We start from the raw sequence: 57,671 nt of genomic DNA on the forward strand, positions 1-57,671 counted from the left end.
TCTGCGTTGGCATGTTGACCAGCAGTTCCGTTCTTAACATCTAACAATGCAGCAGCTGCACCACGATAAGTTTCATCACCATTTGATGATGTGTTGTGGTCGGCGTTATCGTTAGCATTTTGCAATGCTTGGCCATATGCTGCTTGGGCATCGTTGTAACCCTTGGTGTAAGCGTCCTTTTGGGCTTGGTTGTTACCAAATGATTCAAGTTGTTGTTGTAGGTTAACGCCATTACTGAATCCACTAGCCCCGTTGGTTGCTACCGGTTGAGCTTCGTTTAAAGCACGTTGGTAAGCAGCAACGTAAGCAGGATCAGAACTCTTGTTAGCATGAGCACCCGCTTCACCGTTCTTCACATCGCTAAATGCGTTTTGAGCAGCTTGGAATACCAAGTTACTGTTAGTTCCATTTGCATATGGACTAGTTTGACCTGGAGTTTGTTGAGCTTGAGCGTATGCTGATTGAGCATCATTGTAACCCTTGGTGAAGGCGTTCTTGTCAGCTTGGTTGTTACCTAGTTTAGCAATTTGAGTTGCTAGGTCTTGGCTGTTACCAAAACTAGTTGCCCCATTGTTAGCCACTTGTTTAGCAGCATTCAAAGCAACTTGGTAAGCGTCTTGGTAGACAGGACTAGCATCAGAAGTACCGTTTTGACCTTCTTCACCATTCTTCACATCGTTAAATGCGGCAGCCGCACCCTTGAAACTTTCATCCACATTAGTGTTACCAGTGTGGGTGGTGTCATCTGGGTTTTGACGTGCTTCATTGTAACCTTGTGATGCACTAGCTTGACCTGCTTGGTAAGCATTCTTATCAGCTTGAGTCCAGTTAGTCATGTCTTGGTTATTGTTAGTGAATTGGTTTTGTGCACCAAGTGATGCCTTGGCCAATGCCTTGTCGTATTCGGCACTGTATTGGTCTTGGTAAGCTTGGGTCTTGTTAGAACTATTGTCAAAACTCTTCTTGGTGTTGCCCTTAATTGCGTCTAGGTAACCATCCTTAGCACCGTCATGACCAGTTTGCACGTTTGTGTTAGCAGATGTGTAGTTAGCATTGGCGTCTTTTTGACCGTTAAAGTCATTAGCACCGCTCTTACCGTCTGCTACAGCTTGAGCACCTGATTGATATGCGGCACTTGGGTTGCTTGGCGCTTCAACGTTGTTAATCGCGTCATCATGACCTTGTTTAGCATCGTCGTAACCCTTTTGAGCAGCTAGACCAGTCGCACTGTTGTCATCAGTCTTAGCACTTCCACTGTTGTAAGTAGTTGCACCAGCTAATGCAGCAGCTTGACCATCACTCAATGCCTTGGTGTATGCATCAGCGTAAGCCTTGGCTTGAGTTGAATCAGTTGGTGTTGAATTGTTAGTACCATAACTTCCATCATGGAAACCATTTACAGTGGCATGGTATGCAGCCACTTGAGCGGCAGTACCATTGTATACGGAACGAGATGGATTAGTCTTAGCGTCGTTGTATCCAGTTTGCATGTCGTTTGCAGTTTGAACACCGGCTAGGTAAGACTTGTCGTTATTGTTTTGGTTAATTTGACCATTAACCTGAGCATTGTATCCAGCAGTTGCTTGATCAAACGCGTTCTTGTGAGCAACGTTTAGTGCATCATTTGAATTTGTAGCTGTATCAGGTTTGCCTGCATCGAATTCTGCAAGTCCTGCTGCAGCTGCTTGAGCAGCTTCGTTCTTAGCACTCTTGTATGCGTTGATGTAAGCAGTTGACTTGCCATCCAATGATGTATCGTTACCGGTCTTACCGGCAGCAAAACCAGCCTTGGCACCTTCAAATGAGTTGTAAGCATCACTGTCGACAATGTTGTTGTTAGCAATTGTAGTGTCACCCTTGATTGCATTGTATGCAGTTTGCGCATTTTGCTTACCTGCATTGTATGCATCTAATTCAGTTGAAGATAGTTTTGAAGTATCTGTTGTTGGATTAGTTGCGTATGCATCGTTGGCACCACTTGTAGCAATTTGTTTAGCGTTATCGTAAGCGTTGTTGTAAGCGTCTTGATATTGAACTGACTTGTTAGCCAAAGTAGAGTCCTTTGGTTCATCGTTCTTACCAGCAGAAAACGCAGCTTGAGCAGCAAGGTAGCCCGCCTTTTCAGATGCTGATTCATTACCAGTTAGTTGACCACCACTGGTGAACAATTTACGACCTGAAACCATGTCGTTGTAGGCGTTAACCCCAACCATGAATTGTGGGTTAGCCTTTTGTTCATCGGAGTAGTTACCACCAGCAGCCGCAGCCTTGTAACCAGCTACTGCATCGGCATAAGCCTTAGCAGCAACACCACTTGGTGCGTTGGTTACTGCTGGACTAGCGTTTCCATCAGCAAATGTTTGAGCCCCTTGGATAAGTGCTTGTTTGGCATCCCCTTGAGCCTTCTTGTATGCAGTTTGGTAAGCCAATGACTTATCTGAAAGATCGGTAACATTACCAGTCTTGGCATCATCGAAAGCTTGTAGAGCAGCCTTGTTAGCGTCATCTCTTGGAGTATCGCCAGTATTACTGTTTGTAACACCGTTGTAGGCATCTTGGTAACCGTTCAATGCTGATAGACCATACTTGTTACCGGTTTGAATTCCACTATCAGCGTTATCTGAGACCTTAGTACCAGCAAACCCAGTGTTAAATCCTTGTTGAGCATCTTGATAACCGTCTTGACCTAGCTTATCGCTTGGTTCTGGTTGGTTAGATACAAACGCATTTGCACCTTCATTGTATTGAACTTGCATTGCTTGGATGGCTTGCTTGTATGCAGCCTTCTTAATTGGATTGTTTTGAATTGTTGGGTCATCAGAGTTGGTACTGTGACCAGGATTATCAACCAAGTCAGTCTTAGCTTGTTGTGCTGCTTGCGTAGCACTAGTGTAGACAGGGTCTTGGTTATTGCTGTCAGTGTTACTGTTTACGATTCCACTAACGGCATCTTGGACAGTCTTAGCAGACTTAATACCATCTTTTTGAGCAGCGTTTGGATTACTAATTGGTGTGTTGTTAACAATTGAATCGAAACCGGTCTTGGTATCATTGTAACCTTGAGCCAAACGATCCTTAGCTTGTTGTGAAGTTACACCAGTAGTATCCGCAACGTTCTTACCACTATCAAATTGTTGTTGACCAGTTTGGTAGTTAGTTTGTAAATCAGATACAGCCTTGTTGTAAGCATCAACGTAGGCAGGATCCTTGTATTGAGATGTTTGTGGCTTGTCAGGGTTAGCGTCGATTGCATTACTTGCATCTGTGTAAGCCTTTTGAGCCTTAGCATATGCGTCGTTGTCGACATGGTCGGTAGTGGTGTTGTTTTCAACATCGTTTAGACCAGCTTGACTTGACTTGTATGCATTGTATCCAGATACATAAGCGTCTGTCGCACCACTTGGCAATGAAGCCACGTTATTGTTCTTAGCTAATTGATATCCATCACTAGCATCTTGGTAACCCTTAGCTTGAGCAATTGAATGAGAATCTGTTCCGTATGGTTTATCTAGTCCCTTGTTAAAGTCGCTAGCACCGGTTGCAGCATCCCTTTGAGCTTGTTGCTTAGCAGCAGCATAAGCATCGTTGTAAACCACTGATTGACTTGCATCAGTTGGTGTTTGGTTATCAGATTTGCCGTTAGCACCATCCTTGTAACCATTCAATGTTGCTTGGTATGCAGCTTCTTGAGCAGGAGTACTCTTGTATTCATTACCGTTGTTGTCCGGGTTAGTTGTGGCATCGTTAGTACCGTTTGCTAATTGCTTAGCTAGGTTGATACCAGCTTGGTAGTTCACGTTTTGGTTGTTGTTATCAGCGTTTCCAGCTTTTTGAGCTTGGTAACCATCCGATACAGCTTGATAACCAGCCTTGTGAGCTTGGTTTAATGAATCGTTTGAAGCAGTAGCAGAATCACTGTTACCGGCTTCGTATTCCTTAAGACCATCATTAGCAGCAGCACTAGCTTCATCCTTCGCCTTGTTGAAGGCATTTAGGAATGTGTTGGACTTGCCTGATAGATCAGGAGTAATTCCTGTTGATCCAGCAGCGAAACCAGCCTTTGCTCCATCAAATGCTTGAGCGGCATCTGTACCGGAAGAATTTGGATTAGTCTTGGTGTTGTCAGACTTAGTGTCGTTGTAAGCAGCTATTGCATTTTGCTTACCGGCTGCATATGCAGTCTTTTGAGCTTGAGTCCAACCATCTTGGCTAACTGGCGTAGTGTTGTTGAATGCTTCGGAAGCACCGATAGTTGCCTTTGCTTTGGCATCGGCATAGGCATTGTTGTAAACGTCTTGGTATGCTTCTGGTTTGCTTCCTAGATCACTTGGCTTAGCACTGTCATTCTTACCACTTGAGTAAGCATCTTGGGCAGCAGTGTAACCAGCCTTTTCGGCAGCACTAGCATCTCCTGGTAATTGTTCACCATTTACGTATGCATCGTGTCCCTTAGTTGATTGGTTGTATGCATCAACCCCAGCCATAAATGATGGGTTCTTCTTATCATCATCGGTAATCTTACCGTCTCTAGCAGCTTCATAACCTGACTTAGCGTAGTCGTAAGCAGCTTGCTTAACTTGACTTAGTGCATCGTCACCAGTTGGTCTAGTTTCACCATTAGCAAATGCTGTCGCACCACTAGTAGTTGCAACAGCAGCGTCCTGTTGTGCTTTTTGGTATGCCAATTGATATGAAACAACCGGTTCTTTGGAGATGTCAGTTGTCTTTAGGTTCTTGGCGTCATCAAATGCTTGAAGGGCTGCAGCGTTGGCTTGTTGTTGCATTGCATCGCCTGAAGTGTCCTTCTTGTTTGATAATGCATCTTGGTAACCAGCCAATGCAGATTGTCCAGCTGTTTGACCAGCCTTAGTAGCACTGTGTTCGTTAGGAACGCTAGTACCATTGAAACCAGCAGCAAATCCAGCTTGGGCATCGTCGTAACCTTGCTTACCTAAATCAGTGCTTGGCTTAGTTTGGTTGTTCAAGTAGTCGCTTGAACCATCTGCGTATTGTTGATGCATTTGGTTAACAGCAACCTTGTAAGCAGCCGCCTTGATTGGGTTGTTTTGAATGCTTGCATCGTCTGAAGTAGTTGAATGGTCTGGGTTGTTTTGTAAATCTTGTTTTGTTTGTCCAGCTGCACTGTTGGCAGTTTGAACAATTGGATCATTGCTACTTGAGACGTTGTCGGTTGCGACCCCGTTTACGGAATCGATAACCTTTTGTGCCATGTCAGCACCCTTTTGGGTAGTGTCATTAGCATTGTTAGTTGTAGTTCCGTCAATCTTGTCGTTAAAACCACGTTGAACATCAGCGTAACCTTGTTCAATTTGGGTCTTAGCTTGAGTTGATTTAGCACCAGAAGTATCAGCAGAGTTACTACCGTTCACGAATTGGTTAGTACCATCTTGATAGTTTTGCTTCAAGTCGTTGACTGCCTTTGCATAAGCAGTTTGGTATACCGGTGAACTATCACTAGCAGTTGCTGGTGAATCTGGGTTGGCACTGATTGCCTTAGAAGCATCATCGTAAGCCTTTTGAGCCTTGTTGTATGAAGCAGGATCGACAACGTTTGCAGTAGTTGTGCCATTTTCGATGTCATTAATTCCGGCTTGACCAGATTTGTTGGCATTGAAACCAGTCTTGTAGGCGTCAGTTGCGTTAGTTGGAACTGTTGCATCCTTATTGGTTGCAGCATTGTATCCATCTGTTGCATCTTGGTAACCCTTTCGTTGAGCAAGACTTTCGGCTGAACTACCAGTTGGTTTAGCACTACCAGCAATGTATGAGCTAGCTCCTGTGGTTGCAGCTTCTTCACCCTTTTGCTTAGCAGCTTGGTAAGCATCGTTGTATGCCTTAGCTTGAGTTGGATCAGTGGTTGTTGCGTTATCGTTATTGCCGTCACTACCGTCTAGGTAACCATTAATGGTCGCCTTGTAGGCAGCGTCTTGAGCAGCTGAACCAGAGTTGTATGAATTCTTCTTACTTGGATCAGTTAAGGCGTCGGCAGAACCTTTTGCAACGTCCTTGGCAGTTTGAACACCTGATTGGTAAGAGGTGTCCTTGTTACCATTATCAACAGTGTTATTGTTTTGAGCGTTGTAACCGTTTTGAGCTTGGGTGTAACCATTAACGTGAGCAACACTTAGCGCATCCTTGGCATTAGCATCAGCAGAGTCACCTTGTTGAGCGTTGAATTGATCAGCACCATCTTTGGCAGCTTGTTGTGCTTCTTGCTTAGCAGCATTGTATGCGTTGATAAATGTTTGAGTCTTGTTAGTTAGGTCAGTGGTTGCACCAGACTTACCGTCTGAGAAACCAGCCTTAGCACCATCAAATGCTTCACCGGAGTTACTACCAGTTGGGTAGTTGTTTTGAGCGGTAACGTCTTGCTTAGTTTTATCGAAACCAGCTTCGGCATTCGCCTTACCAGTGTTGTAAGCATCCTTTTGAGCTTGAGTCCAAGTGCTTTGATCTACCTTAGAAGCTGAGTTACCAAATGCTTCGCTAGCACCCGCTTGAGCCTTTTGTTGTGCATCAGCGTATGAATCTGAATATTCGTCTTGGTAAATACCAGGTTGTTGATTCAAATCACTTCTTTGTGGTTGATCACTTGCACCAGCTGTATAAGCGTCTTTAGTAGCGTTGTAAGCTAGCTTTTCAGCTGTGGTTGCATCACCTGGTAATGATTTTCCTTCATTAAATAAAGTACGACCATTTTGAGCATCTTGATATGCCTTAACCCCAGCCATGAATGATGGGTTGTTCTTTTCTGCTTCAGTCAACGTTGCACCAGTCTTGGCTGCATCGTATCCGGAACGAGCATCATCGTATGCCTTGGCTTGTGCATCTGTGATGGCATCGGTAACCGTCGGACGAACCTGACCACTAGCAAATGCAGTTGCACCAGCTGTGATTGCTTGTTGTGCAATTTCTTTGGCCTTGTTGTAGGCAGCTTGGAAGGCTACCGGTTCCTTGGCTAGGTCGCTTGCACTCATTGAAGTATTGTTCTTAGCATCAGCAAATGCTTGTTTTGCACCGTTGTTACCGTCTTTTTCGACTTGTGGTGCGTTCGCATTTTCATCCTTTAGAGATAATGCATTGTTGTAACCAGCAAGTGCTTGTTCACCGGCGGATAATCCGCTTTGGGCTGCACTGTGTTGGTTAGCAATTGATGTTTGACCACTGAAACCAGCAGTGAAGCCATCGTTTGCTTCTTGGTAACCCTTCTTACCTAGGTCATCACTAGGTTCGGTAGTGTTATTCAAGTATGCATTAGTTCCGGCATCGTAGTTAGCCTTGTATTGTTCTTGAGCTTGCTTGTACGCAGCAGCCTTAACAGGGTTATTAGCGATACTTGGATCAGTTGATACATCAGCATGATCTGGGTTGCTTAGTAAATCATTGTGTGCTGATTGAGTTGCACTGTTCGCAGCTTGAGCCACTGGGTCATTACTATTCTTGTATGAACCATCCACTGAAGCCTTAACAGTATCAGTGACTGTCTTAGCAGCGTCCATCCCTGCTTTTTGCGCATCGTTTGGATTAGTAATGGTTTGACCATTAATCGCAGCATTGAAACCAGCTTGAGCATCAGCGTAACCTTGGCTAATTCTACCCTTACCTTGGTCAGATGAAGCGCCACTAGTGTTAGCACTTGATTGAGCATCCATGAATTGTTGCTTACCTGCATCGTAATTGTTCTTCAAGTCAGCTTGAGCTTGCTTGTAGATTTCTTGATATGCAGGTGAAGTATTAGTAGTTGGTGCTGGGTTGTCTGGGTTAGCAACAATTGAATCGCTTGCATCCTTGTAAGCTTGTTGAGCTTGCTTGTATGCATTGTCATCAACATGGCTAGTTGGAGTTGTAGCACCCTTTTCAATGTCAGATAGACCTGTACGAGCAGATTCAGCCGCATTGTATCCAGCCATGAATGATGGATTGTTCTTTTCTGCTTCAGTTGGTGCTTGGTTCTTAACAGCGGCATCGTGACCACTTTGAGCATCCTTGTACCCTTGGCTTTGAGCTTGGCCAGCCAAACTCTTATCAGAAGTGTCTGATTGACCTGCGTTAAATGCGTTCGCACCATCAGCAGCCTTTTGCATACCTAGTGCATGAGCTTGGTTGTATGCATCGGTGTAAGCCTTGGCCTGAGCAGAGTCGCCTTCAGGAACACTTTGACCGTTATTGTTGTTATTAGCACCAGCTGTGATACCAGCTAAAGCGGCATCGTAAGCAGCCTTTTGAGAAGCGTTAGCTGGAGTGAATGACTTGTCATCGCTACCAGTTGCTTGTTGAGCTGCTGAAACACCAGTGTTTTCATCACTGCGTAATTGTTGACCTGCCTTGTATGCTGGATCGTTGGTATTAATACCAGGACCAGTTTGACCGTTGTATCCGGCTTGAGCTTGAGTGTAACCATCATTGTGGGCTACGTTCTTAGCGTCGGTTGCGGTTGAACTAGCAGTATTACTCTTGTTAGCAGTAAATTCATCGATACCGGCTTGAGCATTTTGTTTAGCTTCTTGTTGAGCCTTGTTGTAGGCCGCCTTGAATACGTCTGACTTACCGTCTAGTGAAGTTTGTCCACCATTAGTACCATCAGCGAAACCAGCTTTGGCTCCATCGAATGATTCTGAACCATCACTACCTGCAGAGTATGGGTTGGTTGCATTGACGTTGTCTTGGTTTTGCTTGTACGCATTGTTAGCGTTAGTAGCACCAGTTGCGTATGCATCCTTTTGCTTTTGAGTCCAGCCAGTTTGATCCACTGGTTGACCAGTCAATGCAGCATTAGCCCCTTGGGTAGCCTTTTGCTTAGCATCGTTGTATGAAGTAGTGTATGCATCCTTGTATGCTTGACTCTTACCAGTTAAATCAGGCATTTGACCGTCTGATTGACCGTTAGCGTAGGCATCGACAGTACCTTTGTAACCATCTTTTTGTGGTTGAGTCCAGCTAGTCATGTTTGGAGTGGTATTGCTACCAGCAGCTGCTAGTCCTTCGTTTCCTGACTTAGAATCATTGAAACCAGTATTTAGAGCTGAGTTATTCTTTTGCGCCTCAGTTAAGGTTTGACCAGCTTGTTGTAAATCATGACCTTGTTTAGCAGCAGCATAACCTGCACTTTGAACCTTTGAGATTGGATCAGTAGCAGTAGTGTTGTTGTCACCATTGACATAGCCACTAGCACCCTTGTCGTAAGCAGTTTGTGCTGCCTGTTTTACCTTAGCGTAAGCCAACTTGAATGCATTACTGCTTGAAGTGTAAGCAGAATCGTTGTTAGCAAGACCGTTACTAATGTCAGTAAGTGCTTGAGATGCACCATTGTTAGCATCAATTTGGTTTTGATCAGTTCCATCTGGGTAGTTCATTTGACCAGTTGAAACGGCATCGTTGTAACCTTGTAATGCCTTTTGACCTTCGTTAAAAGCATTGATAGCTTCATTAGTCTTCTTGGTTGATGAAGATTGACCACGAACGATTGCGTCTTCGAAACTTTGTTTAGCATCCTTGTAACCCATGTCGTATTCAGTAGTTGGGTTAGCAGGTTCAGCTTGACTGCTTAGGTATTGTTGAGCACCATTTTGGTAGTTAGCTTGCATTGCATTAACCGCGTTGGTGTATGCAGATGCGTAAACACTATTTGAAGCATTTGGATTTGAAGCTGGAACCACATTAGATACATCTGGATTAGCATCGACAGCATCCTTAGCTTTTCTAGCAGCAGTAAAGGCAAGACTGTAGATTGGGTCCCCACTAGTATTGGTTAATTTACCATTGTTGGCGACATCATTAACCGCACCTAGTAGTTGTTGACCTTCTTGGAAACCTGATTGTGCACCAGTAGTTGTAATGGTGGTTGCGGCTTGTTCACCACTTAAAGCATCTTTATAACCTTGTAATGCGTCAGTGTAACCTTTCTTCAACATTTGAATAGCTTGGGCAGTTGAACCAACCGCTGTGTATCCAGTACCAGAACTATATCCAGAAGCGAATTGTGATACCCCTTGTTGGTATTGGCCTTGTAGGTATGATTTCGCAACTATATAAGCATCAGCATAAGCTGGTGATTTTCCAGTCATATTAGGGTTGTTAGGATTGTCTGGATTTTTACTTAAATCAGTGTAAGCATCGTTGAAGGCATTGTAAGCATCATTGTATGAATTCTTATCAACAGCTGAAGTGTAACTATTTCTGTTACCACTTTGGGCATCATTATTAGCCGCACTTTCAGATTGATATGCATTGTAACCAGTCATGTATGCAGAATCGGATGCTTGAGCTGATCCAATGTTCTTAGACTCGCTAAATCCACTTTGAGCACGACCGTATCCATAGTTAAACGCTTGTGAATCGGCATCGCTACCAGTAGCTGGGTTTTGTCCTCTAACGTATGCCAAAGCACCATTAGCACCATCTTGAATTGCGATATCTCTTGATCTGTTATATGCATCAACGTATGCCTTAGATTGGTTAGCATCACGACTTAGTGGTGTTGCAGAAGCATTTGGTGTGTTCTTCAAAACATCATTAAAGGCTCCGGCAGTACCATCGTAGGCAGCAACTCTTACTGCTGAACCAGTGTAGTTAGCACCTAGAGTTGGGTTAGCCTTGGCATCGTTAATACCAGCAACAATATCGTTGAACATGGTGTTACCAGCTTTGTATGATGCACTATTGTTGGTAGTATCGAACGTATTTGTGGTTGATGCATTGTAACCTTTTTGAGCTTGGTTGTAACCGTTGCTCATTGCCTTAGTGTCAACAGTTGCGTTGGCTGAAGTGGTGTCGTAATTATTTTGTTGGCTAGCTTGGAATGTAGCAACCCCTTGAGCTTCATCAGTTAATGCCTTGGCCTTGGCGGTAGCAAAAGCAGCTTGGTAGGCATTTGATTGGGTATTAATTCCACTTACGCCGTATGAAGGTAATTGAGTGCTTGGAACATTTGGATTAGCAACATATGCGTAAGCATCCTTAACCCCGTAGTAAGCACTCTTAGAGTCACCTGATAGTCCATTATCTGTACTATTTAGTGCTTGAGCTTGTTTTACCCCATCGGCAGATTGGATACCTTGAGTATTACCTGTTGTATATGGTTTATCTTGACCTTGCTTAGTGACACCACTAGCACCATCTTGATAACCGTTTTCAGCAATAGAAACCCCAGTTGCGTAGTTACTATCTTTTTGTTGTTCAGTTTGGCTCACAGTACCGTTGGTGTAGTCATTGGCACCTGCTTGAAGACGACCAGCTGTATTACCTTGGTTGTAAGCATTTTGGTAAATTGGGTTGTTAGCTTGAGCAGCACTATTGTTGGTAGATGTTCCTTCAGTAGATGCCGAACCATCCTTGTAACCATCAACTGATCCTTGGTAACCATCTTGGTATGCGAATGGGTTAACGGTACTTGGAACGTTGGTTGGGATGTCGCTAGTTGAAGAATTGTTCTTAACGGCAGTCAAACCATCGTTGGCACCTAAAGCTTGTGAGTAAGCTAATCCATAAACAGTGGTTGTATTGGCGTTATTACGTTGTTTCTTTTGTGCATCAAGCAACGCATTCATAGTGTCTGCGTATCCTGGTTCAGTGTTGGCATTAGGGTTATTACTACCATTGTTAAAGTCCTTAATGGCATCAGCATATCCCTTAGCTGTTGCTTTACCGTTTGCAAAACCAGCGGCAGCATTGGTGTTAGCTGGAGCAGATGAATTTGGATTACTCAATCCTTGCTTAAATCCAGTAGTTAATGCTTGGTAAGCTTGAGTGTAACCAGCTTGAATGGCTGCTGTAGATTCTTGACCTGGGTTTGGTTGAACCCCATTATCGAAGTCTCTGACAGCATCTGCAGAAGCCTTGTTGATATCTGCCACGGCACGGTTGTACCCGTCAATGTAAAGTGTTCCATTTGAACTACTTGTAATTGGTTGAATAGTCCCGTTTGCAGAAGCATTGTTCAATGCATCAACAACACCATGGTAAGTTTGTGATGTTGAGTCAGATACCTTTGGATTACTCTTGGCTTCGGCAGCGTTGTAATCATTCATGAAGGTACGACCAACTACTTCACCTTGTTGATAGTTAGCGTTTGAAGCAGGAGTTGATCCAGTAGCCATGCCAAGGACTGAATGGTATCCATCCATTACTTGGTTGTATGCTGCTGTGTAAGCAACGTTTTTAGCTCCATCAGCGTTTAGTGTTGCATCAGTTGCTGATTGGTTTTGGCTCAATTGTTGCAATGCTTTGTTGGCTAAACTAGCGCCATCTGAATAAGCCTTGTTATATGCATCAACGAAGACCTTGTCATATTGGGAAGTAATTGTCTTAGAACCAGTGGTTGAACCAGTAGCAACATCCATGTATCCAGCCTTGGTACCATTGTATGCATCCAATTGATCTGGATCACTTGGTGTGTTGTTTTGAACTGATGTCTTAGCGGTATTAATCCCTGTATTTAAGTTTTGTTGTTGTTTTACACCATCAACATAACCTTGAGATTTGGTGTTAATAGTGTTTCCAGTTGTTCCATTGTATCCATTAGTTAGGTCGTTGAAACCAGTTTGTAGGAATCCAAATGAAATTTGTGGTTGAGTGTTACCCGCAGTTGGTGCAACAATTGTCTTCTTGGCAATGTCTTCACCACTTTGGTAATCGGCTTGTGCTTTGGTGTCGAACCAAGTTTGCAAGTCTGTGTACAAAGTACCACTGGTACTTTGTTGGTGATTGTATTTAGTGTTTTCCAATGATGCTAGTTGAGTGTTGAAAATGTCAGCAGCAACATTGTAAGCCACAGATTTACTACTATCATTAGCAGTTAGTGCAGCTTGGTTATTAGCTAGTGCATTATTTGAATCACTGAATCCAGTTGTCACATCATTTTGGGTACTGCCATTGTTGAATGAACTGTAACCCAACTTGTATGCATTTTGTAGACTAGTATTGAATTGAGCAACAATTGTACTACTGTTTACGTATGTTGGATCAGCCTTGTTAGCTGAAGGTGTAAATGTTGGTAGGCTTTGGTTTTTACCATCACGGGCATCCAATAGACCTTGTCTAGCAGCATCGTAACCTTGACTGTAGTAGGCGATGTAGTATCCATCATGACCACTTACAGACTTAGGTAAGTTGTTAGTGTAGTCCTGCGCACCTTGAGCGAATGCTTGGGCATCGCTACTCTTGGTTGCATCAGAACGTTCGTCACTAACCCCAGTGTTAAAACCAGTGACATAGGTTTTATCAGGGTTGTTAGTGGTAATGCTTTGGTTTCCTGGTTGGTTAGAAGCAGCAGTATAACCATCTTTGTGACCCTTAGCAGCTGTATCTACCCCAGTAGCATAGTTTGTATCACTATTGGCAACAGTTTGGCTAACGGTGTTGTTAACGTAGTCATTAGCCCCCGCTTGTTGTCTACCTTGTGCATTACCATTTTGGTATGAAGTTTCATAGTTGGCATTAGCACCAGTAGAGTTGTTGTTGGCACTTGATCCAGTAGTTGATGACACCCCATCCTTGTATCCATCAACAGCACCCTTATATCCGGTGTTGTATGAAGAAGATAGGTTTCCATCATTTTGATAACTAGCTGGAATTGTAGCAGCTTGGTTAGATACGTTTTGTGGGTTAGCACTATTCTTAACAGTGTTTAGACCATCAGATTGACCTTGATTGAAGGCAGTTTGAGCGTCTGAGAAACCACTGTTAAATGATTGTTGACCAATTGTTGAGTTGTTGTATGGGTTGTTAGCAGCTGTGTTAGCTTGCTTGTTGTTGAAGGTTTGCGCACCTTGTTCGTAAGCCTTTGGTTGAACGTATAGAATGTATCCAACTTCTTCAAGCAAGTCTAGTTTTGATTCTGTTTGAGATGTTAGATTAATGTCGGTTTGACCTTGAGCCGCCTTGTAGTAACCATACTTGATACTCTTGTAGACAGTCTTGTCCCCTACAAATGAATCATCAGATAATTCACCATGACTTGTAGCACTTGCTTCTGATGAAATGTTAGAAACCGCATGAATCAATGCTGCTTGAACAGCATCGTATGCTGATTGAGCGGCAGCTAAGTTGTAAATACCAGCAGATGAGTTTGTAACTGTTGGTCTTTGCTTAGCTAGCGCACCGTTAATCAATGATTGTCCGTATTGGAAACCGGCTTGTTCGGCTTTACTTGCATTAGGATTTGGGTTAGCAGCTGTTGGGTTTGATACGTTTTTAACCGCATTGAAATAACCTGCTTCCGCATCCAAATAAGCATTCTTTTGCGTTGGGTTTGATAGAACAGTTCCGTATCCACCAGATGTACTATTAATAATCGCGTTTCTTTCATCTTGAACGAATGAAAGCGCACCTTGGGCATCAGATAAACCAGTTGTTGTAGCTGATGCTGGAATGCCTAAGTAGGTTGAAGCAAGTCCGTATTGTGATTGAAGAGTTGCTAGTGGAAGTGAAGCCTTACTTGGATCTAGTCCAACTAGATATGCTTGGTTATATTGGTTTACACCATCTTGATAACCAGGAATATTTTGTAATTGAGGACTAGTAATCCCAAAATGGGCGTCACTAACACCGGCATCATAAGCGGCCTTTTGGTAACCTTGGATGTAGGCAACCGGGTTAACAGCAGCGTTGAATCCTGCAGTTTGTTTTAAGTCATCCAATGATAATGGTGAATTCTTATTAAATGCAGCATATCCGCTTTGGGCATCATTGTAAGCACCAGTGTAGTCGGTACTTGTTCTGGTAGCAAAGCTTTCTGCATTCTTGGCATTGGTGTTACCAAGTGAAGCATCAGTTAAACCGTCAACGATACCATTTTGTTGAACAGCTGTACTACCGGCAGTAATTCCCATATCACCATTTTCAGTTACTTTTCCGTTACTACCGGTGTTGTAACCTTCAATTGTGATTGTGTAGTTATTAGTCCCTGCCGATGGACTAGTGTTAACGATGTTGTTAACACTAGTCAAACCATACTTAAAACGCATGCCGACAAATTGAGGGTTAACGTTTCCGGTTGCACTCTTTTGTAATACAAAAGTAACTGGGATAATTTCACCAGCATAGTTGGTCGGAACGTTAATTGCTCCTGTGTATAGGTTAGGATCGGCATTTGAATATAAATCTTGTGTTGATGAGTTTGGATAAGTTGTTAAATTGTTGAAATTACCCTGTGGATTAGTTCCAGAGTATCCAACTTGGTAGTAAAGTTTTTGCCCTAAAATTGAGTTGTAGTTGGTCAATTTAGCGTATGAAGTAATAACAGTGTTTCCGTTATTATCAACAGAAACCCCACTAGTTCCTACGAATTGAACGGCAGGAATACTTTGAATTTCTAGTTGTGTTGTATTTACACTTCCACTGACTGGGTTACCAGAACCATCGACACCAGTGTAGTTAACACTACCTGATGGAAGGTTAAAGTAGTAAAGAGGAGTGATACGGTTGGATGAATCCTTTATTCCGACGTTGTATGCATTAATCCCCTTTTGGTTACCACCTGTTTGGAAGGTATTATTAGTGGTGTTGTTATTGTAGAAGATAACGTGATCACTACCAACACCGTTGATAGTTAAGTTACCGTAGTAAGGAGTTACATATCCACCATTTTGGTCGGTAAGTCCAACAATCAAGTTACCTCCATTACCAACGTAGAAATTACCATTGCTATTTTCGTTGGCAATCAAACCATATAAAGTAGCCTGACGACCACCAGAAGTGTAATAAGTCCCAGTTGTTTGTGGCAATCCAGCTTCAAGTGCCTTAACCAATCCACCGTTGATAACCTTAATTGTGGATGAACCTTGCATATCGATTGCTTGGTTATAGTAACCAGCAGTACCGTTATATGCTTGGAAGTTGATGGTACCACCATCGATAGTGATGTTACCCCCACTCATGAAGATACCACCTGATAGACGGTTAGCAGTTTGTGAAGCTAATGGAATAATATTTAAGACCGCATCCTTAGCAACGTTCAAGTTGGCTGATGAACTACGGAAGTAAATTGCCATGTTAGAACTGTTAATTCCATTTTCACCTTGTCCACCAGTATCACGACTGGCAAGGGTCATCTTGGAATTTTGTCCAAGTGTCATATTTCCGTACAATTCAATGGCATTACCACCATATACTGGTGAAGTATTACCGAAGTAATGAGAATTATTTTCTAGAACGAAGTTTTGCACTTCAAGGTTTTGTTGGTTCCCACCACCGACTGTTAGTACGTTTTGGGTAAATGGAGAATTATAGTATGCTGAATTAGCCAAATTATTGTAGTTAACCGGGTTTAAAACGTTAACATTTCCGGAGAAGTATACGTTTTGTGAGGTCGCACTAAGCAATTGTCCACCAATATAGTTAATATTGGAGTAATGAATATTATCATTAGCCCCGACACGGAATGGACCATAATAGTTGGCAGCATAAAGTGCTTGGAAATTTTGAAGATATAAATCAGTAAAGTTACTGTTAGTGAATGTGTAATCCATGTCATGGAAATCCATCATATGGTTTTGTCCATCAATTGTGATAGATGAGCCGGTTGCATTAATATTTGCGTATTCACCACCAGTACCAGTAAGTGCTGTTAAATCAATATCACCGACAATCTTAATTTTAATAACATTGTTAGCAACATTACCACCACCGGCATTCATTGCACCAGTTTGACCTGTCAAAACATTGAAGAATTGGCCACCATTAGAAACAAAGACCACACCAGATCCCTTGGCGGTTTCTTGGTTAACAACATCGTTGTAACCCATGTTGTAGTATTGGTTAGAGGTATTTACTGGGTTAAACGCAGTATTAACCTTAAAGTTGTTAGAACTGTCAAATGAGTTCGCAATTGAGTCTTTGGCACCCAAGTATGCTTGATCATATGGGTTAGATGAGTTTCTGATTCCTGAGAATGAGTTCATGTAGAAATCTTGATTTCCTTTGCTTGCTTGTCCAGGAGCAATACCGACCCACTTACCTGATTCGGCATCATTGTAACCTTGCATTGCCAAAGTCATATTTGTGGCAGTATCAAAAGCCTTCGCCAAACCGGCGTAATTAGCGTATTGTTGGCGTGCTTGTTGAATAATTGCATCGTTAGCTTGAGGAATGATTGAAGCCCCAATCTTACCGGATGATTGCACACTGACGTTATTAACATTTGAGAACTTAGATAGTAATTGTTGTTCGTAGTTTTGGGTTGAAGTGTATGCTGCATATGGTGTATCCGCACCACCACGGTATGGAGAGTCTGGACTGTTGTAGTTTTGTGGAGTTCCATCCGTTAATGCAGTTTGTGGGTTGGTAGTTGATGCACCTGTGTAACCATTCCCGTTACTTGACGCAGCACCTGATGAAGAGTTGTTAGATGTAGTGGAATTTGCTGCAGTATTGCTTGCTAGACTAGCTCCATTTGAACTTAGACTAGCGTTTTTTACGTTTCCAGCATCATCTTTTCTATTAGGTGTGTTTCCATAGTAAGTGTAATCTTGAGTACCGGCACCAATTCCTTGAGTCTTTTGGTTGTAATCGTTCATTACAGCGGCAGCGGCAGCATAACCGGCATTGTAGTAATTAATTGCTTGTCCGGTTAAAGTACCAGAGTTGTTAGCCTTACCATTGAAAGCATCTTGATAACCTTGTTGAATTTGTTGAGCGTATGTAGCTGAATCATCGTTGTTGTTAAAGCTAGGAGCTTGACCATTAGTAGTTCCTACCGTAACAGACGGAGTTGATGACTTTGCTGTTCCATTGCTTGTTGATGAAGACGCACTTGTCCCACTACTTTGGTTGCTTGAAGTTTGTCCGCTGGCAGCTGTCAAAGAAGCACTTGAACTTGATTTAGATCTAGCGCTTTGAGTGTTTCCTTGTCCTGAACTACTAGTTCCATTTCCAGTATTAGGGTTTGTGTCCGCATGGGCCTTGTTGCCACCCATAGTGTATGCGGTGGTTCCCAAAAAGGCTAAGGTAGCAACGGATACTACCACCCATTGCTTCTTAACTTTTTTCATTACTTTTTTATCTTTTACTTTGTTGAATTGTTGCTTGTTGTATTGCATAGTAATGGTCCTTTCAAATTCAATCGAGGTTTTAAAACTTTAATTAAAACTTTTTCAAAAAATATATTGTTTTGCGCTGCTATTTCATTAAAATGCGCGCAGTTTGGGTAATTTTATATAATCATTATATTATCATCTTCTTAAAGAAATTTAAAACGTTTTGAAGAATTATTTAACATTTATTGATTAAACAATACATAGTGTCTAATAAATCGTTAAAAATCTATATTTTAAAAGACTTTTTGAACATCTATAACTACAATCATCTTTAATCCTTTTATAATTTTAATTCGAAATATCATAACACAAAAAATCACCCAAACTATAATCAAAAATTCATTCGAAACATTTATTTAATATTTGTCATAACAATGAAAATATTATTTCTTCTAACTTTCATTATTGGTTATTTTCTTTTACAATATAATAAATAATATTTGCGTTAATATGGGAGGTATGAATTTTGTCACAACAACGATTATTAGACATTAAAAACGGCTATAACTTCCGTGAACTTGGTGGATACCAAACAGAAGATGGCCGTTTTGTAAAATGGAATAAAGTCCTGCGTTCGGGTGAACTTTCTGAACTATCTGATTCTGATTTAGCCTTTTTAGAAGAATATGGTATTAATTTCGATGTCGACTTAAGGTCAGACACCGAAAGACAAAAAGCTTATGATAGATTACCAAGCAAAACCAAGTTTATCGCTAATCCTGTCTTTAACAGCGGTCACGACAAGACTGAACGTCAATATGCTGAGCAATATATGGACGATGCTTCGCGCGGCAAACAAAATATGATTAATTCATACCAATCAATGGTAACTAGTCCATCCGCTCAAAATGCCTTTAAGAACCTTTTTAAGATCTTATTGGCTAATACTGATGACGGAGCCGTACTATTCCACTGCGCGCAAGGAAAAGACCGTACCGGTCTATCAGCTGCATTCTTCTTATTCGCTTTGGGCGTTGATGAAGATACAATTAAAAAAGATTACCTATTATCAAAAGAAGCAATGAAACCATTCATTCAAGTAAAAATTGATCAATACAGTAAGTACGGTATGACTGACGAACTTCGTCAAAATCTAAACGACTTATACACTGTTGATGAATCATACTTCGATGCTGCGATGGCTACCATTAAGGAAAAATATGGTAATATCAATAACTTCTTACACGAATTCATTGGTCTAACCGACGCAGATATTGCTAAATTAAAGGATATTTATCTTACAGAATAAATAACATTGGAGTGATTTTTATGGGATTTAAAAAAGCTGCTGCTGCATTAGGTGTAATGTCTACTGCAGTTGGGGCAGGAGCTTTTATATTCAGTAACTACCTATTTAAATTAGGCATGAGCAGAAAGGACGACGAACCTGTCCCACAAACTAGCCAATTACGTTTTGCATACGCATACTACCGCTACGTTGATTGGTTTCATGCCATTCCAAAGGAAGAATGGGTGTTAAACGAAGTCGACACTGGCGAAAAAATGATTGCGTCATACGTTCCTGCCAAGGAAGAAACCAAGAAGACAATTATTATGGCTCACGGGGTTGGCTGTAATCGTGAAACAATGGCCAACTTCATTAAGATGTACCATGAATTAGGTTTCAACGTCTTAGCTCCAGACGATCGTGCCCACGGTGATAGTGACGGTAAGTACGTCAGCTATGGATGGAAGGACCGCATCGACTACCTTCGTTGGATTAAGCTAGTCCTTGAAAAAGTCGGCGAAGATGCCGAAATATTAATGTTTGGTATCAGTATGGGAGCCGGAATTGTCACTATGCTAAGTGGTGAAGACTTACCAAAACAAGTAAAAGCAATCATCGCCGATTGTGGATACACCAACGTTGGTGACGAATTCAACTACTTGCTAAAGGACATGTTCCACTTGCCTCCTTACCCAATCGAACCACTAGTTAGTGCGATTAACTGGTACAAGGTTGGGTATCGTTTGCACAACGCATCATGTACCGAAGCGTTAAGAAAAAACGATTTGCCTACCCTATTCATTCACGGGGATAGCGACATCTATGTTCCTACCTACATGTCTTATGAAAACTACGCTGCATCAAACGGTCCAAAACAACTATGGATTGTACCTGGCGCAGGTCATGAAGAAAGCTTCTGGGTCAACCCAGTCGCATACAAGAAACGCGTAAAAGATTTCTTGCACACATACTTTGACTAAATAAAAAAGACTCAGCAAAATGCTGAGTCTTTTTTATTAATCATCGTCATCAGAATTTGATAGTGAATCATATTGTTTATTCCATACTTCTTCACTCAAAATAGATTTTGAATAATTATCAACGTGTTTTCTTTGTTCTGAAGTCTTGTAGTAGGTGTTAATTAAGTAATCCTTACTTACATTCTTGTTCACTGCTGGAACATGTGCCATATCCTTATTGCCAGCTTTTGACATATCTCTGAATTGAACATAGACACTGTCGGGTTCGACATTAAACATAAGGTCCGCTGTTCCATCACCATTAGCGGTAAATTGATCAAGTTTTAGATGGTTTTTAATTCCATACTTACTCTTCTTGTCCATAAAGAACATCCCCATCATAGGTTCTTTACTATGAATGTCAGGCTTTTTAACTGTATTATAGTCACTAAATTGATCATGATTTTCTTTTTGTCCAAATCCCCTAGATTGAACATCACGATCATATTCCAATGCTAATACACCAAAAGTCTTGTCATCTAGATTCAATCTACTTGAAGAGCTAGATGAATTACTATCATTTGATGAACTACTACTATTTTCGTTGGTAGATGAATTGGATTCTGAGCTAACCTTCTTTGAGGTTTGGCCTGCTCCATATGGTTTGTCAGAGTGGTGAGCCGCTTTACTCTTTCCACAACCTACTAGCATCATTGAAATCAATGATGCCAATCCAATTATGTATATTGTCTTCTTTAACATTTATGAATTCCCCCTATGACTTTTATATTACCATTATTTTTAAATTATAGATAAATAAATTAAAAATAAAAAAGGCTCAGCTGTCGCTGAGTCTTTTTTTATTTGATCATGTATGTGCTAAACATCACTGCATGAATAACGACATAGACAATGATTGAAATAGCTAGTGGTTTCCAATCGTATGCTAGACATACCTTAACGCGGTGGAACCAGCGTTTGAAGTAATGACCTTCATCTGCATCGACGATTGAATCAATAATATTGAAACTAATCTTGGCGTTGTAAAACGCAATGCTTAAGATGGATAAAGCTCCGACTAGGTAAGCTAGTCCACCTAAGATATCACCAATTGGTAGTGTGTAGTAAGCAATTGCCAATTCCTGGCCAATTACTAAGAAAGTAATTACCGTTGGCAAAGCAACGATTCTACGCGATGGTAATAGCGTACATACCAAGTAGAACAATACTAGGATTAAGGCAGAAATTAATCCGTTCAACATGGCTGACCAGTTGAAAAAGACGAATGTAACCTTAACACCTAGCCACTTTGCAAAATGTAACCTACTAAAACTGTAATAAACAGCGAATAAGAAGAATAGAACTGTAAAAGTCCAACCTTCCTTTGTCATTTCAAATTTTTTATTCATTATATATCACCTACTCTTATTTTAACTGATTTAAAAAAATTACACAAAAAAAGAGCTGGCAAAAATACCAACTCTTTTTATTTTTACATTAAACCACAGCGTTTGAAAATTTCGTCGACGTGGCGGATGTGATAGTGATAATCAAAGGCATCATCGATGTCTTCTTTTGAAAGTTTTTCGTTAATTGTTGCGTCTGCTTCAACCAATGGCTTGAATTGTTTGTTTTCATCCCAAGCAATCGCAGTAAGTGGTTGAACAGTATCGTAAGCAGCTTCTCTAGTCATCCCTGCTTCAACTAACTTCAACATTACACGTTGTGAGTAGATTAGACCGTTAGTAATGTTTAGATTACTTATCATTCTTTCTTCGAATACGTCTAGATCACGAACGATGTTGTTGAAACGGTGCAACATGTAATCAATTAAGATAGTAGAATCTGGCAAGATGACACGTTCTGCAGATGAGTGGGAAATGTCTCGTTCATGCCATAAAGCAACGTTTTCCATTGCTGTTACAACATGTCCTCTCATTACACGAGCTAATCCACAGATGTTTTCAGAACCGATTGGGTTTCTCTTATGTGGCATTGCTGATGAACCCTTTTGACCCTTAGCAAAGTGTTCTTCAACTTCATGAATTTCTGAACGTTGTAGTCCACGAACTTCGGTAGCAAATTCTTCTAGACTAGTAGCGATCACACCTAAACATGCTATGTAGTTGGCGTGTAAATCACGTGGTAGTACTTGGCTGGCAACTGATTGAGCACGGATACCTAACTTTTGGCATACGTATTGTTCAACGTATGGATCAACGTTAGCGAATGTACCAACGGCACCTGAAATCTTACCTGCTTCAACATCCTTTGATGCTATGTCAAAACGTTGTAAGTTACGTTTCATTTCTTCATACCAACGAAGTAATTTCAAACCAAATGTAGTTGGTTCGGCTTGCACCCCGTGAGTACGACCCATAATAACAGTGTCCTTGTACTTAAGCGCCTTATTACCGATAGTTTCGATAATTTCTTCGATATCCTTACGAATAATCGCATTGGCTTGTTTTAATCGATAGCCTTGTGCAGTATCAACGATATCTGTACTGGTCATTCCGAAGTGAATCCATTTACTTTCATCACCTAAGTATCTTGAAACATCACGCGTAAATGCGACAACATCATGATGAGTAGTCTTTTCAATTTCTTCAATTTCTTTTTCATCAAAGGTAGCGTTCTTTTGAATCTTAGCTAAGTCTTCAGCAGGAATTTCTCCTAACTTAGCCCAAGCTTCGTCTACAGCAACCTCCACAGCTAGCCATGAGGCGTATTGATTATATTTAGACCATACATTTCCGATTTCCGGTCTGGTATAACGATCAATCATCACAATCCATCCTTTCGAATATCTTGCTTTAATATTAACACACAAAATTCGTTTTTTCACTATTATATTAAAATTAATTATGCTTATTGTTCGTTTTTTATTTATTTTCCGAACATTATTTTATCATTTATATAAATAGTTCTTGATTATTTTTTCCAGCATGGTAAAATTTTTCGTGGAGTGTTGAAATACACTCCTCTATACTTAAAGAAATATATGAGGTGAACTTGATGTCATCAATCGTTATTATAGGTAGCCAATGGGGCGACGAAGGAAAGGGTAAAATTACCGACTTTCTAAGTCAAGATGCTGATATGATCGTAAGATATTCTGGCGGAGACAACGCCGGCCATACCATCGTTATTGACAACAAGGAATTTCACTGCCGTTTAATTCCATCCGGAATCTTCTATTCCGATAAGCTAAGCATCATCGGAAACGGAGTTGTAGTTAATCCAGAAACTTTAATTTCTGAAATGGACTACTTGGAAGAAAATGGTTTTGATTATTCTGGACTACGTATCTCAAACAGAGCCCAAGTAATCATGCCATACCACATCTTGTTTGATAAATTACAAGAAGAACAAAAAGAACATAAATTAGGTACCACCCACAAGGGAATCGGACCTGCATATATGGATAAACTAGAACGTATCGGTATTCGAATCGCCGACTTGATTGACGAACATACCTTTGCTGATAAGTTACACCAAGCCTTAAACATTAAAAATAACATCTTAGAAAAACTATACGACCAACCTGGTTTTGATTTCGATGAAATCTTTGCTAAGTACAGTGCTTACGCTAAGAAGATTGCACCATTCGTTACTGACACTTCTCTACTAATTAATGAAGCTTTAGATAACGACAAACAAGTACTATTTGAAGGTGCACAAGGTGCAATGTTAGATATTGACCATGGAACTTATCCATACGTTACTTCATCTAACCCTACTGCCGGAAACGCTGCTACTGGTACTGGAATCGGCCCTAACCGCATCAACTCAGTCGTTGGTGTATGTAAAGCATACACTTCACGTGTTGGTGATGGACCTTTCCCTACCGAATTATTCGACGAACGTGCCGATCGTATTCGTGAAGTCGCTCATGAATATGGTGTCGTTACTAAACGTCCTCGTCGTATCGGTTGGTTAGATGCCGTTGTATTGCAACATGCCGTTCGTACTTCAGGTATCACCCACTTATCACTTAACTGTCTAGATGTACTATCTGGTTTTGACACCGTTCGTATCTGTACTGGCTACAAATACAATGGCGAATTAATCAAGTACTACCCTGCTAACCTAGACTTCTTAGACAAGTGCGAACCTGTCTTTGAAGACCTACCTGGTTGGAAAGAAGACATTACTAAGTACAAGACTGTCGAAGAACTTCCCGCAAACGCACAAAACTACTTAAAACGTGTTTCTGAATTAACTGGCGTTGAACTATGTACTTTCGCCGTTGGTCCAGACCGTGAAGCTACTAACATTTTGAAAAACGTTTGGGAAGATCATAAATAAAGTGAGGTCGTTATAATGAGAACTTTTGATTACCACAATGTCCAATTATTACCTGAAAAATGTATCATTAAGAGCCGTAGTGAAGCTGATACTTCAGTTCAATTCGGCCCACGTAAATTCCAACTACCAGTTGTTCCCGCAAACATGGAAACAGTCATGGATGAAAATCTAGCTACTTGGATGGCTGAACATGACTACTTCTACGTAATGCACAGATTCCAAACGGAACAACGTCTAGAATTTGTTCAAAGCATGCACAAAAAAGGTTTATTTGCTTCAATTAGTGTTGGTATCAAGGATGCTGAATACGACTTTATCGATGAATTAAAAGCTGCTGACGCTGTTCCTGAATACACCACTATTGATGTGGCTCATGGTCACTCAGACTTCGTTATCAAGATGATTAAATACATCAAAAAAGAAATTCCAGAAACTTTCCTAATCGTAGGTAACCTAGGTACACCTGACGCTGTTCGTGAAATCGAAAACGCCGGTGCCGACGCTACTAAGATTGGAATTGGCCCTGGTAAAGCATGTATCACTAAGTACAAGACTGGTTTCGGTACTGGTGGTTGGCAACTTTCAGCACTTAAGTGGTGTTCAAAGGCTGCTACTAAGCCAATGATTGCCGACGGTGGTATTCGTACTAACGGTGATCTTGCTAAATCAATTCGTTTCGGTGCTACCATGATGATGATTGGTTCAGTCTTTGCTGGACACGTTGAGTCACCTGGTGAAATCGTCGAAAAGAATGGTAAGAAATTCAAACAATACTGGGGTTCAGCTTCTGCCAAACAAAAAGGTGAACACCATAACGTTGAAGGTCGTCAATTGTTAATCCCATTCAAGGGAAACATTGAAGACACCCTTCTAGAAATGAAAGAAGATCTACAATCATCAATCTCATACGCTGGTGGAAAAGACTTAATGTCACTACGTAAGGTTAACTACGTACTACTAGACAGCATTGATGAATCATAAGATCATATATAAAAAAGACCAACTCGTATGAGTTGGTCTTTTTTGTTAGTTCTTAAAGTATTTAGCTGTCTTATCATTTAAGTCAGTAATTGAACTTAGTTTTGCTCGTACCATTGTACGGTTTGGTTCATTCGGTGTTCCACTAGCACATGTGATCAGTGTTAAAGTTGGATGTTTGTACTTCTTAGTAATGTATTGGGTATCGTATTGGTTAATTACAGAGACTGAACTAACTTCATACTTGTAGACCTTCTTACCATTCGTGATGTAAATGGCATTCCCTTCAACTACTCTGTGCAATGGTCCAAACAAAATCTTTTCGTTGTTCATGTGGTGGCCGGCAATCGCGTAATTGCCCTTACCTAATTCTTGGTTAGGTTTCATGGTACCTACACCTGACAACAATTCTTCGTTATCCATACCATAGTATACAGGTAAATGAATTGAAACCGATGGAATGGAAATCTTACCAATCATTGTGTGCTTATGACTAAAGATGGCCTTTGAAATCGACGAAGCACTGACGCTTTCAATCTTTGAAAAATCAAAGTTGGCTTTCTTATTTTTATCTTGTTGAACAATCTTCCCGTTCATTTCGCTACTAATTAAATGTTGAATAGCTGAATTTTCTAGAAATGGTAGGCTAACTAGAAAAATTCCAACTACGAGTAGTAGCACCCATGTAGCTGTATATAATTTCTTTCTCATGATGATTCCTCACTCATTATTTTATAGTTTTATCCTACCATAAAAACCTTAAATTAAGTCATTTGAGGTCCAACCATTACCAAATCTTAACCAAAAAAGACTGGGTCATCCCAGTCCTTTTTACTAGTCTTCAATTACCCTTAATTTGCCACGGAAATCATCTAGAGATTTGTATCCCTTAGCTTCCATAATGTCAGTCAACTCTTTAGTTACTCTTTCAAATGTTGATAGGCCTTCTTCGTATAGTTGAGTTCCGATTGAAATCATCTCAGCACCACACAATATGTGGGCAAAGGCGTCGCGACCGTTGGTTACTCCTCCTGTACCGATAATTTTAATGTCATCATTTAGACGTTGGCGTAAGCCACGGACATTGGCTAGTGCGGTTGGTAGCACCATTGATCCACCCACTCCACCAAAGCCACCCTTTGGTTTTAATACAACCTTTTCTGAATTGGTATCAATCCATAATCCGTTTCCAACCGAATTAATGGTGTTAACGTGGCTTAGTGGGTATTTGTTCAATACTTCGGCAATCATGTCGAAGTGAACCAAATCGAAGTAAGGTGGCAACTTAATGCCCAGTGGTTTCTTGTAGAAACTAAATACCTCGTGTAATAAGTCGTCAGCAGCCTTGAAATCATAAGCCATTTGAGGTTTACCAATCACGTTTGGACAAGATAGGTTCAGCTCGGTCAATCCTTGGTAGTCGTCATTACCTTGAAGTTGATGCAGCATTTTCAAATCTTCTTCCTTGGACATTCCTGCCACTGAGACGATGATTGGCTTTTTTTGGTCATGATTTTTCAAGTAATCCATGTAGTAATCAAACCCTTGGTTAGGTAATCCCATTGAGTTAATGGAACCATTTGCTAGACGGTAGTATCGAGGCAATGGATTCCCGAAGCGACTCTTAGGAGTCATACTCTTGGTGACCATGGCACCTGATACTGGTTCGTCCATTAGTTCGTCTAGTTCTCGTTCTGTCTGACAATGAATTCCTGACGCGTTTAAAAATAGGTTCTTTACTGCCATGTTGGCGATTTGTGCTGATAAGTCTACTGACATTTGAATTCCTCCTAAAGTGCGTTGACGGTTAGTGTTTGATCTTCTAGTACTGTTAACAATGAAGCAACGGTGTCTAGTGCCGTGAATAATGGCACCGCGTTTTCAATCGCTGCGGCTCTAATTTGTGCTTCATCATCGAATGTTGCTTCGGTAGAGTCGATGGTGTTAACGACTAGTTTTAGGTGTTGCTTGTTTAACTCGCTGACCGGATTATTGTCATCGTCTTCTGAGAACTTGTGGATTAAGGCGTTGTCTAAACCATTTTCTTGGAAGAAACGATGAGTGTTTGCAGTCGCTTTAATTTGGAACCCTAATTTTCTGAAACGTTTGGCTAGTTCTAATGCTTCTCGTTTGTCTTCATCGCAGACAGTGAATAAGACGTTACCTGATGTTGGAATGGTAATTCCAGAAGCGATGAATGACTTGTATAGTGCCTTGGCGTAGCTGGTATCTGATCCCATTGCTTCACCGGCGGACTTCATTTCAGGGCCTAGTGTGTTATCAACAAGTGGTAATTTGGAGAAACTAAATACTGGTGATTTCACGCTAATGCGGTTGGATGGTGTGACCACTCCTGACTTGTAGCCTAAGTCGGCTAGTTTTTCACCGGCCATGATGCGAGTTGCCAGGTCAGCCATTGGAACGTGAGCGACCTTGGACATGAATGGCACTGTTCTAGAAGCCCTTGGGTTAACTTCGATGACGTAAGCCACGTCGTCTTTGATGACGAATTGGACGTTCATCAATCCCTTGGTGTTCAACGCCTTGGCTAATTCAACCGCTGCGGTTTCAATTTGATATTGGACCGTTTGTGACATGATTTGTGGTGGGTATACTCCCATCGAGTCCCCTGAGTGAATTCCAGCTCTTTCAATATGCTCTAGAATTCCAGGAATTACCACAGTTTCACCGTCAGATACGGCATCGACTTCGGCTTCTGAACCTAGTAGGTATTGGTCGATTAGAACTGGGTGGTCGTTTGAGGCGTGGACCGCCTTAGTCATGTAACGGTGTAGTTCTTCGTCATCATGGACAATTTCCATTGCCTTACCACCTAATACGTATGAAGGTCTAATCATGACTGGGTAACCGATTTGGTTAGCAATCTTTAGTGCTTCATCAATGTTTGTGGCGGTATCACCTTGTGGTTGTGGTAATTGTAATTGCTTGATGACTTGATCGAAGTCGTGACGATCTTCGGCACGGTTAATGTCTTCAACCGTTGTTCCTAGAACCTTAACGCCGGCTTCGTGTAGTGGTTCAGCCAAGTTAATCGCGGTTTGACCACCGAATTGAACGATAACGCCTTCTGGTTTTTCAACGTCGATAACGTTTAACACATCTTCGATGGTTAGTGGCTCGAAGTATAGTTTGTCTGACATTGAGAAGTCGGTGGAAACTGTTTCTGGGTTGGAGTTCATGATGATGGCTTCATAACCTAGTTGTTGGAGCGTTTGGACACCGTGAACGGTTGCGTAGTCAAATTCAACCCCTTGACCGATTCTAATTGGTCCAGAACCTAGTACTAGGACTGACTTTTTATCGGATACTTCTGATTCACTGTGTTGACCCAAAGTGCTGTAGAAGTATGGGGTTGCAGCCTTGATTTCACCGGCTGATGTATCAACCATCTTGTAGACTGGTGTAATGTCATTATCCTTACGCATTTGACGAACTGCTTGTTTATCTGTATGCCAGATTTTTGCAATCCATTCGTCTGAGAAACCATAACGTTTGGCCATCTTCAGCATTGAAAGTGATTGGTCATCGGCTAATTCCGTTTCAATTTCAACAATGTGTTGGATTTTATCTAGAAAGAATAAGTTAATTTGGGTACGTGCATTGATTTGTTCAATGGTTGCCCCTCTTCTGATTAATTCGGCAATCATGAATAGTCGATTGTCGGTTGGATTTTCAATTGCTTGTAGCATGTCGGCTGTTTCAACATTTTCGTATTCGGCTTGGTCAAAGTAGCGTTGGTCGATTTCCAAAGAACGAACTGACTTTAATAAAGATTCTTCGAAATTTCGACCGATGGCCATGACCTCACCGGTAGCCTTCATTTGAGTTCCTAGATGGTTATCAGCCTGTGGGAACTTATCGAATGGCCAGCGTGGAATCTTGATAACAACGTAATCCAAGGCTGGTTCGAATTGGGCTAGTGTGATTTGAGTTACTGGGTTCTTGATTTCATTTAGATTAATCCCAACCGCAATCTTGGCTGCAATCTTGGCGATTGGGTATCCGGTCGCCTTTGATGCTAGTGCTGATGAACGTGATACACGGGGGTTAACTTCGATGATGTAGTAATTCATTGAAGTTGGGCTTAATGCCATTTGGACGTTACATCCCCCTTCGATATGAAGAGCTCTGATAATCTTTAATGCAGCATCACGTAGCATTTCGTATTCACGGTCGGACAATGTTTGCACCGGTGCAGCAACGATGGAGTCTCCGGTATGCACCCCGACTGGGTCGACGTTTTCCATCGAGCAGACAATCATCGCGTTATCGATTTGATCACGCATAACTTCCATTTCGATTTCCTTGTATCCGGCGATTGAGCGTTCCACTAGGACCTGGCTGATTGGTGATAGACGTAATCCGTTTTCCATGATTTCTTCGAATTCGACCATGTTGTGCGCGAATCCACCACCGGTTCCACCTAGTGTGTAGGCTGGACGAATGGCTAACGGGAAGCCAATTTCTTCGGCAAAGGCAATCGCGTCTTCCATGTTTTCGACCGTCTTTGATTCGGGAACTGGTTCACTGATTTCTTCCATTAGGTTTTTAAAACGAAGTCTGTCTTCGGCTTCTTCGATGGCGTCTAGCTTGGTACCTAGAAGTTCGACATTGTATTCGTCTAAGATGTTGCTGTCGGCTAATTCCTTGGCCATGTTCAAACCAGTTTGACCACCTAGTGTTGGTAGGATGGCATCCGGTAATTCTTGGCGGATGATTTTACTGATGAATTCCAATGTGATTGGTTCAACGAAAATCTTGTCGGCGATGGTAGTGTCGGTCATGATGGTTGCCGGATTGGAGTTGATTAGGATTACTTCGTATCCTTCTTCCTTCAAGGCTAGGCAGGCTTGTGAGCCTGAGTAGTCAAATTCAGCAGCTTGCCCGATGACGATTGGGCCGGATCCAATTACTAAAATCTTGTTAATGTCAGTTCGTTTTGCCATCTTAAATCCTCGCTTTCTGGTTGTCTTGCATTGCCTTTACAAAGTCGTCAAATACATATTCAGCATCGTGTGGTCCAGGTGATGCGTCTGGATGATATTGGACTGAGAATGCTGGTCTGTTTTTCAAACGGACCCCTTCCACAGTTCCGTCGTTGATTTCTGTTTGAGTAATTTCTAGTTCAGTTGATGGAATTGATTTAGCGTCAACCGCGTATCCATGATTTTGTGAAGTGAAGTAAGTTTGTTTCTTACCCGCTTCTGCAATCGCATGGTTGAAACCACGGTGACCAAACTTCATCTTATATGTGTTCGCACCGTTGGCTAGTGCGAATAGTTGGTGCCCTAGACAAATTCCAAGGATTGGTAGTTGTTCTTCTAGTTCACGAATGACCGGTAGAACGTATTCTAGGTCCTTTGGATTGCCAGGTCCGTTTGATAATAGAATGCCATCCGGATGACTAGCTAGAATTTCTTCCGCTGTACTGGTTGATGGGAAGACGGTCACGTTTAGATTACGTTGAGCTAGTGAACGTAAGATGGAGTCCTTTAGTCCAAAGTCGATTAAAGCCACTCGCAAACCGGTGTTAGGTGCTTGGTAGATGCTGCTAGTAGAAGCCCTTTGTGCGGATGTGCTTGCTAGTGGTTGGTCGAATGCAGCTTGAATTGTTGCTGGATCTAAATTGTCGACGATAACAGCTTCCATTGAACCTTCGTCTCGTAGTTCTTGGGTTAGCGCTCTGGTATCGATTTGTGAGATTCCTGGTAGGTCTTCTAGTTCAGCGTATTGGGTTAGTGTCATGTTGCTACGCCAGTTGCCTACTAATCTAGCAATTTCGTTGACGACAATAGCTGCGACTGATGGGTGCAAGCTTTCCATGTCGTCTCTGTTAACCCCGTAGTTTCCGATTAGTGGGTAGGTGAACACTAGCATTTGACCATCGTAACTGGCGTCGGTCATGCTTTCTTGGTAACCGGTCATCCCCGTTGAGAAAACCAATTCACCGTGAACTACCTTCTTGGAACCAAATCCAATTCCTTGATAAGTTGATCCATTCTTTAATACTAAGTATCGTGCTTGCATCTATTCCACGCTCCCATCTTGATATGCAATGTTGCCGTCTACTAATGTTAGTTTTGTCTTGCCATATACCTTTTGACCGATGAATGGTGAGTTCTTCCCTTTTGATAAGAAGTCATTGGCGTCGATTGCGTATTCATCGTCTAGGTCCATCAAGGTTAAATCAGCTGGTTGGCCCTCTTCTAACCTACCCGCAGGCAAGTGGAAGATGTCAGCTGGATTCTTGCTCATCCATTTAACCAATGTCTTTAAGTCAACCAATCCTGATTTAACAAAGCTGGTGTACATTAGGCTAAACGCTGTTTCGATACCAACAATTCCAAATGCGGCATCTTTAATCGATCCTGATTTTTCCCTTTCGCTATGTGGTGCATGGTCGGTTGCTACCATGTCGATTGTGCCATCCATTAGACCAGCGATTAGTGCGTGTCTGTCTTCTGGACTTCTTAGTGGTGGGTTCATCTTCATCATTGGATTGTCTGTTTCAATCATTGAGTCATCTAGTAGCAAATGATGTGGTGAAACTTCGGCGGTAACGATAACACCGCGTTGCTTGGCCATTCTAACTAGTTCGACTGATTTCTTTGTGGAGATGTGAGCGACATGGTAGTGAACGCCGGTGTCCTTGGCCAATACTAGGTCTCTGGCCAGTTGTGATGATTCGGATAGTGGTGGCATCCCTGGTAAACCTAGTTCGTCAGCTTTGGCGCCTGCATTCATCACCCCACCGTTGATTAATGAATCATCTTCGACGTGGGCAACCAGAGGTTTGTTTAATCTTTGTGCTTCCTTCATCGCAAGATACATAGTTTCAGCATTCTGGACTCCATGGCCGTCGTTGGTAAATGCGACGGCACCCATCTTAGCCATTTGTTCGAAGTCAGTTGGTTTATATGCAATTAGTTGCTTGGAGATGGCTGCGTATTGGTAAGTGTGTACGACACTCTCACGTTGGTTGAGACTTAATTGTTCTTGTAACTCGTGCGGTGTATCCACAACTGGTTTAACGTTTGGCATTACGCAGACACTGGTGAACCCACCGTGTGCTGACGCCTTGCTACCAGTCTCTGTGGTTTCCTTATAGGTTAGTCCTGGATCTCTGAAGTGGACATGAACGTCGACTAATCCGGGTAGTGCTGTTGCACCTTTACCGTCAATGACGTGATTGAACTTTTCGCCTAAGTTAGTCCCGATGGCCTTAATTTTATTATCTTCGATTAGGATGGATGTTAATTGGTTATCTACATACACGTTTTTAATTAATGTCTTCATATTCTTCCTCCGCAATTAAGTCTTTACTCTTTAGGATTGAAGTTAGGATGGCCATTCTGGCGAACACCCCGTTTTGCATCTGTATAAAGATTCTAGATTGTGGTGCTTCTACAAGTGAATCGGCAATTTCAATGTTGCGATTAACCGGTGCCGGATGCATGATGATGACTTTCTTCTTCATCTTGTTGCCACGTTCTTCGGTTAGGCCAAAGATTTTGGCGTATTCGACGGCAGTGAAACTTTCACGCGCATCTTCGTTTAGCCTTTCTAGTTGCACCCTTAGCATCATCATGACGTCGACGTTTCCGACTATCGAATCGATGGTGGTAAACTCACCGAAGCTATCGAAGTCGCTTGGGTACCATTCGTCTGGTCCAGCAAAGTAGAGCGTAGCGCCAAGTCGTTTTAGGATTTCTGCATTCGATCGAGCCACCCTGGAGTGAAGTAAATCACCGACGATGGCAATCTTTAATTCTTTGAACTTCTTGAATTCGTCGTAGATAGTTAGTAAATCTAGCAAACTTTGTGATGGGTGTTGGCCACTTCCGTCACCAGCATTCACCAACGAAGCGTGGATTCTTTCATCGTCGATTAGTGGTTCGTACCATCCGGTCGTCTTATGTCTGATAACCACCCCGTCCGTACCAATTGCTTGGAGCGTTTTGACCGTATCGGATAGCGTCTCACCCTTTTGCACCGAGCTATTCTTAGGGTCGATGTTAATCGATGTAATTCCTAGTTTACGTTCTGCCATTTCAAACGATGTATGGGTTCGCGTACTGTTTTCATAGAACATGTTAGCGAAGTAGACTGGTCGTTTTAATTGAACTAGCTTACCATCACGGTATTTTATAGCTAACTCAATTAGTTCCATGATTTCTTCATCGGCTAACTGATTAAGATCTAAAAAATGTGTTTGCATGTATCCATCCTCCTAAAAAAGCACCCAACTCGATGGAGTGGGTGCTTGGAATGGTCTAATTGCGTATATTCCAATGCACCCTCTCTGGAGTTGCTTAATTGAAACCAAGATAATAAAAAGGACTTCCCTGACCGTGTCAGAAAAGTCCCTCAATGTCTGTTGTTTACACTGATGGCGTATAGTTTCTACGCATAGGCCTTGTCTGACTCTCTGGTCAATACTTAAAGGCGAATCTCTTTTTATGTTGTTTATAATATATCACACTTCAAAAATAAGACAAGCAAGTATTGAATGTTTTTGTCCAACCTTGTCATGACAGTCGTTATCAGGTCATACAAAAAGACGCCAATAAAGGCGTCTTTTTGTAGATATAAATATTGTTTGGATAAAACGGCTAAGATCTTAGTACCAACCGTGTTGTAGCCAGAATGACTTAGCGTTATCCCATGAACCGTAACGGGCAGCGACATATTGGTCAGCAACTCTTTCTTGGTTAGCAGCTGAGTAATCACCGTGTAGCATAGCAGCACCTAGTTGGTACTTACCATAGTATTGACCGTTTGAGGCAGTGTATGAACCACCAGATTCACGGTTAGCAATCCAAGCTTTAGCAGAACTGCTTGAGCCAGTGTAGCTTGAGCTTTGTGATTGGCTGAAGTTAGTTGTGCTTTGAGTTTGAGTCTTTTGTTGAGCTTGTGGTTGACTGTAGTTGGTTGTGCTTTGAGTTTGTGCTTGTTGTTGAGGTTGTGCTACTGATTGTTGGTGAGTAGTACTTTGTGCTGTTGTATTTGAAGCAACAGTCTTTTGTTCAGTAGATACAGTTGCACTTGAAGGTAAAGTTAGTTTTTCACCTACGTAGATTAAATCTGTGTTAACACGGTTGTTAACTGCTCTAAGTGAACTTAATGAAACGTTGTATTTTTGTGATAATCCCCATAGAGTATCACCACTTTGAACAGTCACAGTCTTCTTAACTGTTGCCTTAGCTTGTTGTTGTGGTTGTTGTACAGATGCGTTAGCAGTTTGATCTGCGTTGGCACTTGCACCACCAGCTACAAATAATCCAGCTACTGCGGCAGTAGCAAATAACATTGACTTCATACTATTTAATTTAACGATAATAATTCACTCCTATAAAAATCTATAATTCTGTTTCTGTATCGTCGAAAGTGTTAATCGATTTGATTAACTGTGATATATACTACATCGTATCCATTACATGGCTATATCATGCACGTTAAAAGATTTGGCTTTTTCGTAACATTGTCGTTACGCTGTAACAATATGACATCGAAATCGGATTAATGACCGTGGTTGAGCCTTTTTGAACGTTACATACAGCTTAAATTATTCTAAAAATGTTTCTAATCTCGGCAAAAAACTGCCAAAAAGTTTTAAAAAAGCCTTGCAAATCACAAAATGATCAAAAAATGGGTAAAAAAAAAGGCGTTGAAAGTAAAACTTTCAACGTCTCTTTTTAATACCAGTTATTGGCAACCCAATGTTGTTTGGCGTTTACCCAAGAACCATATCGGTTAGCAACATATTGTTCTGCGACACGTTCTTGATTAGCTGGAGAGTAATCACCATTTAGGTAACTACTATCTAACTGATATCTACCATAGTAACGACCGTTTTGTGCGGTGTATGAATTGGTAGACTCATGGAAAGAAATCCATGCCTTTGCTTCGGCATTTGCTTTGTTCCATTCTGATTGAGCATTGTTTGTTGATTGAGCAGTGTATTGTGATTGATTTTGTTTCTTAGAAGTAGAATGATGTTTTTTTGACTTATTCGAGTGTTGCTTTTGAACCTTCTTATCGTCTTTTGCACCATTATTATTATCTGGAATCACGATTTGATCACCAGCTAATAAATCATCATCACTATACTTGCCATTAGTATGCTCTAAAACAGACATGAAAACATTGTACTTATCTGACAAGTTTTCTAGTGTATCGCCAGACTTCACAGTCACTACTGTATTCGCGTTGGTATCTACAGTAGCATTTCGGTAAATAGAAAGTAATCCCGCGAACGAGATTGCGATTACAAGAAATAAAACATGAAATTTATATCTAATAACTGAAACACTCCTATATAAAATTAAAAAATAAAAAATTGCGTTTGTTGTCTTTCAACAACGAATGCACATTCTATCTTCTTAATATTACAAGAGTGTTACATACAAGTTACATTAACGTGTATGTTTGTAATGTAGTAATATTACTGTAACGTTTTGAAATATAAATGAACACAATGACTAATAAAACGGCTTTCTGGTTTTAATAGTCGTGTACAATATATAGGTAATTTTTGATCAATTTTCGCAAAAAAATTTCGAAATTTTTTTGGACTCAGGTAAATATGTTTCATTTGAAGTGATGTGCAACGCAAAAATCGGAAATAAAAAACCTACCACAAATCGCTTTATGATAGGCTTTTTAACTTTTTCTTAATAGTATTAAATTATTCTAAACATTAGTTAATCTTTATTATGTTTAATAGCAATTCCTGTTACCGCACTCAAGATTGAGAATACTGGTGACAAGATACTTAGGAATAGGAATGGTGCAAAGTGACTAGCTGGTACACCTAATGTTGCTGAAATAAATGCTCCGGCAACACCCCAAGGAATTAAGTAGTTAATAACGGTACCACCATCTTCAATAGCACGACTTAGCGCAACTGGTGCTAATCCAGCTTGGTGGAAGACCTTCTTAAATGCGTTAGCTGGTAGAATTTCTGATAAGAATTGTTCACCCACGAAGACGTTTACCCCAATGGCAGTGAAGATTACAGCTATGATCAACTTAGCATCGCTATTTAAATGCTTAGTAAGTGGTTGAACCACTGCGTCAACGATACCTAGGTGCATCAATAATCCACCAAAGGCTAAGGCAATCATAATCAATGCTAGAGTACCCATCATTGAACTAATACCCCCTCTTGATAGAAGAAGGTCAACTGACTTGTCACCAGTTTTTGATACAAAACCGCTAGTGATTAAGTCATTAATCTTAAGTAGTGAAATCTTGTGATCTTGAATTCCCATTAATCCAATTGAAACAATGATGTTAATAAATAATGTAGGGATTGTTGGGATATGACTCCATGCACAGATAAGTAGAAGCGCGATGGGAATAATTGCTAATAATGAAATGTGGAAGTTGCTGTTCAATACGTGTACTGTCTTGTTGACATTTGACAGGTTGGCCTTACCATCGCTGTGGTTTAAGAACACGAAGATGATGAATGAACCAATCATGGCTGGAATTGTTGACCACATCAAGTTCTTAATGTGAGCAATCAAGTCGGCACCGGATACCGCAGCAGCTAAGTTAACAGTTGCTGATAGTGGTGATGATTTATCACCGAAGACCGCACCTGAGATAACGGCACCGGCAATCATTGCTGGGTTCATGCCCATGGTGATACCAATTCCCATGAAGGCAATCCCTAAGGTAGAAATAACTGTAAAAGCACTACCGATGAACGTACCAACCAAGGCACACACTAGAAAGATTGATGGTAAGAACCAATTGATGTTGATCAAGTGGAAACCAAATACCATTAATGAAGGAATAACCCCTGAGGCAATCCAAACACCAATCAATGAACCAATTAATAGGAATATAAATAATGGAACAATTCCATTTTTAATTCCTGTGACGAATCCTTCGTCGATGTCATCCCATTTAAAACCTTTGAAACGACCCCAGAATACCAACAACATGATTCCAGTTAGAATTGGTACTTCTGGTGAAATACCTAAGCCAATGACACCAAATGACATAATCGCCATCATAACAACTAATACGATAATTCCCTCAAGCAGACTGACTGTCGGTTTCTTTTCTTCTTGCATAGTATCTCTCCTCAAAATAGTAATTTTTTCTTCAATAATATATGTAGTTTTTATTTAATTCGATATCGGATTAATCCTCCGCAGTTTGAAATCTTCATCTTATCTTCTTCTTTCCATAAAAAAATCCCTGTTGTCTAAAACAACAGGGACGACTTATTTGTATTTTTACCGTGGTACCACCCAAATTAGTAACCACACGTAGTGGTTACTCACTCTCTAGAAATAACGACTCTAGTTACCGTTCTTGGGTAGACACTATCCAATGTATTTCATCGAGATTAGCCTGATCGGTTCGCAGCAACCACCGACTTCCTGACACCCAGCTAATTCGTTACTTGATTTGGAATAATTGTTTTGCCTTATTTGATTAAACTAAGATTAGCACTCCCGATTTAATCCGTCAACTAAAATTTACATTTCTTCTAATTTACGGTTTAAATAATGAGCCATCTTTTCCTTTGGATATACGCCTGTCACCTTTTCGACGGCCTTACCGTTTTTAAATAAAACGATACTTGGTAATCCCATCACCTTGTATCGTTTTGCCACGTCTTCGTTATTGTCGACGTTCATCTTACCAAAGTGAATACGGTCACCGAATTCTTCTTCCATCGCTTCAATCACTGGATCCATAATCTTACAAGGACCACACCATGGTGCCCAAAAGTCGATGACTGTCATTTTGTTATCTGTTTCTTGTGCAAGGTTTTCCCTTGTAATTGTTGTAGCCATTATATTACCTCTTTGCTTTGCGAATAAAATGAATGATGAAGGTTACGATAAATGTAACCAAAACAATCAAACCAAAGTGAAGTGGTTCAATTTCGATATCAATCATTGGAATGGAAAGAATTAACTTCAAAGCAATCACAGCAATTAAGAAGTATGCCATTGTTTTTAATTCTGGTATCTTCTTCATCACTAACATGATAACTTCGGCAATTCCTCTCATACATAGAATCCCGATTAGTCCACCTAGTAATACAATTACTGGGTTATCAGAAATTGCCAGTGCGGCTAACACGGAATCAACGGAGAAGACAATATCCATAAATTCAATTTGTAATACTGTCATCCAAAAACGTTTGCGATTGGATTCATTGGCAGATTGCTTGAACATGGATTTTTTCTGTTTGTCGGAATGAGCGAAGTGCGCATAGACTAAGTAGAAAAGATATAATCCACCAAAAACCTTTAATTCCCAGATATGAATTAAGAAAACCCCTAATCCAATAATGATAAATCTAAAGATGTAAGAACCCCAAAGACCATAAAATAATGATTCTTCTTGTTCTCTTTTAGTTGGTAAAACTTGAGCCTGCGTGGCTAATACCACCGCATTATCAACTGACAATAAACATTCAATTAGAACAAGGGATAAAATAACTACCCATGCATCCTCCGAAAAAATGACGTTATGCCAGTTATTCAAATCAAAAAACGGACCATATAATTTACTTAATAATGGTATCACCTAAAGTCTCCTCTTCTATTTTTCTACTATTATATAAGATAAATTTTTGAAAATATAGTTAAAACTACTAGTTATTATTTATTAATTTCGTTGTCATACTTGGATAAATTGTATTGCTTGATTAATGCAATTAGATTCTTTGCATAATTTGGATCAGTTGCGTAACCATTCTTTTGAAGCATGTTAGCTTGTTCTTCGTAACTCATGACGCTCTTCTTTTTAATGAAGTTAAGTGCAGTCACGGTACTGTGGTTTTCAACGGCATCGTATACAGTTGGGTACTTTCTAAAAGTAGCAGGAATGGAAATCTTCTTCTTGTCACCTTCACGAACCACTTTGACCCCCTTACCTACCTTAGTGTCATTACTTACGTATTCGTCAGTGTAGTATTGGATTGATTGACCCTTGTATGTTCCCTTAACACCAAAGATGTTGTAAGCCTTCTTGTATAAGTCTGATTGACCCCAGTTAGATTCTTGGATAGCTTGAGCAATTACGACACTAGGTAATACCACGTGTTGCTTGTTCCATACTTGAACGGCTGGTTTAGCGATTGTTTCTGCAAACTCATGACGTTTCCTTGCAGCTTCTTCTTGTGCTTCTTGAATTCTTTCTTGATCAGATTTTTGAATTTGGTTTTCTCGGATTGTGCTGTGAATTTGTTTTGCAACCTTATATCCACCGAATAATACAATCACAATTACAAGAGCCCAGACAATCTTCTTAGTTAAACTCATTTTCTTTTTTCTCATCATTTATCCTTCTTCTTTATATCGACAACACGATATTTAATTTCGTCATTCTCATCAACTGAGGCATATAATATGGAAGTTTTCGCTTCGTCAAAGTAACCTAAATTGACGGCCGGTTGACCATCTATAGTCTCAACATCTTCAAAAGCATTCATCATGAATCTTCTTAGATAACGCATCTTGGCGATGTTTTCAGAAGCCGTCTCATTGGCAGCTGTAAGTGTAAAGCCTTTATCTAAATAATGCTTGATTAATGTTACTTTATTTAAGTTTTCCATATTAAAAACGCGAGATTTACTCTTATCGTCTCTAATTGAGGTAATGTAACCTTTTTGTTCCCAGTAACGAAGTTGACGTGTCGACACGTCCATCATCTTACTTACTTCCCCGATTTTAAAAATTAAACGATTAAGGTCAATTTTTTCAGGAAATAATTTCTTTAAGCCCGACATTTCAACGGTTCCTTTCGTGTAATCTACATAATAAATTTACCACAAATCAGGAACCCTTTCATTACTTTAATTGGGTACAGTAAATATTAAACACTAAAATTATAAAGATTACATTAAAATTGCAAAGTTTTAATTAATTTGAAACTCCTTTGTTACATTCCTGAAATATTAATCCCTTATCATATGGAATATATTGAGATAGAGAAAAAACGAGAGAGATTTTTAAAAGAGAGAGGATTTTGAGAGATGAAAAAAATGATTACTAAAATTGCTATAACCGCAGCCGCGTTTACTTCACTACTATTTGCAGGTGCTGCTGCAAGTAACAACAACACTGCCCATGCTGATTCTAATAACCAATTTACTTCAGTATACCGTGTTGCTAAGTCAAAACTAGGTGACCGTTATGTTTACGGTTCACAAGGTTCAAATACTTTTGATTGTTCTGGTTTTACAAAATACATATACAGACACGGACTAGGTGTTAACTTACCTAGAACTGCGCAACAACAATACCACTACTCCAAAAAAGTTGCTAAGAAACACCTTAAAAAAGGTGATCTAGTATTCATCGGTTCTTCAAAGAGAAGTATCTACCACGTTGGTATGTACATCGGTAGAGGTAAGATGATCGATGCTCAAAATCGTGGAGTTATCCGTGAAAGCATCCATGCACCATGGTGGCATGTAGTTGCTTACGGTCGAGTAGCATAATTTCATCTCTTAAAATCCAAAAAAAGACGATTACAAAATGTAATCGTCTTTTTTAATGCTTAATTATTGAATGTTGTAATCGGTAACCTTGACTTGATCATCACTAACTTCTAGCTTAGTAAGACTGCCATTGGATGGACGTTCAGTGACATCGTACTTACCTTCACCGAAACGTTCAACTAGACTCAAGACGGCGTTTCCGTGACTAATCAATAAGACGTTATCGCCATCATGAATATTCTTATCATTTCTAATTAGGTCTAGTCCTTGGTCCCAACGTTTCCAGTATTCTTCGTTACTTTCGGCTTGGTGGAAAGGATCGGCTTCCTTTAAGAAGTCCTTCGCCTTACCAATTGAATACTTAGTAACAATATCTTTGAAAGTTGGTAGACCGTGTGGTGCCCCAGCTACATACCAAGTTTGATCCATATCATTTCCTTCGTAGTAGCCGTAGAATTCTTCTCTTAAGTAGTTGGAAATGGTTGGTTGTTTAACTGAATCAGCCTTATTGCCATCTAGAATAATCTTGGCAGTATGCATTGCTCTGGTAGTATCACTACAATATGCTGCTGCAAAGTGTGTGTTTGCTAGTTTATCAGCGGTCTTTTTGGCACCCGCAATTCCCTTGTCAGTAAGTGGCGAATTACTCCACCCTTGTAATCGATTGTAAATATTAAAGTATGTTTGTCCATGACGAACAACGTATAGATTAAATGTGATAACATTCATCCCCTTTTATAAAGTGGTAATAATAGAATATCACTAATAAAAAAAGTTAGACAATATTTCGCCTAACTTAATTCAGTATTATAGTACTTAGACGCAATCTTGTGGTAGCGCAACTTGTCTAGCGTCTTATAAATTATCATTTGTAGTTCGTGTAGTTTAATGATAGTGTAGGAACTCAATTGGACTAAGATTAATCTTTCAGTACGATTGATAATCTCTTGGTTACTAGTCAAAGCTAGCAAGTCACTATGGACCATCTCTGGCATGAATTCAATTATTTGTCCATCACTTAACTGAACATTTAATTTTTTAGTATTACCTTTTAGCAATGCCGTCATCCTCCTACTAATTTAACTTTATTTTACAACATTTGTATAATTTTGCAACTATATATGGTGATGGCTATTTTTATCTTGCCACATATTGTGGTGATGCATTTATGACACGAAAAAAACATGCCTTTTTTACGTCTGTCTGTTAATATTAAGTATGAATTATATCAAAGGAGCTCTTCATTTTGAAAGCGATAAACTATCTGCGCTCTAAAATGTCGACTAGACTCGGTTTCTTCACCCTACTAGTTGTTTTATTTTGGGCTAAAACTATATACGCATATTTCACGGATTTCCAATTAGGACTTGCCAATCCGTTTGAATACTTCATTGCATTCATCAATCCAATTGCAACCACGATGCTATTGTTTGGACTTGCAATGTACATTAAATCAAGTCGTTTATTCTATCCCCTCATTTTATTAATCGATGGGTTAAACACTTTACTACTATATTTAAACGTTATTTATTACCGTGAGTTTACCGATTTCATGACCGTAAGTACAATGACTGGTTACTCAAAGGTTAACCAAGGTCTTAGTGGATCATCACTTGCACTTACCATGCCACATGATGTCTTCTACTGGTTAGATATCGTTTTAGTACTGCTATTATTATTATTTAGAGTAATTCGAATTGATAACAAGAAGTTCGGCGGCAAAGGTGCCTTTGCCATTACTTCAATTGCCGTGCTAATTTTTACAGCCAACCTATCATTTGGTGAAATGGCCCGCCCACAACTTCTTACCAGAACTTTCGATCGTACATACATTGTTAAGTACCTTGGTGTAGATTCATTCACTGTCTACGACGCCATCTCCACTCAACACACCAAAGATTTACGTGCGATGGCTACCAAGTCTGAAATGAATGACGTTAAGAAGTTCATCGACAAGCACTACGCTGCCCCTAACAAGTCCATGTTTGGTATTGCTAAGGGTAAAAACGTTATTATCATTCACTTGGAAAGTTTCCAACAATTCCTAATTGATAAGAAGGTTAACGGCCAAGAAGTAACACCATTCTTGAACAGTCTCTATCATAGTAAGTCAACGATTGGCTTTTCTAATTTCTTCCACCAAGTGGGACAAGGAAAGACATCTGATGCTGAAAACATGCTAGAAACCAGCACCTATGGATTACCTCAAGGTTCAATGTTTACTCAATTTGGAAGCGACAACATTTTCCAAGCAGCTCCCGCTATTTTGAAACAAGAAAAAGGATACACTTCTGCGGTCTTCCACGGAAACGTTGCTAGTTTCTGGAACAGAAACAACGTTTACAAGAACATGGGATACCAATACTTCTTCGACGAAAGCTACTACGACACTTCCGGCGATAAGGCATTGGGTTACGGTTTGAAGGACAAGTTATTATTCAGAGATTCCGTTAAGTACCTTGAAAGACTACAAAAACCTTTCTACGCTAAGTACATCACAGTTACTAACCACTTCCCTTACTCAATCGATAGTGAAGACAGTAACTTCAAGACTACTAACACCGGGGATAGCAAGGTTGATAACTACTTCAAGACTGCCCATTACCTAGATCAAGCCGTCCAAGAATTCTACGCATACCTACAAAAATCAGGATTATTGAAGAATTCTATCATCATGTTATACGGTGATCACTACGGTATTTCTAACTCAGAAAACCTAAGTCTTGCTAGAGCATTAGGTAAGAATCCAAATGACTGGACTGACTTTGATAACGCTCAACTACAACGTGTTCCATTGATGTTTAACATCCCTGGAATGAAGAAAGGATACATCGACAATACCTATGGTGGTGAAATCGATGTCTTGCCTACTCTACTTCACCTATTGGGTGTTAATACCAAACAATACATTCAATTCGGAACCGACTTATTCTCTAAGAAACACGATACAGTGGTCGCATTTAGAGACCGTGATTGGGTAAGTACTAAGTACACTTCAATCAGTGGTACTATTTACGACAACAAGACCGGTAAGGTTATTCACCCTACTCCTCATCAAAGAAAAATCTTCAACAAGATGCAAGCTCGTGTTAACACCGAGCTATCATTCTCTGATGAATTAAACGAACAAAACTTACTTCGTTTCTACACTCCAAGCGGATTCACTCCGGTAAATCCAAAGGATTATAACTACCAAAATGGCTTCCAAAAGGAACTTGGTGCTGAGACCGAATTGGGTAAGAAGTCCACTAGTTTGTATGACAAACTTAAGAAGAAATCTACTCAATCCCTATACAAGACCGACGCTCCAGAATTAGGCCATTCAGGTGGATCGTCTTCTAAGATTTCCAAAAACGATGACGACGACAATTAATACAAAAAACGATCAATTGAAAGATTGGTCGTTTTTTATTTGCTTTAAACTAACTTAAAGGTAAAATGATTATAATTGGGTTAAGAGATAGAGAAAAAGTGAGTTGAAATAATGAAACAATTTAAAAATAAAACCGTCGAATTAATATATAGTCTGTTTATTATTTTCATCGCCGTTGCATCAGTTGCGATGGTCGGATTAGACTACTTCGGCGTTATCAACATCTACCATGGTATTTTAGGTAATATTTACTATGGTATCTGGATTTTCTACATTATCGATTACATATCTGGCTTTCTTCTGGCCAAAAACCACAAGCAATTCTTATTAGAAACATCACTGGACTTGATTTCACTAATTCCAGCCCATCCGATTTTCGTTGTATTTCGTTTATATCGTGTGATTAGGATTGTTCGTCACTACAACCTATTCTGGAAGTTCGGTTGGGACGGAAAAGTAACCGGTGGCATCCACCGTTTCATTTACGACACTGGTTTTATCTACCTATTTTCAATCAGTATCGTGATTTTAATCTTCAGTGCCTTAATTTATTCGCACTTCGAACAACACAATCTATCGACCTCATTATGGTGGGCAATTACCACTGCCACTACCGTTGGTTACGGTGATATTTCTCCACAAACCGCTGGTGGTAAACTAATTGCCGCATTCCTAATGTTCGGTGGAATTGGTTTTATTGGTTTGTTGACCTCAACGATTACCGACTTCTTCACCCATGGTGATAAGGACGAAACAGACGATAAAATCGATAATTTAACTAGACAAATCGAAGCTTTGACCAAGGAAGTCCAAAACTTACAAAAGACCGTCAAAAAAAATAGCACCCATTCAAAGGATGCTAATAAAAAATAATTTTTATGATAATTGAGTACTGTGAATTGGTGCTCTGTTACCTGGGTATAAGTCGTTCATAATCGCGTTAATTGTGATTGGAACTTCACCGAATCCAGTGGCAATGATGGTTTGCTTACCATCATATTTGGCTTGATCACCTACAGCGTAGATGTTTTTGATATTGGTTTGAAGATTGCCATCAACCTTTGTGGCATGGTGGTCTTCTTCAATATCAACATTCCAACCTTGCATGTCTTTATTATTAGAAATGAAACCGTAATTTACCAGAATCTTATCAACGTCAATATCGATGAATTCATCATCAGTTTTCATCTTCTTAGCGTGGACTCTAACTTGGTTTTTGTCCACGTTTTCTAATGACTTAATCAAGTATGGAGTCACTAGCTTGACACTTGATTGTTTCAACAAGTTAACGGTGTGTTCTAGTCCTCTAAATTCGTTACGACGGTGCAACAAGTAGACTTCATCGGCAATATCTTCTAGCATTAGTGCTTGATCAATTGCTGAATCACCACCACCGGCAACTAAAACTTTTTTATTTTTAAAGGCATCTAAGTCCGAAGCGGTGTATACTAGTTGTTGGTCTGAAATTGTTTCGACACCATCAGCACTTAGTTTACGTGGGTTAAATGCCCCGTTACCAACTGCAACAATGATGGATTTAGTTTTGGTTATCCCCTTATTTGTGGTAACCTTGAAAACGTCGTCGACTTTTTCTACGTTGACTACTGTTTGATTCAACTTAATGTCACCATCCATGGTGGCAAGTTGTTTCTTCAAGTTAGCCACTAAATCACGACCTGAAATCGCAGGATAGGCTGGGATATCTAGAATCGTTTTTTCTGGATATAGAGCATTTACTTGTCCCCCTAGTTCTGAAAGACTTTCGATGATTTGGAATTTGGCAGTACGTAGTCCGGCATAAAAACCGGCAAACATTCCAACGGGGCCTCCTCCAATTATCGTAATATCATAGATTTCATCTGACATTTTATTTTAACTCCTTTTATTTTGGTGTTATTTAATATATTATGTATCTTATAATTATACTTTAGCAAAGGAAGAACAATTATGCACAGCAAACGCAGAAAAATTATCATTGGGATTGTTTTGATTATTGAAGCAATTGCCCTATTTATCACTACCTCATGGATTTTTAGAGGTCGTGTATTAAATGATGTGAAGGTAGATAAGACTAGAACTGCTACTATCTTCATCCCCGGTTATGGTGGTAACGCCGTTTCAACCGATGACTTCATTAATCAATTCAACGATCATGGCATTGCTAAGCGTGCTCTTCGTATTCATATTTCTAGCAAAGGTAAGGTTACTACCATGAAGAAATATGTCAAGAAGATTTCGGCTGACAACCCATTAGTTCAATTAATCTTTGAAGACAACACCCACCCAATCAAGGAAGCTAAACAAATGAAGAATGTGATGACTTACTTATACAAGACTTATCACATTAAATCAGTTAACTTCTTAGGACACTCTTCGGGTGGTCAAATTGCTTATGAATACATGGTTAGAAACCCTAAGCAAAAAAATGCTCCTAAGATTAACAAGTTTGTAAGTATCGCAAACGACTACCCTGCCGGTGACAAACGTGCTAAGAACTTACCACGTAACCTAAAGATTTTTAACATCGCTGGTGAAATCTACAACGTAGGTACCGATGGTGAAGAAGCCGTTGATATCGTTAAACCAATGGGTAAACTAGTTAAGCCTTACGTTAAGAGCTACCAATTCTACCTATACCGTGGAGATCCAATTTCTGCTGAACATTCAATGTTACATGAAAACCCAACATTGGATAAGACAATTGCTGAATTCCTATTTAGAAACTAGCAATCAATCCCGACTTCGTTTAGAGGTCGGGGTTTTTTATTAACAAATTTCTCATTTTCGTTAAATTTGTTCGGCTTTTTATATCATTTAGTTAAAAACTTCTTAGTATCCCCTTTTATTTTGGACTGAAAGCCCATATAATTAAGTTAATGAAAAATGTTCACGGACAAAGATCCGTGAGGGGAATTAATATTGGGAGGGTTTTTCATTATGGCAAAGCAAAAAATTATTTTAGACGTTGATACAGGTGTCGATGACGCAATGGCTATCGCCTACGCTGTCGCTGCCCCTAACGCCGATTTAGTAGGTGTTGTGAACTCATACGGAAACGTATTGGTAGAACAAGCCGCTAAGAACTCACTAGAAATTCTAGACCTATTAGGTGCTACTGACGTACCAGTATTTGAAGGTGAACCACATTCGCTAGAAACTGACAGTTTCGAAGTAATGGAAGTTTCAGCTCACATTCATGGTGTAAACGGTGTTGGTAATGTAGAACTACCAACAAGTAGCCGCCAAGTGGAAGAACAATCTGGTGTCGACTTCATTATCGAAGCTGCTCACAAGTACGGTAAGGATTTAACAATTATCCCTACTGGTCCACTTACCAACCTAGCCTTAGCACTACGTAAGGACCCATCAATTGCCGAATTAATCGGCAATGTTACGCTAATGGGTGGAGCTTTAACAGTTCCTGGTAACGTTACTGATGCTGCTGAAGCAAACATCAACCAAGATGCTACTGCAGCCAACGAAGTATTCAGAAGCCCACTACACGATACTATGGTTGGTCTAGACGTTACATTAAGAACTCTACTAACTAAAAAAGAAACTCAACAATGGCGTGACTTAGGAACTGTTGCTGGTGAAAAGTTCGCCGATATCGTTGACTACTACATCGATATTTATGCTGAAATGTATCCACACTTAGGTGGTTGTTCACTACACGACCCATTGGCCGTTGGTGTTGCTTGTGACCCAAGTTTCGTTCAAACATTGGACTTAGACCTATTGGTTCACACTGGTGAATTAAACTACGGTCGTACTACCGGTGATACTGCTCACCTAGACGATCCAAATCCTACTGCTAGTGTTGCTATTCAAGTAGATGAAAAGCGTTACCTAAAGACATTTATGGAATACTTAAACTACTTATTCGCAAACAACAAGTAAACAAAAAGGACTTAAACGAATTGTTTAAGTCCTTTTTTATTTAGTCTTTGAAGTATTTGTGTAAAAACACTGCCACTCCATCATCATCGTGGTCGACGGTAATGTCTGTGGCGATTGCCTTAATTTCATCGGAAGCATTGCCCATGGCAACACCCACTTTGGCTGCTTCAATCATTTCGTAATCATTTTCCGCATCACCAAATGCCATCAGGTTGGAAAAATCCATGTCTAAGTGCTTTAACAAGATATTTAAACCGTAAGCCTTACTCATGTTTAATGGCAAGAATTCCATTATTTTGGGCTGAGAACGGACAATTTTATAATGGTCAGTAATTTCTGAAGGAAAATTAGCACGTGCATTATCCAAGGTCGCTATTTGTTCTGACATAATTGCCTTACTGTATGGCTTATCATCTAATTCCTTGAAACCCGTTGGAACGAATTCAAGTGGTGAGTTCAAGACTTCCTTATAGGTTGATTTCACCAAGTCGGTTAATTCATAGACCTTTTCAAAGTCCAAGATATCCAATGGTAAATCATGATTCAATGCATATTGATGAATCAATGAAAAATCTTTTAATGTTAGCCCCTTTTGATTTAACACATGTTGATCATGATTTCTGATGACCATCCCACCATTAAAGGTAATGGTGTAATCATTTTCTTCGGTTAATCCCAGTTGTTTTACATATGGCCAAACCGCATTGATTGGACGCCCTGTACATAGGACAACTGCAATTCCTTCTTTATGTAATTTTTTTAATTTTGAAACATTTTCATCACTAATTTTTTTAGCTGAGTTCAATAGTGTGTTGTCTAAATCCAGCGCAATCATTTTTATCATAATGTGACTCCTTTTGAGTGAATAAAAAAACGACATTACAAAGTAATGCCGTCACTCTAAAATATTAAGCTTCCAACTGTGATTCTAATTCTTTTAGTTCAGTTTCACGAATGGAACGGGGTAAGAAACGACGAATTTCTTCCTCATTGTACCCAACTTCCAAGCGTTTGTCATCAAATACAATAGGACGTTTGATAAGGTCTGGGTACTTGACAACTAAATCTACCAAATCTGATAGTGACAAGCTATCAAAATCGATGTTTAGCTTTTTAAAAATTTTGGATCTTGTTGAAATAATGTCTTCGCTCCCATTTTCAGTAAGACGCAAGATTTGTTTTACTTCGTCTGCATTCAATGGGTTTGAATTGATATTTCTTTCGCGGAAAGCAATATCATGAGCCTTTAACCAAGCTCTGGCTTTACGACTGGATGCACTACTTGGTGCGACGTAAAGATTCAACATTTATATCACCCCTTAATCGCTTAATTTTTATAAAAACAATTATGGTCAGGTTAGTAATACTTACTAAATGTAAATACAATTAACTGTAATTATAGTAACATATTCATGAGATAAATCAATTTAAATTTTTATTAAGAAAAGGCAAATGTTAATCAAATCTTAATTTTTCATTTTTTAAAAAGTGATAGAATATACACAATAAACAAAACGAAAGAATCGTAATAATTCTATACGGGGGTGGCACGATGAAAATAAACCTTTTAGAAACAAGTGATACGCACGGCTTTTTGTTTCCCACCAACTATGTGAACTTAAAGGACGATAAACCCTTCGGAGTGCTTCGTTGTGCTTCTGCAATCAAGGATCTTAAAAATAGACTAGATAACGTCGTAGCCATCGATAACGGTGATTTCTTGCAAGGTTCTGCTTTAGCATATTACATTGCCGAAATCAAAAAGCAATCTGCACCAAAACAAATTAACGATGTCTTCAATGCCATCGATTATGATTTTGGAGTATTAGGAAATCATGAGTTTAATTATGGATTATCATATTTAAACAACACCATAAATGAGTGTAATCGCCATTTTATTTGCGCGAACATTATCGATCAAGATGGTAACCACCCATTTGGTAACCCGTACGAAATTAAAGATATCAATGGTGTGAAGGTTGGATTTTTGGGTCTAACCACTCAAGGCACCACTAAATGGGAAAAAAGCTCTCATTTAGCCGGCCTAACCTTTCTTTCTGCCAAGGACACCGCAGCCAAATACATCCCTGAAATGGCCAAAAAAACCGATTTAAACGTCATCGTTTATCACGGTGGAATCGAACGTGATGAAGAAGGTGTGCCTACCGAAGTATTGAACGGTGAAAATGAAACATACGACATCTTGGCTCATGTTAAGGATGTCGATGCCATCATCACCGGACATCAACACAGAAAAATCGCCGGTCACCTATTAGGTGTGCCAATCATTCAACCCGGTCATCGTGGCCAATACATCGGCCACATTGAATTAGACGTCCAACAAGATGACGAGGGTAAATACTTTGTAAAATCCAGCGAAGCCGAACTACTTCCAACCAAGAAGTACCCCGTTGATCACGAAATTGCCGATAAAATGGATGATATCCAAGAACAAATCAATCGATGGCTAGACGAACCAATGGCTCACATTGATGGCTCCATGGACTTCGACAATGCCTTTGAAGCCCGTTTGCACAAGACTAGCTTTATTCAATTTATTCAAAATATTCAAATGCAAACTATGGGTGTTGATATTTCAGCGACCGCCCTATTTAATGACGAAGCTCACGGTTTTGAAAATCCGATTACAATGAGAAATATCATCACTAACTACGTTTACCCTAACAGTCTATCCGTACTAAAGATTACCGGTGCTGAATTAAAGGCAGCCATGGAGACTAGTGCAAAGTACTTTGACTACCAAAACGGTAAGATTGGTGTTAACCACGATTACATCTTCCCTAAGTTAAAACATTATAACTACGATATGTATGAAGGAGTTAACTACGTAATTAACGTCGCTAAGCCCGTTGGTCATCGCATCGAAGACCTAACGTATCATGGCAAGCCAATCGACGACGATGATGAATTAAAAATTGTTTTAAACATCTATCGTGCCGTCGGTGGTGGAAACTACCAGATGTTTTCTCAAGACAAAATTATCAAGTCTGATGATCGAATGATGAGCCAATTAATCGCTGATTACTTAAGAGAACACAAGACCATTAAGGCCGAAAACAATCATAACTTCAAAGTCATCTACAGACCATAAAAAAAGAGTTCCAAAACATCATGTTTTGGAACTCTTTTTTAATAATAGCATTAAGCTTCTTTAACTGTATTATGATTGCGTTTCTTGTTCTTACCAACGTATTGAACAGCTTTAAGTTCACGAATGGTAGTAACCTTAATCTTACCCGGATAGGTCAATTCATCTTGAATTTGATCCTTAACGTGCTTAGTTAATAACTTACTGTTATCATCATTTAACATTTCAGGATTGACGATAATTCTGATTTCACGACCAGCTTGGATTGCATAGCTATCACGAACACCCTTGTGTTGGTTAGCAATGTTTTCAAGGTTGCGTAAACGACTAACGTATTCTTCAATCGATTCACTTCTAGCACCTGGACGAGCACCGGAAATGGCGTCGGCAGTGGCGACTAGAATAGCAATTGGGTCGGTTGGTTCAACGTCGCCGTGGTGAGAAGCAATTGAGTTAACAACGACTTCGTTTTCACCAAAGGCTTCGGTTAGTTTAACCCCTAGTTCAACGTGGGTTCCACCAACTTCGTGATCAATGGCCTTACCAATATCGTGAAGTAATCCAGCGCGCTTGGCTAATTGGGTATTCAAACCTAATTCTGCAGCCAATGCACCGGTTAATTGAGCAGTTTCAATTGAGTGGTACAAAACGTTTTGACCGTAACTAGTTCTGAACTTCAATTTACCAATAATCTTCATCAAGTCAGGATGAACACGACCAACGTGTAGTGAGTGAACCACTGTTTCACCAGTTTCACGTAGTCCAGCATTGACCTTTTGAGTAGTGGTATTAACCAGATACTCGATGTTGCTGTTGGTAAAGTGTCTAGAAATAATTAGGCTTTCAATAGTTGTACGAGCAATTTCTCTTCTAATTGGATCGTGAGTAACAATGTGAAGTAGTAATGGATAGTCTTCATCAAAGATTAAATCAGTTCCAGTTAGCGTTTGAAGCAAGCGAATGTGTTGTTCGTCTTTACCAATTAACTTGGATTTGATGTCGCTACTTGGCAAGGAAATGTTTCTTTCAATGTGGCTTCTAGGTTCATCCCTAGGTCCTCTTTGAATGGCTTCGATTACTAAGTCATTAGCAATCTTGTTAGCAGCAACCTTGCTTTCTGATAAGTTGTACTTAACTTCAATGTCTTTTTCACGACGAAGAGCGTTTTCGGTATGATTCAACACAGCATGACGAGCATAATTCTTATCAATGTGACTGATTGATTGTAATGTTAATTCACGTTGTTGCCAAATGTCTTCAGCTTGATGCATGACATCATCGATATCATCTTGGACCTTAGCTTGTTCATCGCTGCGTTCATTTAAATCATTAGTATATTTAGTTAGGCGGTTCTTCATTTGTTCCAAGTACTTTTCGTGTTGGTTCAAACGGTTTTCGCGGGTGACGTTCTCTTCTTTTTGAGATTCGATTTCATCATCGGCAATCTTTTGGTATTGCAAAATGTCTTCTTTATCATCAGCGATAATTTGTTTAGCCTTTATTGCTGTTTCATCAGCGCTTCTTTGTAGATGTTGAGCTGCCTTACTTTTGGCAGCATCAACTTGACCCTTGATGCGCATATCACTAACCCAAAAACCTAATAAAGCACCAGCAATTAAAAATACTAATGCGGCTAGTTCAATCAAAAAGCGTCCTCCTTTCTGATTTTTTTATTTATTTTTTTTAACGATTATTAAACGTATTGTTTGATGGTGTTATTACACACTATCTATAATAACATTTAACCCCCTATTTGATACACTGAAAGTTTTTAAAATTATGAAAAAGGCGCTAGATTAAACATCTAACGCCCTTCATTTTATTTAAAATATTTGTTCAAGAATCCCCTAATTGTATCAACATACAACTTTGGATTAGTTTGATAAGAAGCCGCATGGGCCGCATTTTTCACAATTAGTAATTGTTTTGGTCCCTTGCTTGCCCTGTATAGTGGATAAACCATTCGAGTTGGCACGAACTTATCGTTGGCACCATGGATGAATAGCATTGGACGATGGTTCTTCTTCACTTGATTTAATGATGAAGCTTCGTACATGCTGTATCCAGCTCTAATGTGGGTAATGCCACTTAGGATTGGTACCAATGGCCAACGTGGGAATGCTGGCATGTGGTAAAGTTGACCGGCTTCGTAATTGATTTCATCAGCTACACTGGTGTATCCACAATCTTCAACGAACGCTTTTACTTGATGTGGAACGTCCTTTTCACCGGATACCATCATGGTAGTAGCTCCCCCCATGCTTACACCAAACATCACAATTTCAGTCTTTGAACCTTGGTACTTGATGACTTTCTTCATCCATTTAATGTAGTCTAAACGATCTGGCCATCCGTAACCAACGTAATTACCTTCACTTTGTCCTTGTCCTCTATCATCCGGGGTTAAAACGTTATAACCCATTTGATGGAAGATATAGGCATAAGGCGCCATCTTTTCTTTATTACCCATGTATCCGTGAGCAATCACAACTGTCTTATTGGTCTTCTTGTCGGCTGGAATGTAGTTTGCCACCAGCTTTAAGTTACCGGTCGCAGACTTTTGAGTCCAGTGGATCTTTTTGACGTTGTAATACCACTTAGTACCAGGATATAATGGTGAATTTTTCTTAACTTTGTCGTTACTCAAAAAGGTCTTGTGTGAAGGAACAACGGCAACGTTATAGAAATACATTCCCGCTCCCACAAAACCAACTACCGTTAATATGATTAATGTAATCACGATACCTAATAAGATTTTAGTTTTCTTTTTCAAGATAGTACTCTCCATTCAGCATTTAATAATTCGAGTATAGAGTTTCGATAAATAAAAAGCAACTCCCCGCCAATTTGACGCATTTTCGGTTATAATATGCATAGAGGTGTTGTAAATGTTTCCGATTCGATTAAGAGCTCTTCGTAAAGGGCAACATATCAGTATGAACCAACTTGCAAACAATCTAAACGAAAGATTTCCAGAAGATGAACACAAAAATACCCCATCACAAATTGGTAATTGGGAACGCGGGATTCGTTCACCTTCTTATGTCGAAATCAAAAAACTGGCACTGTACTTCAATGTCAGCATGGATTATTTGACAGGAAGAACTTCTGTTGAACACTTCAATCTAGGTAGCGTCTTAATGGAGAAAAACGAATTAACCTTTGGTAACCATATTTTGGATCAAGAAGACAGATACGAAGTATATCAACTTATCAACGGATATCTTCATGGCAAGGATCGTCAATACCTAGAAGATGGTGAACAACCCGAAGCATACCAAGAAGAACTTAATTTAAATTTTGATGACTATAAAATGTAAAAAAACTCCAGAATATTTCTGGAGTTTTTTTGTATTTAATATTTATGGTAGCTAATCTTTTGGTAGATTTGGATTATCTAAGTGGTTAATTTGCCCCTTAAATTCATCAGCATTGACTTCGATATCTTTACTGTGATCCTTGCCAGTTTCACCGTATGAAACCATATAATCGGCAGTTTCACCGTGTTCTACGATATCTAGACCAGCTCTTTCTTCTTCTTCAGTTACACGCATTAGCATTACTAGTTTTAGTAGTGAAATAATAATTGCACAAGCGACAGCAACGAAGATAACTGTTACTAAAGTAGCCATGATTTGAGTTATGAATAACTTCATACCACCACCATAGAATAGACCGTTGTCTACAACTGAGCTATTTACTGCCTTAGTAGCAAATAGACCAGTCATGATACTTCCGACCATTCCTGAAACACCATGACAGCCAAAGGCATCTAGTGTGTCATCGGCACCAATCTTAGCCTTTAATACGTTTACATAGAAATAACTTACTAGAGTAGCAACAATACCGATTGCAAAAGCACCGGCGATGGTTACAAAACCAGCGGCTGGAGTGATACCAACAAGTCCACAAAGTGTACCAGTACAGATACCACCTAATTGTGGCTTACCTACAAAGTGCATGTCTAATAGCATCCATACCATCATTGAAGTTGCAGCAGCAACAGTTGATGTCATGGTAGCTTGCATTGCAACATTGCTTACACCTAGAGCTGATCCGGCGTTGAAACCATACCAACCAATCCAAAGAATGGTAGTACCTAACAATACCCATGAAAGGTTGTAGTGCTTAGTTTTCTTACCGAAGTTTAATCTCTTACCTAGGTAAATTGATAATACCAACGCAGTAACCCCTGCATTAATATGTACGACAGTTCCACCAGCAAAGTCTAAAGTACCAAGCTTGGCTAAAAACCCAGTTGGTGACCATACCATATGTACCATTGGGTAGTAGATGATAATTGACCATAGGATTACAAAACATAATAGGAACTTGAAACGAATACGTCCAACGATCGCACCAACGAATAGCGCTGGAGTGATAACAGCGAACATCATTTCAAAGATTGAGTAAATGCTTACTGGAATCTTAGTTGGTGTTAACTCGTTTAAGTTAATTCCATGCATAAATGGATGTGCTAGGTTACCGATAAATCCACCTATATCACCTGAGAATGATAGGCTGTAACCAAATGCAATCCAAAGAATAACTGCTAAACCAGTCATAATGAAAACTGACATGGTAGTGTTAACAACGTTTTTCTTTGAAACTAGGCCCCCGTAGAAGAATGCTAGACCTGGTGTCATAAACAGAACTAAAATACTTGAAATAAAAACAAATCCCGTACTTGCTAAATCCATCAATATCTACCTTCATTTCCTTATAATGTCATATCATGTAACATATTATAGCATTAAATTTTAATAAGTACAGGGTTAGTTGTCTTTAATTTTAAATTTTCACCATTTTTACGTCACATCATGTTATATGATATTACATAAAGTGATGCTTTTTGCATTCATATCAGTTTTCCCATAGAATAATACTTAACCAACTCAAGGGAGTTAGACAATGGATAAAAAGAAATTACTTAAAAAAATGAAAAAAAATAAAAAAATCATTCATAAACCTTCATACATTGAAAGAATGAAGAAGTATTATGATTTATTCAGTGATTTTTCCGATATTAAATACCTAATCAACAACGTCTTAGAAGCTGACCGTTTGTTGCAACAAAATCAATTACCACAAGATTTACCGGTATTATTATTACCAGACGATATTCAAGACACCATCTTCGCCTATGTAAATGATAAATACCCAATGGGCGATCCTAAGGGTGATGCCGTTTGGAATCAATTCGTCGACCAATTACCAAAATTGGACCAAGATCTTCGTGAATTCCGCGACTACTTGGAAGACCAATATGGTATGTGGGCATACATTTCCGCCCCATTTACCAATGACATCGCTAAGTTCTTAAATGGTAAAAAGACGCTTGAAGTGATGGCCGGTAATGGATACATCTCAAAAGGATTACGTGAAAATGGTGCAAATGTCATCTGTACCGATAATCTAGCATGGAAGAAAGAAAACGAAACAGGTAAGCACTTGGTAACTGATGTTGAATCACTAGATGCAATCGATGCATTCAATAAATACAAGGACGAAATCGACTACATCATCATGTGCTGGTCACCTGATGGCGTCGATATCGACTGGAAGCTATTATCAGCAATTCGTGAATCAGGTAAGAATATTCCACTAATCACCATCGGCGAAGAGTACGGTGCCACTGATTCTAAGCAATTCTGGGACAATGCCGAATTCATCGAAAATGATGACGTTAAGAATTTAAATCGTCACCACAAACCATTTGATTTAATTGAAGATCAACTATACTTAATCAAATAAAAAAGAGCGTAACTTCAAATGAAGTTACGCTCTTTTTGGCATCTACTAAGTAGACGGATAAGTGGTGTTCACATCACCAACATATCAGACACGCGAATTACGTCCGCATAATGTGTCCCCCTTCGAAAATATCGCTTAATCACATCTTGTGAATACAACCATAGTTGCGCGATCTCCTCGACTCATCGCAACAAGTAGTATAACACATCTGATTAGATTAGACTATTTTTTCTTGGTGGTCTTTTTAGTAGTTTTCTTCTTAGTCGTGGCCTTTTTCTTGTCTGTCTTTTCTGCAGCTTCTTGTTCAATCTTTTGATTTTCTTCGATTGCAGCAAGTTGGTCGTTTGCCCATGCACACAGTTTAGCGCTTAATTCGTCGTTTACCGCAAATTCGTCTTGTGATGATAATTCATCAATACGCATCATTGAACGGTTAACATCGGGTGATTCTACGAACATGTAGACATTTAGTGGACAATTAGTTTCGTCACTCATCATCTTTGAGAT

The 57,671-nt window shown here is 39.9% G+C and carries 38 protein-coding genes (2 of these 38 cut by a window edge); 12 read left to right on the forward strand and 26 right to left on the reverse strand.

Annotated features, from left to right (window positions below):
- Window positions 1-18,056 carry the 5' portion of a DUF5776 domain-containing protein gene (locus K5Q07_RS04775; protein ID WP_220729952.1) on the reverse strand. It extends 4,528 nt beyond the left edge of the window, so 18,056 of the gene's 22,584 nt are visible here — the first part of the coding sequence; it begins with the start codon at window positions 18,054-18,056; the stop codon falls past the left edge of the window.
- 463 nt (window positions 18,057-18,519) lie between these two features.
- Here K5Q07_RS04775 and K5Q07_RS04780 point away from each other — a divergent pair, with 463 nt between their 5' ends.
- Both K5Q07_RS04780 and K5Q07_RS04785 read left to right on the forward strand, forming a co-directional pair.
- Complete coding sequence (locus tag K5Q07_RS04780; RefSeq protein ID WP_220729953.1) at window positions 18,520-19,302, forward strand: tyrosine-protein phosphatase; 783 nt, start codon at window positions 18,520-18,522, stop codon at window positions 19,300-19,302.
- Between the two features lie 20 nt (window positions 19,303-19,322).
- Window positions 19,323-20,261 carry an alpha/beta hydrolase gene (locus K5Q07_RS04785; RefSeq protein ID WP_220729954.1) on the forward strand — a complete coding sequence of 313 codons (939 nt, stop codon included), beginning with the start codon at window positions 19,323-19,325 and terminating at the stop codon, window positions 20,259-20,261.
- 36 nt (window positions 20,262-20,297) lie between these two features.
- Here K5Q07_RS04785 and K5Q07_RS04790 read toward each other — a convergent pair whose 3' ends face one another.
- From K5Q07_RS04790 to purB, 3 genes are all read right to left on the reverse strand, one after another.
- Window positions 20,298-21,002, reverse strand: a complete 705-nt coding sequence (locus K5Q07_RS04790) for an Lreu_0056 family protein (RefSeq protein WP_220729955.1) — start codon at window positions 21,000-21,002, stop codon at window positions 20,298-20,300.
- Between the two features lie 98 nt (window positions 21,003-21,100).
- Window positions 21,101-21,649 carry a hypothetical protein gene (locus K5Q07_RS04795; RefSeq protein WP_220729956.1) on the reverse strand — a complete coding sequence of 183 codons (549 nt, stop codon included), beginning with the start codon at window positions 21,647-21,649 and terminating at the stop codon, window positions 21,101-21,103.
- Between the two features lie 83 nt (window positions 21,650-21,732).
- Window positions 21,733-23,028: an adenylosuccinate lyase gene (purB, locus tag K5Q07_RS04800; protein WP_220729957.1), complete on the reverse strand. Its 1,296-nt coding sequence runs from the start codon at window positions 23,026-23,028 to the stop codon at window positions 21,733-21,735.
- Between the two features lie 230 nt (window positions 23,029-23,258).
- Between purB and K5Q07_RS04805 the strand changes: the two genes are divergently transcribed.
- Both K5Q07_RS04805 and K5Q07_RS04810 read left to right on the forward strand, forming a co-directional pair.
- Window positions 23,259-24,551, forward strand: coding sequence for an adenylosuccinate synthase (locus tag K5Q07_RS04805; protein WP_220729958.1), 1,293 nt, complete (start codon window positions 23,259-23,261; stop codon window positions 24,549-24,551).
- 15 nt (window positions 24,552-24,566) lie between these two features.
- Entirely contained in the window at window positions 24,567-25,532 is a 966-nt protein-coding gene (locus K5Q07_RS04810) for a GMP reductase (RefSeq protein ID WP_220729959.1), read from the forward strand.
- Window positions 25,533-25,577: 45 nt separating this feature from the next.
- On the opposite strand, the gene K5Q07_RS04815 is transcribed toward K5Q07_RS04810, so the two are convergent.
- The 13 genes from K5Q07_RS04815 to K5Q07_RS04875 form a co-directional block, all read right to left on the reverse strand.
- Window positions 25,578-26,240 carry a class A sortase gene (locus tag K5Q07_RS04815; protein WP_220729960.1) on the reverse strand — a complete coding sequence of 221 codons (663 nt, stop codon included), beginning with the start codon at window positions 26,238-26,240 and terminating at the stop codon, window positions 25,578-25,580.
- Between the two features lie 123 nt (window positions 26,241-26,363).
- Window positions 26,364-27,308, reverse strand: coding sequence for a dihydroorotate oxidase (locus K5Q07_RS04820; RefSeq protein ID WP_220729961.1), 945 nt, complete (start codon window positions 27,306-27,308; stop codon window positions 26,364-26,366).
- 11 nt (window positions 27,309-27,319) lie between these two features.
- Window positions 27,320-30,496 (reverse strand): carbamoyl-phosphate synthase large subunit, encoded by a 3,177-nt coding sequence (carB, locus tag K5Q07_RS04825; RefSeq protein WP_220729962.1) that lies wholly within the window; start codon window positions 30,494-30,496, stop codon window positions 27,320-27,322.
- Between the two features lies 1 nt (window position 30,497).
- The gene (locus tag K5Q07_RS04830; RefSeq protein ID WP_220729963.1) at window positions 30,498-31,577 is read right to left on the reverse strand and encodes a carbamoyl phosphate synthase small subunit; all 1,080 of its coding nucleotides are present in this window, start codon (window positions 31,575-31,577) and stop codon (window positions 30,498-30,500) included.
- The gene (gene pyrC, locus K5Q07_RS04835; protein WP_220729964.1) at window positions 31,578-32,846 is read right to left on the reverse strand and encodes a dihydroorotase; all 1,269 of its coding nucleotides are present in this window, start codon (window positions 32,844-32,846) and stop codon (window positions 31,578-31,580) included. It abuts the gene before it with no gap.
- Window positions 32,830-33,768: an aspartate carbamoyltransferase catalytic subunit gene (locus K5Q07_RS04840; RefSeq protein ID WP_220729965.1), complete on the reverse strand. Its 939-nt coding sequence runs from the start codon at window positions 33,766-33,768 to the stop codon at window positions 32,830-32,832. Before K5Q07_RS04840 ends, pyrC begins: the two co-directional genes overlap by 17 nt.
- A 402-nt stretch (window positions 33,769-34,170) precedes the next feature.
- Window positions 34,171-34,869 (reverse strand): aggregation-promoting factor, encoded by a 699-nt coding sequence (gene apf / locus K5Q07_RS04845; protein ID WP_251067639.1) that lies wholly within the window; start codon window positions 34,867-34,869, stop codon window positions 34,171-34,173.
- Window positions 34,870-35,245: 376 nt separating this feature from the next.
- Entirely contained in the window at window positions 35,246-35,890 is a 645-nt protein-coding gene (gene apf, locus K5Q07_RS04850) for an aggregation-promoting factor (protein WP_505603552.1), read from the reverse strand.
- Between the two features lie 363 nt (window positions 35,891-36,253).
- Window positions 36,254-37,636, reverse strand: coding sequence for a Na+/H+ antiporter NhaC (nhaC, locus tag K5Q07_RS04855; RefSeq protein ID WP_220729967.1), 1,383 nt, complete (start codon window positions 37,634-37,636; stop codon window positions 36,254-36,256).
- Between the two features lie 411 nt (window positions 37,637-38,047).
- The gene (gene trxA / locus K5Q07_RS04860; RefSeq protein ID WP_220729968.1) at window positions 38,048-38,368 is read right to left on the reverse strand and encodes a thioredoxin; all 321 of its coding nucleotides are present in this window, start codon (window positions 38,366-38,368) and stop codon (window positions 38,048-38,050) included.
- Window positions 38,369-38,372: 4 nt separating this feature from the next.
- On the reverse strand, window positions 38,373-39,107 hold the full coding sequence (locus tag K5Q07_RS04865) for a TerC family protein (protein WP_220730061.1): 735 nt from the start codon (window positions 39,105-39,107) through the stop codon (window positions 38,373-38,375).
- 77 nt (window positions 39,108-39,184) lie between these two features.
- Window positions 39,185-39,862, reverse strand: a complete 678-nt coding sequence (locus K5Q07_RS04870; RefSeq protein WP_220729969.1) for a glycoside hydrolase family 73 protein — start codon at window positions 39,860-39,862, stop codon at window positions 39,185-39,187.
- On the reverse strand, window positions 39,862-40,314 hold the full coding sequence (locus K5Q07_RS04875) for a MerR family transcriptional regulator (protein ID WP_285289184.1): 453 nt from the start codon (window positions 40,312-40,314) through the stop codon (window positions 39,862-39,864). Before K5Q07_RS04875 ends, K5Q07_RS04870 begins: the two co-directional genes overlap by 1 nt.
- A gap of 246 nt (window positions 40,315-40,560) precedes the next feature.
- Here K5Q07_RS04875 and K5Q07_RS04880 point away from each other — a divergent pair, with 246 nt between their 5' ends.
- Window positions 40,561-41,028, forward strand: a complete 468-nt coding sequence (locus K5Q07_RS04880) for a C40 family peptidase (RefSeq protein WP_220729971.1) — start codon at window positions 40,561-40,563, stop codon at window positions 41,026-41,028.
- A gap of 63 nt (window positions 41,029-41,091) precedes the next feature.
- Here K5Q07_RS04880 and K5Q07_RS04885 read toward each other — a convergent pair whose 3' ends face one another.
- Window positions 41,092-41,757, reverse strand: coding sequence for a histidine phosphatase family protein (locus tag K5Q07_RS04885; RefSeq protein ID WP_220729972.1), 666 nt, complete (start codon window positions 41,755-41,757; stop codon window positions 41,092-41,094).
- A 62-nt stretch (window positions 41,758-41,819) separates the two neighbouring features.
- Entirely contained in the window at window positions 41,820-42,086 is a 267-nt protein-coding gene (locus tag K5Q07_RS04890) for a hypothetical protein (RefSeq protein ID WP_034530962.1), read from the reverse strand.
- A 197-nt stretch (window positions 42,087-42,283) separates the two neighbouring features.
- Between K5Q07_RS04890 and K5Q07_RS04895 the strand changes: the two genes are divergently transcribed.
- Window positions 42,284-44,401, forward strand: coding sequence for an LTA synthase family protein (locus tag K5Q07_RS04895; protein ID WP_373310045.1), 2,118 nt, complete (start codon window positions 42,284-42,286; stop codon window positions 44,399-44,401).
- A 111-nt stretch (window positions 44,402-44,512) separates the two neighbouring features.
- Window positions 44,513-45,274, forward strand: a complete 762-nt coding sequence (locus K5Q07_RS04900) for a potassium channel family protein (RefSeq protein WP_220729974.1) — start codon at window positions 44,513-44,515, stop codon at window positions 45,272-45,274.
- Window positions 45,275-45,277: 3 nt separating this feature from the next.
- Here the strand turns inward: K5Q07_RS04900 and K5Q07_RS04905 are convergent, their stop codons facing one another.
- Entirely contained in the window at window positions 45,278-46,267 is a 990-nt protein-coding gene (locus K5Q07_RS04905) for an NAD(P)/FAD-dependent oxidoreductase (protein ID WP_220729975.1), read from the reverse strand.
- 81 nt (window positions 46,268-46,348) lie between these two features.
- Here K5Q07_RS04905 and K5Q07_RS04910 point away from each other — a divergent pair, with 81 nt between their 5' ends.
- Together K5Q07_RS04910 and K5Q07_RS04915 are read left to right on the forward strand one after the other, a co-directional pair.
- Window positions 46,349-47,128: an alpha/beta hydrolase gene (locus K5Q07_RS04910; protein WP_054606143.1), complete on the forward strand. Its 780-nt coding sequence runs from the start codon at window positions 46,349-46,351 to the stop codon at window positions 47,126-47,128.
- A gap of 210 nt (window positions 47,129-47,338) precedes the next feature.
- Window positions 47,339-48,301, forward strand: a complete 963-nt coding sequence (locus K5Q07_RS04915) for a nucleoside hydrolase (protein ID WP_054606142.1) — start codon at window positions 47,339-47,341, stop codon at window positions 48,299-48,301.
- Between the two features lie 40 nt (window positions 48,302-48,341).
- On the opposite strand, the gene K5Q07_RS04920 is transcribed toward K5Q07_RS04915, so the two are convergent.
- A complete protein-coding gene (locus K5Q07_RS04920) occupies window positions 48,342-49,145 on the reverse strand; it encodes a Cof-type HAD-IIB family hydrolase (protein ID WP_220729976.1) in 804 nt (267 codons plus the stop codon).
- A gap of 64 nt (window positions 49,146-49,209) precedes the next feature.
- Window positions 49,210-49,608 carry a transcriptional regulator Spx gene (gene spx / locus K5Q07_RS04925; protein ID WP_220729977.1) on the reverse strand — a complete coding sequence of 133 codons (399 nt, stop codon included), beginning with the start codon at window positions 49,606-49,608 and terminating at the stop codon, window positions 49,210-49,212.
- A 245-nt stretch (window positions 49,609-49,853) separates the two neighbouring features.
- Between spx and K5Q07_RS04930 the strand changes: the two genes are divergently transcribed.
- On the forward strand, window positions 49,854-51,413 hold the full coding sequence (locus K5Q07_RS04930) for a bifunctional metallophosphatase/5'-nucleotidase (protein WP_220729978.1): 1,560 nt from the start codon (window positions 49,854-49,856) through the stop codon (window positions 51,411-51,413).
- Between the two features lie 50 nt (window positions 51,414-51,463).
- Here the strand turns inward: K5Q07_RS04930 and rny are convergent, their stop codons facing one another.
- The gene (gene rny, locus K5Q07_RS04935; RefSeq protein ID WP_220729979.1) at window positions 51,464-53,056 is read right to left on the reverse strand and encodes a ribonuclease Y; all 1,593 of its coding nucleotides are present in this window, start codon (window positions 53,054-53,056) and stop codon (window positions 51,464-51,466) included.
- Between the two features lie 173 nt (window positions 53,057-53,229).
- Entirely contained in the window at window positions 53,230-54,183 is a 954-nt protein-coding gene (locus tag K5Q07_RS04940; RefSeq protein WP_251067640.1) for an alpha/beta hydrolase, read from the reverse strand.
- A gap of 115 nt (window positions 54,184-54,298) precedes the next feature.
- On the opposite strand from K5Q07_RS04940, the gene K5Q07_RS04945 reads away from it, so the two are divergent.
- On the forward strand, window positions 54,299-54,730 hold the full coding sequence (locus K5Q07_RS04945) for a helix-turn-helix domain-containing protein (protein ID WP_220729981.1): 432 nt from the start codon (window positions 54,299-54,301) through the stop codon (window positions 54,728-54,730).
- A 51-nt stretch (window positions 54,731-54,781) separates the two neighbouring features.
- Here the strand turns inward: K5Q07_RS04945 and K5Q07_RS04950 are convergent, their stop codons facing one another.
- Window positions 54,782-56,110: an ammonium transporter gene (locus tag K5Q07_RS04950; protein ID WP_220729982.1), complete on the reverse strand. Its 1,329-nt coding sequence runs from the start codon at window positions 56,108-56,110 to the stop codon at window positions 54,782-54,784.
- Between the two features lie 238 nt (window positions 56,111-56,348).
- Here K5Q07_RS04950 and K5Q07_RS04955 point away from each other — a divergent pair, with 238 nt between their 5' ends.
- On the forward strand, window positions 56,349-57,164 hold the full coding sequence (locus K5Q07_RS04955) for an SAM-dependent methyltransferase (RefSeq protein ID WP_373310040.1): 816 nt from the start codon (window positions 56,349-56,351) through the stop codon (window positions 57,162-57,164).
- A gap of 222 nt (window positions 57,165-57,386) precedes the next feature.
- On the opposite strand, the gene K5Q07_RS04960 is transcribed toward K5Q07_RS04955, so the two are convergent.
- On the reverse strand, window positions 57,387-57,671 hold the 3' portion of the coding sequence (locus K5Q07_RS04960; RefSeq protein ID WP_220729984.1) for a hypothetical protein. 249 nt of this gene lie beyond the right edge of the window; the window shows 285 of its 534 coding nt (coding positions 250-534); its start codon lies off the right edge, out of view — the gene reads right to left on this strand; it ends in the stop codon at window positions 57,387-57,389.

The sequence above is a fragment of the Apilactobacillus zhangqiuensis genome (genome assembly GCF_019656215.1).
Taxonomy (GTDB): Bacteria; Bacillota; Bacilli; order Lactobacillales; family Lactobacillaceae; genus Apilactobacillus; species Apilactobacillus zhangqiuensis.

Bases quoted from the DNA above. Each gene is read 5' to 3' on its own strand.
- K5Q07_RS04880 (WP_220729971.1), top strand. From the start codon at position 40,561: ATGAAAAAAATGATTACTAAAATTGCTATAACCGCAGCCGCGTTTACT.
- K5Q07_RS04870 (WP_220729969.1), bottom strand. From the start codon at position 39,862: ATGAGAAAAAAGAAAATGAGTTTAACTAAGAAGATTGTCTGGGCTCTT.
- K5Q07_RS04830 (WP_220729963.1), bottom strand. From the start codon at position 31,577: ATGCAAGCACGATACTTAGTATTAAAGAATGGATCAACTTATCAAGGA.
- K5Q07_RS04795 (WP_220729956.1), bottom strand. From the start codon at position 21,649: ATGAATAAAAAATTTGAAATGACAAAGGAAGGTTGGACTTTTACAGTT.
- spx (WP_220729977.1), bottom strand. From the start codon at position 49,608: ATGTTGAATCTTTACGTCGCACCAAGTAGTGCATCCAGTCGTAAAGCC.
- K5Q07_RS04955 (WP_373310040.1), top strand. From the start codon at position 56,349: ATGAAAAAAAATAAAAAAATCATTCATAAACCTTCATACATTGAAAGA.
- K5Q07_RS04900 (WP_220729974.1), top strand. From the start codon at position 44,513: ATGAAACAATTTAAAAATAAAACCGTCGAATTAATATATAGTCTGTTT.
- pyrC (WP_220729964.1), bottom strand. From the start codon at position 32,846: ATGAAGACATTAATTAAAAACGTGTATGTAGATAACCAATTAACATCC.
- K5Q07_RS04945 (WP_220729981.1), top strand. From the start codon at position 54,299: ATGTTTCCGATTCGATTAAGAGCTCTTCGTAAAGGGCAACATATCAGT.
- K5Q07_RS04840 (WP_220729965.1), bottom strand. From the start codon at position 33,768: ATGCAAACACATTTTTTAGATCTTAATCAGTTAGCCGATGAAGAAATC.
- apf (WP_251067639.1), bottom strand. From the start codon at position 34,869: ATGAAGTCAATGTTATTTGCTACTGCCGCAGTAGCTGGATTATTTGTA.
- purB (WP_220729957.1), bottom strand. From the start codon at position 23,028: ATGATTGATCGTTATACCAGACCGGAAATCGGAAATGTATGGTCTAAA.
- K5Q07_RS04885 (WP_220729972.1), bottom strand. From the start codon at position 41,757: ATGAATGTTATCACATTTAATCTATACGTTGTTCGTCATGGACAAACA.
- K5Q07_RS04950 (WP_220729982.1), bottom strand. From the start codon at position 56,110: ATGGATTTAGCAAGTACGGGATTTGTTTTTATTTCAAGTATTTTAGTT.
- nhaC (WP_220729967.1), bottom strand. From the start codon at position 37,636: ATGCAAGAAGAAAAGAAACCGACAGTCAGTCTGCTTGAGGGAATTATC.
- K5Q07_RS04920 (WP_220729976.1), bottom strand. From the start codon at position 49,145: ATGATAAAAATGATTGCGCTGGATTTAGACAACACACTATTGAACTCA.
- K5Q07_RS04790 (WP_220729955.1), bottom strand. From the start codon at position 21,002: ATGTTAAAGAAGACAATATACATAATTGGATTGGCATCATTGATTTCA.
- K5Q07_RS04915 (WP_054606142.1), top strand. From the start codon at position 47,339: ATGGCAAAGCAAAAAATTATTTTAGACGTTGATACAGGTGTCGATGAC.
- K5Q07_RS04820 (WP_220729961.1), bottom strand. From the start codon at position 27,308: ATGTCAGTAGACTTATCAGCACAAATCGCCAACATGGCAGTAAAGAAC.
- K5Q07_RS04785 (WP_220729954.1), top strand. From the start codon at position 19,323: ATGGGATTTAAAAAAGCTGCTGCTGCATTAGGTGTAATGTCTACTGCA.
- carB (WP_220729962.1), bottom strand. From the start codon at position 30,496: ATGGCAAAACGAACTGACATTAACAAGATTTTAGTAATTGGATCCGGC.
- K5Q07_RS04910 (WP_054606143.1), top strand. From the start codon at position 46,349: ATGCACAGCAAACGCAGAAAAATTATCATTGGGATTGTTTTGATTATT.
- K5Q07_RS04875 (WP_285289184.1), bottom strand. From the start codon at position 40,314: ATGTCGGGCTTAAAGAAATTATTTCCTGAAAAAATTGACCTTAATCGT.
- trxA (WP_220729968.1), bottom strand. From the start codon at position 38,368: ATGGCTACAACAATTACAAGGGAAAACCTTGCACAAGAAACAGATAAC.
- K5Q07_RS04905 (WP_220729975.1), bottom strand. From the start codon at position 46,267: ATGTCAGATGAAATCTATGATATTACGATAATTGGAGGAGGCCCCGTT.
- K5Q07_RS04810 (WP_220729959.1), top strand. From the start codon at position 24,567: ATGAGAACTTTTGATTACCACAATGTCCAATTATTACCTGAAAAATGT.
- K5Q07_RS04815 (WP_220729960.1), bottom strand. From the start codon at position 26,240: ATGAGAAAGAAATTATATACAGCTACATGGGTGCTACTACTCGTAGTT.
- K5Q07_RS04805 (WP_220729958.1), top strand. From the start codon at position 23,259: ATGTCATCAATCGTTATTATAGGTAGCCAATGGGGCGACGAAGGAAAG.
- K5Q07_RS04930 (WP_220729978.1), top strand. From the start codon at position 49,854: ATGAAAATAAACCTTTTAGAAACAAGTGATACGCACGGCTTTTTGTTT.